At 56.5% G+C, this 56368-nt stretch carries 56 protein-coding genes (2 of these 56 only partly in view); 45 read left to right on the top strand and 11 right to left on the bottom strand.

What is annotated here, in order from left to right; all coding sequences use genetic code 11:
• The 16 genes from rplX to rplQ all read left to right on the top strand — a co-directional run.
• A protein-coding gene (gene rplX, locus FDP08_RS20030) for a 50S ribosomal protein L24 (RefSeq protein WP_135956417.1) crosses the window boundary here: on the top strand, window positions 1–39 show its end. It extends 282 nt beyond the left edge of the window; 39 of the gene's 321 nt are visible here — the last part of the coding sequence; its start codon lies off the left edge, out of view; its stop codon occupies window positions 37–39.
• Window positions 40–54: 15 nt separating this feature from the next.
• A complete protein-coding gene (rplE, locus tag FDP08_RS20025) occupies window positions 55–594 on the top strand; it encodes a 50S ribosomal protein L5 (protein WP_036203346.1) in 540 nt (179 codons plus the stop codon).
• A 12-nt stretch (window positions 595–606) separates the two neighbouring features.
• Window positions 607–912: a 30S ribosomal protein S14 gene (gene rpsN / locus FDP08_RS20020; protein WP_137438066.1), complete on the top strand. Its 306-nt coding sequence runs from the start codon at window positions 607–609 to the stop codon at window positions 910–912.
• 89 nt (window positions 913–1001) lie between these two features.
• Window positions 1002–1394 (top strand): 30S ribosomal protein S8, encoded by a 393-nt coding sequence (rpsH, locus tag FDP08_RS20015; protein WP_137438065.1) that lies wholly within the window; start codon window positions 1002–1004, stop codon window positions 1392–1394.
• 9 nt (window positions 1395–1403) lie between these two features.
• Window positions 1404–1937 carry a 50S ribosomal protein L6 gene (gene rplF, locus FDP08_RS20010; protein WP_137438064.1) on the top strand — a complete coding sequence of 178 codons (534 nt, stop codon included), beginning with the start codon at window positions 1404–1406 and terminating at the stop codon, window positions 1935–1937.
• Between the two features lie 9 nt (window positions 1938–1946).
• Entirely contained in the window at window positions 1947–2294 is a 348-nt protein-coding gene (rplR, locus tag FDP08_RS20005) for a 50S ribosomal protein L18 (protein ID WP_137438063.1), read from the top strand.
• 12 nt (window positions 2295–2306) lie between these two features.
• Window positions 2307–2807, top strand: a complete 501-nt coding sequence (rpsE, locus tag FDP08_RS20000; protein ID WP_007153998.1) for a 30S ribosomal protein S5 — start codon at window positions 2307–2309, stop codon at window positions 2805–2807.
• 4 nt (window positions 2808–2811) lie between these two features.
• Entirely contained in the window at window positions 2812–3000 is a 189-nt protein-coding gene (gene rpmD / locus FDP08_RS19995; protein WP_137438062.1) for a 50S ribosomal protein L30, read from the top strand.
• Window position 3001: 1 nt separating this feature from the next.
• Entirely contained in the window at window positions 3002–3436 is a 435-nt protein-coding gene (rplO, locus tag FDP08_RS19990) for a 50S ribosomal protein L15 (protein ID WP_137438061.1), read from the top strand.
• Between the two features lie 17 nt (window positions 3437–3453).
• On the top strand, window positions 3454–4776 hold the full coding sequence (gene secY, locus FDP08_RS19985; RefSeq protein WP_137438060.1) for a preprotein translocase subunit SecY: 1323 nt from the start codon (window positions 3454–3456) through the stop codon (window positions 4774–4776).
• 30 nt (window positions 4777–4806) lie between these two features.
• Window positions 4807–4920, top strand: a complete 114-nt coding sequence (rpmJ, locus tag FDP08_RS19980) for a 50S ribosomal protein L36 (RefSeq protein WP_008174902.1) — start codon at window positions 4807–4809, stop codon at window positions 4918–4920.
• Between the two features lie 141 nt (window positions 4921–5061).
• Entirely contained in the window at window positions 5062–5418 is a 357-nt protein-coding gene (gene rpsM / locus FDP08_RS19975) for a 30S ribosomal protein S13 (protein WP_027830890.1), read from the top strand.
• 13 nt (window positions 5419–5431) lie between these two features.
• On the top strand, window positions 5432–5821 hold the full coding sequence (gene rpsK, locus FDP08_RS19970; RefSeq protein ID WP_004580767.1) for a 30S ribosomal protein S11: 390 nt from the start codon (window positions 5432–5434) through the stop codon (window positions 5819–5821).
• 18 nt (window positions 5822–5839) lie between these two features.
• Window positions 5840–6460, top strand: coding sequence for a 30S ribosomal protein S4 (gene rpsD / locus FDP08_RS19965; RefSeq protein WP_137438059.1), 621 nt, complete (start codon window positions 5840–5842; stop codon window positions 6458–6460).
• A 35-nt stretch (window positions 6461–6495) separates the two neighbouring features.
• Window positions 6496–7500 (top strand): DNA-directed RNA polymerase subunit alpha, encoded by a 1005-nt coding sequence (locus FDP08_RS19960; RefSeq protein ID WP_137438058.1) that lies wholly within the window; start codon window positions 6496–6498, stop codon window positions 7498–7500.
• A 33-nt stretch (window positions 7501–7533) separates the two neighbouring features.
• A complete protein-coding gene (rplQ, locus tag FDP08_RS19955) occupies window positions 7534–7932 on the top strand; it encodes a 50S ribosomal protein L17 (RefSeq protein ID WP_137438057.1) in 399 nt (132 codons plus the stop codon).
• Window positions 7933–8067: 135 nt separating this feature from the next.
• On the opposite strand, the gene uvrA is transcribed toward rplQ, so the two are convergent.
• Window positions 8068–10899, bottom strand: a complete 2832-nt coding sequence (gene uvrA, locus FDP08_RS19950; RefSeq protein WP_137438056.1) for an excinuclease ABC subunit UvrA — start codon at window positions 10897–10899, stop codon at window positions 8068–8070.
• Between the two features lie 195 nt (window positions 10900–11094).
• Between uvrA and FDP08_RS19945 the strand changes: the two genes are divergently transcribed.
• The 18 genes from FDP08_RS19945 (at window position 11095) to FDP08_RS19855 (ending at window position 30006) form a co-directional block, all read left to right on the top strand.
• Window positions 11095–12465 (top strand): MFS transporter, encoded by a 1371-nt coding sequence (locus tag FDP08_RS19945; RefSeq protein WP_137438055.1) that lies wholly within the window; start codon window positions 11095–11097, stop codon window positions 12463–12465.
• Between the two features lie 59 nt (window positions 12466–12524).
• A complete protein-coding gene (ssb, locus tag FDP08_RS19940) occupies window positions 12525–13052 on the top strand; it encodes a single-stranded DNA-binding protein (protein WP_137438054.1) in 528 nt (175 codons plus the stop codon).
• 193 nt (window positions 13053–13245) lie between these two features.
• A complete protein-coding gene (locus FDP08_RS20565; protein ID WP_228263405.1) occupies window positions 13246–14760 on the top strand; it encodes a PilN domain-containing protein in 1515 nt (504 codons plus the stop codon).
• A complete protein-coding gene (locus FDP08_RS19925) occupies window positions 14757–15452 on the top strand; it encodes a type II secretion system protein M (RefSeq protein WP_137438053.1) in 696 nt (231 codons plus the stop codon). Before FDP08_RS20565 ends, FDP08_RS19925 begins: the two co-directional genes overlap by 4 nt.
• 1 nt (window position 15453) lies before the next feature.
• Window positions 15454–15768 carry a hypothetical protein gene (locus tag FDP08_RS19920; RefSeq protein ID WP_137438052.1) on the top strand — a complete coding sequence of 105 codons (315 nt, stop codon included), beginning with the start codon at window positions 15454–15456 and terminating at the stop codon, window positions 15766–15768.
• A complete protein-coding gene (gene mshL / locus FDP08_RS19915) occupies window positions 15765–17495 on the top strand; it encodes a pilus (MSHA type) biogenesis protein MshL (RefSeq protein ID WP_137438051.1) in 1731 nt (576 codons plus the stop codon). Before FDP08_RS19920 ends, mshL begins: the two co-directional genes overlap by 4 nt.
• Before the next feature lies 1 nt (window position 17496).
• On the top strand, window positions 17497–18336 hold the full coding sequence (locus FDP08_RS19910) for an ExeA family protein (RefSeq protein WP_137438050.1): 840 nt from the start codon (window positions 17497–17499) through the stop codon (window positions 18334–18336).
• Window positions 18333–19391 carry a tetratricopeptide repeat protein gene (locus FDP08_RS19905; RefSeq protein ID WP_137438049.1) on the top strand — a complete coding sequence of 353 codons (1059 nt, stop codon included), beginning with the start codon at window positions 18333–18335 and terminating at the stop codon, window positions 19389–19391. Before FDP08_RS19910 ends, FDP08_RS19905 begins: the two co-directional genes overlap by 4 nt.
• A 3-nt stretch (window positions 19392–19394) precedes the next feature.
• On the top strand, window positions 19395–21176 hold the full coding sequence (locus FDP08_RS19900) for a GspE/PulE family protein (RefSeq protein ID WP_137438048.1): 1782 nt from the start codon (window positions 19395–19397) through the stop codon (window positions 21174–21176).
• Window positions 21176–22405, top strand: coding sequence for a type II secretion system F family protein (locus tag FDP08_RS19895; RefSeq protein WP_137438047.1), 1230 nt, complete (start codon window positions 21176–21178; stop codon window positions 22403–22405). Before FDP08_RS19900 ends, FDP08_RS19895 begins: the two co-directional genes overlap by 1 nt.
• A 3-nt stretch (window positions 22406–22408) precedes the next feature.
• Window positions 22409–22990, top strand: coding sequence for a hypothetical protein (locus FDP08_RS19890; protein ID WP_228263404.1), 582 nt, complete (start codon window positions 22409–22411; stop codon window positions 22988–22990).
• 23 nt (window positions 22991–23013) lie between these two features.
• Complete coding sequence (locus tag FDP08_RS19885; protein WP_282556807.1) at window positions 23014–23538, top strand: prepilin-type N-terminal cleavage/methylation domain-containing protein; 525 nt, start codon at window positions 23014–23016, stop codon at window positions 23536–23538.
• A 42-nt stretch (window positions 23539–23580) separates the two neighbouring features.
• Entirely contained in the window at window positions 23581–24057 is a 477-nt protein-coding gene (locus FDP08_RS20615; protein ID WP_282556806.1) for a type II secretion system protein, read from the top strand.
• A 134-nt stretch (window positions 24058–24191) separates the two neighbouring features.
• Window positions 24192–24650, top strand: a complete 459-nt coding sequence (locus FDP08_RS19875) for a type II secretion system protein (RefSeq protein WP_137438046.1) — start codon at window positions 24192–24194, stop codon at window positions 24648–24650.
• The gene (locus tag FDP08_RS19870; protein ID WP_228263403.1) at window positions 24602–25141 is read left to right on the top strand and encodes a type II secretion system protein; all 540 of its coding nucleotides are present in this window, start codon (window positions 24602–24604) and stop codon (window positions 25139–25141) included. Before FDP08_RS19875 ends, FDP08_RS19870 begins: the two co-directional genes overlap by 49 nt.
• Window positions 25141–25920 (top strand): prepilin-type N-terminal cleavage/methylation domain-containing protein, encoded by a 780-nt coding sequence (locus tag FDP08_RS19865; protein WP_137438045.1) that lies wholly within the window; start codon window positions 25141–25143, stop codon window positions 25918–25920. The genes FDP08_RS19870 and FDP08_RS19865 overlap by 1 nt, the downstream gene beginning before the upstream one ends.
• Complete coding sequence (locus tag FDP08_RS19860; RefSeq protein ID WP_137438044.1) at window positions 25910–26341, top strand: pilus assembly PilX family protein; 432 nt, start codon at window positions 25910–25912, stop codon at window positions 26339–26341. Before FDP08_RS19865 ends, FDP08_RS19860 begins: the two co-directional genes overlap by 11 nt.
• Before the next feature lie 128 nt (window positions 26342–26469).
• Window positions 26470–30006: a LamG domain-containing protein gene (locus FDP08_RS19855; RefSeq protein ID WP_170979112.1), complete on the top strand. Its 3537-nt coding sequence runs from the start codon at window positions 26470–26472 to the stop codon at window positions 30004–30006.
• 13 nt (window positions 30007–30019) lie between these two features.
• Here FDP08_RS19855 and ntrC read toward each other — a convergent pair whose 3' ends face one another.
• From ntrC to glnA, 4 genes are all read right to left on the bottom strand, one after another.
• The gene (gene ntrC / locus FDP08_RS19850; protein WP_137438042.1) at window positions 30020–31447 is read right to left on the bottom strand and encodes a nitrogen regulation protein NR(I); all 1428 of its coding nucleotides are present in this window, start codon (window positions 31445–31447) and stop codon (window positions 30020–30022) included.
• Entirely contained in the window at window positions 31444–32526 is a 1083-nt protein-coding gene (gene glnL / locus FDP08_RS19845) for a nitrogen regulation protein NR(II) (RefSeq protein ID WP_137438041.1), read from the bottom strand. Before glnL ends, ntrC begins: the two co-directional genes overlap by 4 nt.
• A 326-nt stretch (window positions 32527–32852) precedes the next feature.
• Window positions 32853–33383, bottom strand: coding sequence for a DUF4124 domain-containing protein (locus FDP08_RS19840; protein ID WP_137438040.1), 531 nt, complete (start codon window positions 33381–33383; stop codon window positions 32853–32855).
• A 174-nt stretch (window positions 33384–33557) separates the two neighbouring features.
• Entirely contained in the window at window positions 33558–34961 is a 1404-nt protein-coding gene (gene glnA, locus FDP08_RS19835; RefSeq protein WP_137438039.1) for a glutamate--ammonia ligase, read from the bottom strand.
• A 558-nt stretch (window positions 34962–35519) separates the two neighbouring features.
• Between glnA and typA the strand changes: the two genes are divergently transcribed.
• The 5 genes from typA (at window position 35520) to FDP08_RS19810 (ending at window position 41460) form a co-directional block, all read left to right on the top strand.
• Window positions 35520–37331, top strand: a complete 1812-nt coding sequence (gene typA / locus FDP08_RS19830) for a translational GTPase TypA (protein WP_137438038.1) — start codon at window positions 35520–35522, stop codon at window positions 37329–37331.
• Between the two features lie 100 nt (window positions 37332–37431).
• Window positions 37432–38394, top strand: coding sequence for a prolyl aminopeptidase (gene pip / locus FDP08_RS19825; RefSeq protein ID WP_137438037.1), 963 nt, complete (start codon window positions 37432–37434; stop codon window positions 38392–38394).
• 105 nt (window positions 38395–38499) lie between these two features.
• Window positions 38500–38958, top strand: coding sequence for a D-aminoacyl-tRNA deacylase (gene dtd / locus FDP08_RS19820; RefSeq protein ID WP_137438036.1), 459 nt, complete (start codon window positions 38500–38502; stop codon window positions 38956–38958).
• Window positions 38959–39464: 506 nt separating this feature from the next.
• Complete coding sequence (locus FDP08_RS19815; protein WP_137438035.1) at window positions 39465–40499, top strand: porin; 1035 nt, start codon at window positions 39465–39467, stop codon at window positions 40497–40499.
• 103 nt (window positions 40500–40602) lie between these two features.
• Entirely contained in the window at window positions 40603–41460 is an 858-nt protein-coding gene (locus FDP08_RS19810) for a CYTH domain-containing protein (RefSeq protein ID WP_137438034.1), read from the top strand.
• A 16-nt stretch (window positions 41461–41476) separates the two neighbouring features.
• Here the strand turns inward: FDP08_RS19810 and FDP08_RS19805 are convergent, their stop codons facing one another.
• Entirely contained in the window at window positions 41477–42652 is a 1176-nt protein-coding gene (locus tag FDP08_RS19805) for an ion channel (RefSeq protein WP_137438033.1), read from the bottom strand.
• Between the two features lie 81 nt (window positions 42653–42733).
• Here FDP08_RS19805 and glnE point away from each other — a divergent pair, with 81 nt between their 5' ends.
• From glnE to FDP08_RS19790, 3 genes are all read left to right on the top strand, one after another.
• Window positions 42734–45640 (top strand): bifunctional [glutamate--ammonia ligase]-adenylyl-L-tyrosine phosphorylase/[glutamate--ammonia-ligase] adenylyltransferase, encoded by a 2907-nt coding sequence (glnE, locus tag FDP08_RS19800; protein ID WP_137438032.1) that lies wholly within the window; start codon window positions 42734–42736, stop codon window positions 45638–45640.
• An 88-nt stretch (window positions 45641–45728) separates the two neighbouring features.
• Entirely contained in the window at window positions 45729–46655 is a 927-nt protein-coding gene (locus FDP08_RS19795) for a branched-chain amino acid transaminase (RefSeq protein WP_137438031.1), read from the top strand.
• A gap of 36 nt (window positions 46656–46691) precedes the next feature.
• Window positions 46692–47096 carry a DUF6165 family protein gene (locus FDP08_RS19790; RefSeq protein WP_137438030.1) on the top strand — a complete coding sequence of 135 codons (405 nt, stop codon included), beginning with the start codon at window positions 46692–46694 and terminating at the stop codon, window positions 47094–47096.
• A gap of 63 nt (window positions 47097–47159) precedes the next feature.
• Here FDP08_RS19790 and FDP08_RS19785 read toward each other — a convergent pair whose 3' ends face one another.
• Window positions 47160–48224, bottom strand: a complete 1065-nt coding sequence (locus FDP08_RS19785) for a glycosyltransferase family 9 protein (RefSeq protein ID WP_137438091.1) — start codon at window positions 48222–48224, stop codon at window positions 47160–47162.
• Window positions 48225–48376: 152 nt separating this feature from the next.
• On the opposite strand from FDP08_RS19785, the gene FDP08_RS19780 reads away from it, so the two are divergent.
• The 3 genes from FDP08_RS19780 (at window position 48377) to FDP08_RS19770 (ending at window position 51740) form a co-directional block, all read left to right on the top strand.
• On the top strand, window positions 48377–49096 hold the full coding sequence (locus tag FDP08_RS19780) for a 3-deoxy-D-manno-octulosonic acid kinase (protein ID WP_228263408.1): 720 nt from the start codon (window positions 48377–48379) through the stop codon (window positions 49094–49096).
• Between the two features lie 34 nt (window positions 49097–49130).
• Complete coding sequence (locus tag FDP08_RS19775) at window positions 49131–49817, top strand: BUD32 family EKC/KEOPS complex subunit (RefSeq protein WP_137438028.1); 687 nt, start codon at window positions 49131–49133, stop codon at window positions 49815–49817.
• 453 nt (window positions 49818–50270) lie between these two features.
• Window positions 50271–51740, top strand: a complete 1470-nt coding sequence (locus FDP08_RS19770; RefSeq protein ID WP_137438027.1) for a capsular polysaccharide export protein, LipB/KpsS family — start codon at window positions 50271–50273, stop codon at window positions 51738–51740.
• A 67-nt stretch (window positions 51741–51807) separates the two neighbouring features.
• On the opposite strand, the gene FDP08_RS19765 is transcribed toward FDP08_RS19770, so the two are convergent.
• The 4 genes from FDP08_RS19765 to aepY form a co-directional block, all read right to left on the bottom strand.
• Window positions 51808–52782 carry a glycosyltransferase family 2 protein gene (locus tag FDP08_RS19765; RefSeq protein ID WP_137438026.1) on the bottom strand — a complete coding sequence of 325 codons (975 nt, stop codon included), beginning with the start codon at window positions 52780–52782 and terminating at the stop codon, window positions 51808–51810.
• Window positions 52783–52848: 66 nt separating this feature from the next.
• Window positions 52849–54147, bottom strand: coding sequence for an O-antigen ligase family protein (locus FDP08_RS19760; protein ID WP_137438025.1), 1299 nt, complete (start codon window positions 54145–54147; stop codon window positions 52849–52851).
• A gap of 167 nt (window positions 54148–54314) precedes the next feature.
• Window positions 54315–55406, bottom strand: coding sequence for a phosphonoacetaldehyde reductase (locus FDP08_RS19755; RefSeq protein ID WP_137438024.1), 1092 nt, complete (start codon window positions 55404–55406; stop codon window positions 54315–54317).
• Between the two features lie 12 nt (window positions 55407–55418).
• Window positions 55419–56368, bottom strand: the 3' portion of a protein-coding gene (aepY, locus tag FDP08_RS19750) for a phosphonopyruvate decarboxylase (RefSeq protein WP_137438023.1). The gene runs 169 nt beyond the window's last position; 950 of the gene's 1119 nt are visible here — the last part of the coding sequence; its start codon lies beyond the right edge, outside the window; it ends in the stop codon at window positions 55419–55421.

The following is a 56368-nucleotide window of genomic DNA, read 5'->3' as shown; positions in this document are numbered from 1 at the left end:
ATTTTTAAGTCCACGAAAGAAGTCGTCGATAACCAGTAAGCGGTGGTGGTTACGATGCTTAACATGAAAGAGCAGTACAGTAAGGAAGTGGTACCCGCCCTGCAGAAAGAGTTCAGCTACAAGAACATTATGCAGGTGCCGCGTATCGAAAAGATCACCCTGAACATGGGTGTCGGCGAAGCGGTCGGTGACAAGAAGCTTATTGAAAATGCCGTGGCGGATCTTGAGCGCCTGGCTGGTCAGAAAGCGGTTGTTACCTTGGCACGTAAATCCGTTGCGGGTTTTAAAATCCGTGAAGGTTGGCCGATCGGTTGTAAAGTTACCCTGCGCGGTGAGCGCATGTGGGACTTCTTTGATCGTCTGGTTCACATTGCGGTACCCCGCATTCGTGACTTCCGCGGTCTGAATCCCAAGTCCTTTGATGGACGTGGTAACTACAGCATGGGCGTGCGTGAGCAGATCATTTTCCCCGAGATCGAGTACGACAGAGTCGACAAGATCCGTGGTCTTGACATCACCATTACCACCACAGCCGGTACCGACGATGAAGGTCGCGAACTGCTGAAAGCCTTTGGCTTTCCGTTCAAGAAATAAGGAACGAGTGTAATGGCTAAGGTTTCCATGAAGAACCGTGAGTTCAAGCGGGAAGCAACCGTCGCGAAATACGCGGCCAAGCGCGCTGAACTCAAGGGAATTATCAAAAACCCGAATTCCAGCGACGACGACCGTTGGAACGCACAGATGAAGCTGCAACAGCTTCCTCGCGATGCGTCTCCCTCGCGTCTTCGTAATCGTTGCCAGATTACAGGTCGTCCCCACGGCGTCCTGCGCAAGTTCAAGCTGTCACGTATCAAGTTGCGTGAAGCTGGCATGCGCGGTGATGTTCCGGGTCTGACCAAAGCAAGCTGGTAAGGCAGGTACTCTGACCGCAGGTCAGGTGCCCGTTGGTAAGCGGTGCGGCGCGCCGCTGCACAACTAAAAAGATCAGGAGTCTCATACCAATGAGTATGCAAGATACGCTTGCGGATATGTTTACCCGTATCCGTAATGCACAGATGGCACAAAAGGTCGATGTGGCCATGCCGTCTTCAAAGATGAAGATCTCCGTAGCCCAGGTCCTCAAGGACGAAGGTTACGTAGCCGATTTTTCCGTCTCAGCTGACGCGAAGCCCGAGTTGACCATTAGCCTCAAGTACTTCGGCGGTAAGCCGGTTATTGAGGAAATCAAAAGGGTCAGCCGTCCGAGTCTGCGCCAGTACAAGGGCGCTGGGGAACTGCCGAAAGTATCCGGCGGTCTGGGAGTCGCGATTGTCTCTACGTCCAGGGGCGTAATGACAGACCGCGCTGCACGTGCTGCCGGCGTGGGTGGCGAAGTCATCTGCACCGTATTTTAGGAGATACACATGTCCAGGGTTGCCAATAATCCTGTCGTGCTGCCTTCCGGTGTTGAGGTTAAGCTGAACGGACAGGAAATTAATGTGAAGGGGTCCAAGGGATCGCTTCAATTCACCATCCATAACGTGGTTGACGTAACGCAGGAAGAAAATGTCCTTCGCTTCGCCGCCCGTGATGGAGCCAAACAGTCCCGCGCTCTTGCTGGTACTACCCGCGCACTGGTCAACAATATGGTGACCGGTGTGACGACAGGCTTCGAGCGCAAGCTCGCGCTGACGGGCGTAGGCTACCGTGCCCAGGCGCAAGGTAAGAAGCTCAATCTGACACTGGGGTTTTCACACCCGGTCGAGTATGAGCTGCCCGAGGGGATTACCGCTGAAACTCCGTCCAATACGGAAGTTGTGATTCGCGGAATCGACAAGCAACAGGTTGGCCAGGTCGCTGCTGAGATCCGTTCATTCCGTCCGCCAGAGCCTTATAAAGGCAAGGGTGTTCGTTATGCGGATGAGCAGGTCAGACGCAAAGAAGCCAAGAAGAAATAAGGCGGGACTATGAGCGCGAATAACGAAAGATTGCGTCGCGCACGCAAAGTGCGCATGAAGATCCGTAAGTTGGGTACCAACCGCCTGTGTGTACATCGTACACCGCGGCACATGTATGCCCAGGTTACGACTGCAGACGGCAGCAAGGTGCTGGCGACTGCCTCCACGTTGGATAAGGACCTGCGCCAGGGTGCAACCGGTAACGTGGACGCTGCCAAAAAGGTCGGTCAGCTGATTGCTGAGCGTGCCAAGGCAGCAGGTGTAGAGCAGGTCGCTTTTGACCGCTCCGGTTACCGTTATCATGGTCGCGTTCAGGCTCTGGCCGACGCAGCCCGTGAAGCTGGCTTGCAATTCTAAGAGGTGGAGAAGATGAGCGTTAACGAACAGAAGGCGCCTGAGCTCCAGGAGAAGCTGGTTCAGGTCAATCGCGTCGCCAAGGTTGTTAAAGGCGGTCGTATTTTTGCCTTCACTGCACTGACTGTAGTGGGTGATGGTAAAGGACGCGTTGGTTTCGGTCGTGGCAAGGCGCGTGAAGTGCCGGTTGCGATCCAGAAAGCGATGGAAGCTGCACGCAAGAACATGGTCGACATCCCGCTTGACGGAAACACCCTGCAGTACGCGGTTAAAGCGCAGCATGGTGGCTCCAAGGTCTACATGCAGCCGGCATCAGAAGGTACCGGTATCATCGCCGGTGGTGCGATGCGTGCGGTACTGGAAGTTGCGGGTGTGCAGAACGTACTGTCCAAGTGTTACGGGTCTACCAACCCGGTGAACGTGGTACGTTCCACCATCAAGGGTCTCCAGGCAACTCAAGCGCCTGAAGATATTGCAGCCAAGCGCGGTAAATCCGTGGAAGAGATTCTGGGTTGAAGTCATGGCGAACGCAAAAACGATCAAAGTAACACTGACCCGCAGCCCCATCGGCTGTCAGCCCAAGCACAAACTGTGTGTGAAGGGCCTGGGTCTCCGTAAAATCGGTCACACCGTGGAAGTGGAAGATACACCGTCCATCCGCGGCATGATCAACCGGGTTAACTACCTGGTGCAGGTAGAGGAGAGCTAAGATGCGTCTGAACGAACTTAGTCCAGAGCCTGGTTCACGTCCCGCCGCCAAGCGTGTGGGTCGCGGTATCGGCAGCGGCCTCGGCAAGACCGGCGGTCGTGGTCACAAGGGTCTTAAAGCCCGTTCCGGTGGCAGTGTAGCTCCCGGTTTCGAGGGTGGTCAGCAGCCGTTGGCCCGTCGTCTGCCGAAATTTGGTTTCACCTCGCGCCAGCAGCGCTATGTGGCCGAAATTCGTCTAAACGAACTGGCGAAAGTTGACGGCGATATTGCCGATCTCGAGGCTCTGAAGAAAGCTGACATCGTTCGCGAGGAAATTCGTGAGGCGAAGGTCATTCTGTCCGGCGAACTGAGCCGTGCGGTGACCGTCAAGGGTCTGAAAGTGACCAAAGGCGCACGCGAGGCGATCACCGCCGCGGGCGGTAAAGTCGAAGACTAAGGCGAGTCGAGGACTAAATGGCCAAGAACGCATCATTGCCTGCGGGCGCGGGTAAAGGACTGGCAGAGCTGCGATCGCGGCTCTGGTTTGTCTTCCTGGCATTGCTGGTGTACCGGATCGGTGCCCACATTCCGGTGCCGGGTATCAACCCCGATCGTCTGGCAGCATTGTTTGAGCAGAATCAGGGCACAATCCTGAGCATGTTCAACATGTTTTCCGGTGGTGCGCTTGAGCGGATGAGTATCTTCGCACTTGGTATCATGCCGTACATATCGGCCTCTATCATCATGCAGCTCATGACAGCGGTCAATCCGACACTGGAGCAGCTGAAGAAAGAGGGCGAGGCTGGTCGTCGCAAGATCAGTCAGTACACGCGGTATGGTACGGTTATCCTGGCCCTGGTTCAGGGCTTTGGTATTTCTGTCGGGCTGGCCTCTCAGGGTGTGACCTTTAACGACAGCTTCAGCTTCCACTTTGTGGCGGTGGTTTCATTCGTCAGTGGTGCCGTGTTCATGATGTGGCTGGGTGAGCAGATCACCGAGCGCGGCGTTGGCAACGGCATATCGTTGCTGATCTTTGCCGGCATCGTTGCGGGTCTGCCAGGGGCCATTGGTCAGACACTGGAGCAGGCACGTAATGGTGAGATGAGCCTGCTGGTGGTTCTGGGTATCGCTATCCTGGCCATTGCCGTGGTTGGCTTTGTGGTGTTCATGGAGCGCGGACAGCGTCGCCTGACCATCAACTATGCCAAGCGGCAGCAGGGTCGACGTGTGTTTGCCCAGCAATCCAGCCATCTGCCGTTGAAGGTGAATATGGCCGGCGTTATTCCGCCGATCTTTGCCTCCTCCATTCTGCTGTTCCCGGCGTCATTGGGGCAGTGGTTCGGCCAGGGCGAAGGTATGGAGTGGCTGAGTGATGTTTCCCAGGCACTGGCACCGAGTCAGCCCCTGTACATCATCCTGTTTGCGGCAGCAGTGGTATTCTTCTGCTTCTTCTATACAGCGTTGATGTACAACCCGAAAGAAGTTGCGGATAACCTCAAGCGCTCAGGCGCCTTTATTCCGGGCATCCGTCCGGGCGACCAGACCGCCAAGTATATTGATGGTGTGCTGACTCGTCTGACGCTGTTCGGTGCAATGTACATTGCAGCAGTTTCCCTGTTCCCTCAGTTCCTGATGGTGGCCGGGAATGTTCCGTTCTATCTGGGCGGCACGTCACTGCTGATTGTTGTAGTCGTGGTGATGGATTTCATGGCTCAGGTTCAGTCGCACCTGATGTCTCATCAATATGATTCGTTGATGAAGAAGTCCAATCTCAAGGGCTATGGTCGGAACGGTTAATCCCGTTCCCCTTGAAAACTGGAGTCGACAATGAAAGTACGCGCTTCGGTAAAGAAAATTTGCCGTAACTGCAAAGTAATTCGTCGCAATGGCTCGGTAAGAGTCATTTGCTCGGAGCCTCGTCACAAGCAGCGCCAGGGTTAATCCTTACGGATTCAGCACTGACATTGCAGAGGGTACGATTAATAGCGCTTGACCTCAGGTGGGGTCAGGCGCTATTATTTCGCGCCCTTTTATAGTGGCGGAAAATTCACACAGCAAAGCTTTGAACGCGGAGTAATTTGGATGGCACGTATAGCCGGTGTCAATATACCCGATCACAAACATGCTGTTATCTCGCTGACTTACATTTTTGGAGTCGGCCGGACAGCAGCCCAGAAGCTTTGCGATGCAACCGGTGTAAAGCCGGACGTCAAGGTCAAAGACCTGTCCGACGAGCAGCTTGAATCACTTCGTACCGAAGTAGGCAAGCTGGCCGTTGAAGGCGATCTGCGTCGTGAAGTTCAGATGAACATTAAGCGTTTGAAGGATCTCGGTTGCCACCGTGGTCTGCGTCATCGTCATGGCCTTCCGGTCCGTGGCCAGCGCACAAAGACCAACGCACGCACCCGTAAAGGTCCTCGCAAACCTATTCGTAAGTAACAGGTAGGCAAACATGGCAAAGCCAGGTACACGTACCCGTAAAAAGGTGAAAAAGACGGTTGTTGATGGCGTCGCGCACATTCACGCGTCCTTCAACAACACTATCGTGACCATTTCTGACCGTCAGGGCAACGTATTGTCCTGGGCCACCTCTGGTGGTTCCGGTTTCCGTGGGTCACGCAAGAGTACACCTTTTGCTGCGCAGGTAGCAGCTGAAAGAGCCGGTAATGCGGCTGCTGAATACGGCCTTAAAAACCTGGACGTAGAGGTTAAAGGTCCGGGGCCCGGACGTGAATCCGCTGTACGCGCGCTGAATGGCTGCGGGTACAAGATCACCAACATCACTGATGTGACGCCGATTCCCCATAACGGTTGTCGTCCGCCCAAAAAGCGCCGCGTCTAACACAGGAGACAGTGAATTATGGCTCGTTACATAGGCCCGAAGTGCAAGCTGTCTCGTCGTGAAGGGACAGATCTTTTTCTGAAGAGCGGTGTTCGCGCGCTTGATACAAAGTGCAACATCGAGACTCCGCCGGGTATGCACGGCGCGCGTCGCGGTCGTCTGTCCGAATATGGCGTACAGCTTCGTGAAAAGCAGAAGGTCCGTCGTATCTACGGCGTACTGGAAAAGCAATTCCGCAACTATTACAAAGAGGCCGCCCGCATCAAGGGTGCAACTGGTGAAAACCTGTTGCAACTGCTGGAAGGCCGTCTTGATAACGTTGTATATCGCATGGGTTTTGGTTCTACCCGTGCTGAGTCCCGTCAGCTCGTTTCTCACAAAGCGATCCTGGTCAACGATAAGCTGGTGAACATTCCGTCTTATCAGGTCAAGGCCGGTGATGTTGTGAGTGTGCGTGAGAAGGCAAAAAACCAGCTTCGCGTTAAAGGCGCACTGGATCTGTCTTCCAGCCGCGCACCGGTGAGCTGGGTAGAGGTCGACGCCAGCAAGATGTCCGGCGTTTACAGGTCAGTGCCTGAGCGCACTGAATTGCCGGCCGACATCAACGAGAACCTCATCGTCGAGCTTTACTCCAAGTAAAGCCCAGTTAGCAACGAGAGCAATTAGGGGCGTCTATGCAGCGTTCAGTACATGAGTTATTGACACCTCGTACCATTGACGTGAAAGAATCAAGCGCCATGCGCGCCAAGGTGACACTGGAGCCTCTGGAAAGAGGTTTCGGCCACACCCTGGGCAGTGCACTGCGTCGTATACTCTTGTCCTCAATGCCGGGCTGTGCCATTACCGAGGCACAGATCGACGGCGTTCTGCATGAGTACAGCGCGATCGAAGGTGTTCAGGAAGACGTCATTGAGATTCTGCTGAATCTCAAGGGTGTCGCCGTGAAAATGGGCACCCGGGACGAGGTTGAGGTAACACTCAGCAAGAAAGGCCCGGGTGTTGTCACTGCCGGTGATATCAAGCTGGATCACGATGTCGAGATCACCAACCCGGATCATGTGATCTGTCACCTGAGTGATAAAGGTGAAGTCAACATGCGCCTGAAGGTTGCCCGTGGTCGCGGCTATGAGCCGGCTGATCAGCGGGGTCTGGACGAGGACGAGACTCGCGCCATTGGACGTCTGCAACTGGACGCAACCTTCAGCCCGGTTCGTCGTGTTGCCTATGCCGTGGAAAGTGCACGGGTAGAGCAGCGCACTGACCTGGACAAGCTGGTTATTGATCTGGAAACCAATGGTACCATCGACCCGGAAGAAGCGATTCGCCGGGCGGCAACCATTCTCCAGCAGCAACTGGCTGTGTTTGTTGATTTCGATCACGAGAAAGAGCCCGAGCGTGTTGAGGAAGAGGAAGAAATCGATCCGATCCTGCTGCGTCCGGTAGATGATCTGGAATTGACAGTGCGTTCAGCTAACTGCTTGAAGGCTGAGAATATTTACTACATCGGCGATCTGATTCAGCGCACAGAAGTTGAGCTGCTGAAGACGCCTAACCTTGGTAAAAAGTCGCTTACTGAGATCAAGGACGTGCTCGCGTCCCGCGGTCTGTCACTGGGTATGCGTCTTGATAACTGGCCGCCGGCTAGCCTTCGTGGCGACGACCGGGTACTGGGCGGTTAATCGCCGATTAGTTTAAGGTAAGGAATCAGAGCAATGCGTCATCGTAAGAGTGGTCGTAAGTTCAGCAGGACCAGTGCGCATCGCAAGGCCATGTTTCGTAACATGACTGCGTCACTGGTTGATCACGAGCTGATCAAAACTACGCTCCCCAAGGCGAAAGAGCTTCGCCGGGTAGCTGAGCCTTTGATCACGCTCGCAAAAAATGATTCGGTTGCGAATCGTCGCCTGGCGTTCTCACGCCTGCGGGACGACGCAGCGGTTGCCAAGCTGTTCAATGAGCTTGGCCCCCGTTACAACGAGCGTCCGGGTGGTTACCTTCGTATCCTGAAGTGTGGCTTCCGTGCTGGCGACAATGCCCCGATGGCATTCGTAGAGCTGGTCGGCCGTCCGTTGGACATCGAAGCAGAAGAAGTGGACGAAAGCGAAGAGTAAGCTTTTCGCCAGGTCCAAAAAAACCGGAGGCTAATCCCTCCGGTTTTTTTATGCCTCGCCCTTGCACGCTACGCATGTGCACTATGTAGGTCGGTTTAGGCCCAACGGGCCGTAAACCGACACCCAGGCTACCCACTACTTCACATTGCGATCCAACACCCCCTTCAAATACCGCCCGGTATGCGACCCGGCAACCTCGGCCACTGTTTCAGGCGTGCCCTCCGCCACAATCTGGCCACCACCAGACCCACCTTCCGGCCCAAGATCAATAATCCAGTCCGCGGTCTTGATGACGTCCAGGTTGTGTTCGATCACCACGATGGTGTTGCCATGGTCCCGTAACCTCTGCAAAACCGTCAGTAGTTGCTGGATATCGTAGAAATGCAGGCCCGTTGTCGGCTCATCAAGAATATAAAGGGTTTTGCCGGTGTCCCGCTTGGACAATTCCTTGGCCAGCTTCACACGCTGGGCCTCGCCGCCGGAAAGGGTAACGGCACTCTGGCCCAGACGAATATAAGACAGCCCGACATCGATCAGGGTCTGTAGCTTGCGGGCAAGGAAGGGGACCGGGTCAAAAAACTCCCGCGCTTCCTCGACCGTCATCGCGAGCACCTCATGGATACTTTTGCCCTTGTAGCGGACTTCCAGGGTTTCCCGGTTGTAGCGCTTGCCTTTGCAGACATCACAAGGCACATAGACGTCCGGCAGGAAGTGCATCTCAACTTTGATGACCCCGTCGCCCTGGCACGCCTCGCAACGGCCACCCTTGACGTTAAAGCTGAAACGGCCAGGTTTGTAGCCGCGGGACCGGGCTTCCTGGGTGCCGGCGAAGAGCTCGCGGATCGGCGTGAACAGGCCGGTGTAGGTGGCGGGGTTCGAGCGCGGTGTGCGGCCAATGGGGCTCTGGTCAATGTCGATAACCTTGTCGAGCTGGTCCAGGCCTTTCAGGGAATCATAGGGCGCGTGGGTCAGGCTGGTGGCCTTATTGAGCTTTGCTGCGCAAACGGGATACAGGGTGCTGTTGATCAGTGTGGACTTGCCTGAGCCGGATACGCCGGTGACGCAGGTCATTACACCCAGGGGCAGTGTGAGCGTTACGTCACGGAGGTTATTCCCGGTGGCACCTTTGAGCACCAGGCTTTTGCCGTTATTGGTGTGGCGTTTCTCCGGGATGGCAATTTCTTTCTTGCCGCACAGGTATTGCCCGGTCAGCGAATCCTCGGCGGCGATAATGTCGGCCGGGGTGCCCTGGGCAATGATATGGCCGCCATGAACGCCGGCACCCGGCCCGATATCGATGACGTGATCGGCCGCACGGATGGCGTCCTCGTCGTGCTCCACAACGATCACGGTATTGCCCAGGTCCCGGAGGTGGAACAGGGTGGCCAGGAGGCGATCATTGTCCCGCTGGTGCAGGCCAATGGAAGGCTCGTCGAGAATATACATGACCCCCACAAGGCCGGCGCCAATCTGGCTGGCGAGCCGGATACGCTGGGCTTCGCCGCCGGAGAGGGTGTCGGCGCTACGCTCAAGAGTCAGGTATTCCAGTCCCACATTGACCAGAAACTGCAGCCGCTGGCGAACCTCCTTGAGGATTTTCTCGGCAATCTCGCCTTTGCGTCCGGGTAGGGCAAGCTTGCCGAAATAGTCATGGGCGTCACCGACCGGCATATGAGTGACATCAGAGATGTTGTTCTTCTCGATGAATACATGCCGTGCACTGCGTCTCAGCCGAGATCCGCCACATTCTTTGCAGGATTGGGTGCTGAGGTTGCGAGCCAGTTCTTCTCGCATGCTCTGTGATTCTGTTTCCCGGTAGCGGCGCTCCAGGTTGGGCAGAATGCCTTCGAACGGGTGGGCCTTTTCCATGATGTGGCCGCGGGAATTCACGTAGCGGAACGGAATGTCCTCGGAACCGGAACCGTAGAGTAATGCCTGACGGAAGTCGTCCGGAAGGTCTTCCCATGGAGTGTCCATATCGACATCGTAGTGCTCGGCCACGCTGGTCAGCATCTGGAAATAGTACACCGCCCGACGGTCCCAGCCCTTGATCGCGCCCTCGGCGAGGGTGGCTTCGGGATGCTGAACGATTTTCTCGGCATCAAAGAACTGCTTTACGCCCAGGCCATCACAGGTGGGGCAGGCGCCGGCGGGATTGTTGAAGGAGAACAGCCGCGGTTCCAGTTCGCTGATGGCGTAGCCGCACTGGTTACACGCATAACGGGCGGAAAAGGTGTGTTCCTCTCCCTCATTATCCATCGGAGCGACCAATGCGATGCCATCGGCCAGCCCCAGTGCGGTTTCAAAACTTTCCGCAAGCCGCTGTTCCAGGCCCGGCTTGACCTTGAAGCGGTCCACGACCACGTCAATCTGGTGTTTGCGTTTCTTGTCCAGCGATGGCAGGTCGTCGATATCGTAAACCCGGCCATCCACACGCAAGCGGATGAAGCCCTGGCTGCGCATGGTATCGAAGACATTCAGGTGCTCACCCTTTCGGTCCCGGATCACCGGGGCAAGGATCATCAGCTTGCTGTCCTCTGGCATGGCCAGCACCTGGTCTACCATCTGGCTGACGGTCTGGGCTTCCAGTGGCAGGTCGTGATCCGGGCAGCGCGGCTCACCAGCGCGGGCAAACAGCAGGCGCAGGTAATCGTAGATTTCGGTAATAGTGCCGACGGTAGAGCGAGGGTTGTGGGAGGTGCTTTTCTGTTCTATGGAAATAGCCGGTGACAGACCCTCAATGTGGTCCACGTCCGGCTTTTCCATCATCGACAGGAACTGGCGCGCATAGGTGGACAGGGATTCCACGTAGCGCCGCTGTCCTTCCGCGTAGAGTGTGTCGAACGCAAGGGACGACTTACCGGAGCCAGACAGGCCAGTGATTACGATCAGCTTGTCCCTCGGCATATCCAGGTCAATGTTCTTCAGATTGTGGGTACGCGCCCCTTTGATCTGGATATGGTCCATAACACCTCGCTGTCGGAAAAAACGAAAATTATACCGCGTTTGGCCCCCGGCCGGCCAAGGCCGCAGTGCTTTTAAGCCTATAAATCCAATATGCCTTGCCTGTGTGCCTTCTGTTACAATGCGCAGCGATTTTGCGAAGGGCAGGCTCCCCTTCTGAACCCAATTTTCCGGAACCCTTATCAGGTCAGGCACCGCATGAATTTACTGGAAAGACGCTCCGTCGCAGCACTGGCATCCGTGTATGCCATGAGGATGCTCGGGCTCTTCATGGTTATGCCGGTGTTTGTTCTTCTCGGTAGTGATTTAAAGGGGGCAACCCCCGCCCTGATAGGCCTGGCAATCGGCGCCTATGGCCTGAGCCAGGCGCTGCTGCAGATTCCGTTCGGCATGTTGTCGGACCGTGTTGGCCGCAAGCGGATGATCTATATTGGCCTGGTTCTGTTTGCCGCCGGAAGTTTGCTTGCGGCTTCCACAGACTCCATATACGTTGTGATTGCAGGGCGGATTCTTCAGGGCGCGGGCGCCATTGCCAGTGTCCTGATGGCGTTGCTCAGTGACCTGACCCGCGAGGAAGAGCGAACCAAGGCCATGGCCACCGTGGGTATCTCCATTGGGCTGTCTTTTTCCGTATCCCTGGTGCTGGGGCCATTGCTGGGCTCGGCCTTTGGCTTGTCCGGTATCTTTTACACCACGGCTGCTCTGGCGGTGGTGGCAATGGTGATTGTCAGTCGCCTGGTGCCGACACCCCATGAGCACAAGTCCAGTGCCGATACCCATCCGGCCCGGGCGATGCTGGGCAAGGTGCTTGCGGATGGCCGGCTGGTGCGGCTCGATTTCGGAATTTTTGCCCTGCATCTGGTGCTGACCGCTATCTTCCTGGTATTCCCGACCTTGCTTCAGGATGAACTGGGCCTGCCGTCGTCCTCCCACTGGTGGTTCTATCTGACCGTCATGGTGACGTCTTTCTTTGCCATGGTTCCGTTTATCATCATTGGTGAGAAAAAACGCAGCATGAAACCGGTTTTGTGTGGTGCAATTGCATTGCTGGCGATTGCAACGGCGTCCATCGGCGGAATTTCAGGCAGTCTGACGACTGCCTGGGCGGTGCTGTTCTTTTTCTTTATGGCGTTTAACCTGCTGGAAGCCAGTCTGCCATCACTGGTGAGCAAAGAGTCACCGGCAGCGGCGAAAGGCACGGCCATGGGTGTTTATTCCACATCCCAGTTCTTCGGTGCGTTTTTGGGTGGCGCCCTGGGTGGAGTGCTTCTTGAACAGCTGGGGCTGCAGGGGGTTCTGTGGCTCATGGTGGTCGTGTTGCTGCTCTGGCTGGTAGTGGCATTGACGATGCCGAGCCCGGGTTACACCGCCAGTTTCGTGGTACAGTTACAACACGTGGCGCACAGCCAGTTTGATGATATTGACGATGCATTGAGAGGGCTTCCGGGGGTGCAGGACGTGGTCATCCTGGAAGAGGCGGAAACGGCTTACCTGAAGGTGGATCGTCGGCAATTTGATGAACTCTCGCTTGCGGACTTTACATTTGTCCGGCAGGGTAGCAGTTCTTGAAAAACCGGAGGCCTGCAGGGAAAGCAGGCTATCCCTGAAAACAGAGTCAGGAGCAGATCATGGCACGAGGCGTAAACAAGGTTATTCTGATCGGGAACCTGGGGCAGGATCCGGACACCCGCTATACACCGAACGGCAACGCGGTGGTGAACTTGAACCTTGCAACAGACGAAAGCTACAAGGACAGGCAGACAGGCCAGCTGGTGCCGAAAACCGAATGGCACCGGATCGTGATGTTCGGCAAGATTGCCGAGGTTGCGGGTCAGTACCTGCGCAAGGGCTCAAAGGTCTACATTGAGGGCAAGCTGCAGACCCGCAAATGGCAGAACAAGGAAGGCCAGGACGTTTACACCACCGAGGTGGTGGTGGATATCAACGGCCAGATGCAGATGCTGGACAGCCGCGGTGGTGAAGGCGGTGGCGCAAGCCAGGGTGCGCCTGCAGGCCGCCCACAACAGGCGGGCAATGCTGCGCCTGCTGCCGCAAGTCAGTCGGGACAGCAGTCTGGTGGCGGTGGATACAGCCAGCCTTCCCAGGGCAGCATGCCTGAGCCGGTCGATGATTTTGATGACGATATACCCTTCTAGCTTACATTCGAGCCGGTTTGTAACGTTTTAGTAGATATCTGATTCCAAGCCCCCGCCGAGCGGGGGCTTTCGTGTTAAAGAGTTGCAAAAAGAGGTCAAATTTAACAAGAAAACATGGAATTACGTTCACTTTCTCAACTATCATGCAGGCCAATGTAGAATCCGTGCACTTTTTAAGCACTGAGGCTGGCGAGTGGCCCGACGTTTTATAACAAGAGTTCTGCGACGTTCTGGTAAGCGGCAACGCGTCTACCTGGAAGTTCGCCCTGACGGCATTGCCTGGGCGGAGTCTGAAGGTTCGGCCGGTTTTTCGGATTGCTCCCCGGCAAAGCGGGAGGATGTTCTCGGCGCCCTATCGGGTGAGCGCAATTGGGCTGGCGCAGACACCACACTCATTCTGCCGCTTGATCAGTATCAGGTATTCCAGCTGGAGCGCCCGGAAGGTATTGATGAGTCCGAGCTTGGCGATGCCCTGAAGTGGAAGCTCAAGGATTTTCTCGATTTTAACCCCTCAAATGCCGTCTCCGACGTGTTTCATTTCCCGGAGGACGCCTCCCGTGGGCGAGGCAGCCTGGTTAACGTGGTTGCCGCACGAAAGTCCCTGGTCAGCGAATTGGTGGCTCTGGTAGAGAGGTGCGGCCTGGCACTGGTGTCCATTGATATTGCCGAGTTGGCCCTGCGTAATCTGGTTCCCCGCATTGATCCTGAGCGGCGCGGTGCGGCCCTGGTCCACATGCGCGAGCGCTTTGGACAGATGATTGTCTGCAAGGGGGAAACGCTTTACCTGTCCCGTCGGCTGGATGTCACCTCTGATGACCTGCGGGATGCAGCAAGCCAGGAGAATGCGGTGCAGTCGCTGGCGCTGGAGATGCAGCGCTCCCTGGATTACTACGAAAGCCAGTTAGGGCAGGTGCCCCCCGGTGTTATCAGATTGGTAGCCCGCGACAACGTCCTGCCATTGTCATCCATGCTGGCCTCCTACGTGGCTGCCAGTGTTGAAACCCTGGACTGGGCGCCTTTTGGTCTTGATGAGCCCCTTGATAGCCGCTGTCTGGTTGCCTGGAGCGCCAGCCTGGCATTGGCCGGGGGAAGCGATGGGCTGGTCCAGCAGGTTAATCTTTATACCGATGAATTGCGGCCCCATAGGGAAAAGTTGCAGGCCGGGATGGCAGCGTCCCTACTCGTGCTCGCGCTGGCTGTGATTGTTGTGGCTGCCGGTGTCGCTCGTTATCAGGAGTCCCGGCTGCAGGCGGAGACCAGGGGCCTGCAGTATCAGAATGAGCGGCTCCAGCGCTCCGTGGAGCAACTGACGAAAGAGGTGGAAGCCAGACAGCCAGACCCCGACGTAGAGGCTGCTCTGGAGCGTGTGACGGCAACCCTGGCACGCCGACAGCGATTGCTGGACCGGGTGGAAAACCTGATTGCTGCCGAGACGACGGGCTTTTCGTCGCCTCTTTCTGCTCTCGCACGTCAGGTGCCGCAGGGGCTGTGGCTGACGAATATCCGGCTTGACGCCAGCAATGGTGCCGTTGGTCTGGCTGGCAAGGCGCAGTCAGGCCGGCTTGTGCCGGTGTACCTTGAAAAACTGGGTGATGAGTCCGCCTTTGCTGGCAAGACCTTCGGCAGCTTCCGGCTGGACCGGGAGGAAGACGGGCGCTGGATTGAGTTCCGCGTGGCGACCGATGCCGATGGGGAGGCCGCGAAATGACGTCTGCACTCCGTCAGCAGTTTGATCAGGGCGCAGCCTGGTTCAACGAACGGCCCATTCGCGAACGGGCGTTGCTCACCATCACCGCTCTTGTGGTGGTCCTGTTTGCGGGTTGGGAGCTTGCGGCTGCTCCGGTGGTAGCGAGCAATGAACAGCTTCGGTCCCGCCTGGTGTCCCTGTCTGATACCCGGGCCTCATTGATGGAGCAGCAGGGCCTGCTGACAGAACAGTTGGCGTCCGACCCGTCACAGGTGTTGAGAAACCAGCTCGCGGCCCGACAGCAGCGGCTGGAAAGATTGAACAATGAACTTGCTGAAACCACGGGGCGGTTGATTGCGCCCCGGGCCATGGTCCTTCTGTTACGGGATATGCTCGCTGCCCAGGATAAGCTTGAGCTTCTCGGGGTAGACCTCCTGGCTCCGGTACCGGTATTTGACAGGCAATCCGGTAGTACCCTGGAAAATGCCAGCGGCAACGACGAGTCCGCGGAGCCGCTGCTGTTCGCCCATGACGCGGAAATAGTCCTGCGTGGGGGCTACATGGATGTACTGGCCTATCTGGAAACGCTCGAAGCCATGGACGCGCGCCTGGGGTGGGTGCTGCTGGAGTATGATTCCAGCGATTACCCTGACAATGAAGTCCGCATCAGGGTTCGCACCCTGAGCCTGGATCGCGCATGGCTGGGAGTGTGATATGAGGCTGTTGTTGCTCACAGTGCTGGCACTGGCATTTTCAAATGCCCTCGCTTTACAGGACCCGACCCGCCCGGACGGTTTTGGTGCTTCGCCGCGGGCCCAGGTGCCGCAAAAAGAGTTTACGCTGGCGTCGGTATTTATAGGCAATGATCGCCGGGTGGCGGTTATTGATGGCGTGGCCCGCAGGGAGGGGCAGACATTCGAGGGTGTTCGTGTCAGGCGAATCCACCTGGACCGGGTAGAGCTGGTTGATCAGGGACGAGTGCGCGTTTTACGCCTTGAACCCCTTCCGCAAGTGCGGAGTTCGCAATGACAGAGAAACGAGCTGATATGACACTGAACCGAACGTTTCTGATCCTGTTGCTGGCCCTGTTTATGACGGCCTGCAGCAATAATCCGTTGATGCGCACCAGCCAGGCCACCTCGACTGACGCCGCGACTGCAATTGATGATGCGATGGCGGAGGCTGAAGCGGAACAGCGGCGAAACGCGCGAGCGGACGCAATGTCCGGCGGCGTGCCCGAGGACGTCAGTGCTGCACTGATGCCTTCGCTGTCCTCCCCGGCTGATGACGAAGACCGCTTCGATGTGAATGCGAGGGGCTTGGCTGCCGGTCCTTTCTTTGAGGCACTGGTGGAGGGAAGCCGTTACAACGTGGTGGTTCATCCTGATGTCGGGGCCATCATCGACCTGCGCCTGGGAGACGTCACGGTGCCAGAGGTCATGGATATAGCCGGCGATCTTTATGGTCTGGATATCCAGCGCAGTGGGCGCCTGTTCCAGGTGAGGGCCGACAGTGTCCAGACACGGCTTTTCCCGATTGACTACCTGCACTTCAAGCGCAGCGGCGGCTCGGAAACCCGGGTCAGTTCAGGGCAGGTCAGCAGCGCGCGGGATAATTCAACCGGCGCCGGTTCAAACCGCGGCAGCTCGAACGACGGTGGCACCGCCAACCTGATAGGTACGCGGATTTCCACCGAAACCGAATCGGACTTCTGGCTCGACATCGAGCGTGCCCTGAAGATGATCATCGGAACTGCCAATGGCAGCCAGGTCATCGTCAACGCCGGGGCGGGCCTGGTGATGGTCCGTTCTGACGGTGAGTCTCTCAGGCAGGTCGACGAGTACCTGCGCCGCACCCAGCTGATTATGCAGCGGCAGGTGGTACTGGAAGCTAAGATCCTGGAGATTGGCCTGAACGAGGGTTACCAGCAGGGTATTAACTGGGCAGACATTCAGAGTGCCTCCAGTATTACCGCATCGGATGGGCTGCCGGAAGATTTTACCGCGCAGGCCCTGGCCGGGCAGGCGATCAGCACTTCGGACATCGGCGGGCTGTTTTCGGCGAGTGTCCGGGCTGGTGATTTTAGCGGGCTGATCGAATTGCTGGGGGAACAGGGCAATGTGCAGATACTGTCGAGCCCGCGAATCTCTACAGTGAACAACCAGAAGGCCGTGATCAAGGTGGGTACGGATGAGTTCTTTGTCACCGACATCGACTTTGATGACAACAACTCGGCGGTTACCGCCACCGATCGGACCTCCACGTCGGTTGAACTGACGCCGTTTTTCTCCGGTATTTCCCTGGACGTAACGCCCCAGATTGCCGAAGACGGTGCCATCACCCTGCACGTTCACCCCTCTGTCAGCGAAGTGAATGATCAGGAGAAGGTGATTACCGTGGGAGACCGGGACGTGGTCCTGCCCCTGGCGCGCAGTACTGTCCGCGAGACGGACAGCGTGATCCGTGCCGAAAGCGGCCAGATTGTGGTGATCGGCGGGTTGATCCAGAACACCAGTGAAGACAACAATTCTGCGGTGCCTTTCTTCAGTGAAATTCCATTGCTGGGGGAGCTGTTCAAGCAACGTCGCTTCCAGTCCCGCAAGAGTGAGTTGGTTATCCTGTTGCGCCCGGTCGTTGCCGGTAGCGAGCAGATGAGTGCTGATGTATCGTCCAGCCGCGAGCGCATGCAGGTTCTGCGGGAACTGCTGGAGTCGTCCGAGTCCGTAAAGCCCCAACCGGAGAAAGCCAGCCGCTAGCATGTACGAATCCCATTTCGGACTGCAGGAAGCACCGTTTGCATTGACGCCCAACACCCGATATTTTCTTCGGGCCCGTAGCCATAGCGATGCGCTGGAGTTGCTGCTGGTGGCGTTGCGTGAACGGGAAGGCTTTATAAAGATTACCGGGGAGGTGGGCACTGGCAAGACGCTGTTATGCCGTCTGCTGCTCAACGAGCTGGAACAGGATGCCCATACCGCCTATATCCCCAACCCGCATCTGACTCCGGATACCCTTTACGAAGCGGTGGCCGAGGAGCTGGGTGTGGACGTGGCACGTTGTGCCAACACTCACCAGATACTCAAAGCGCTGAACGAACGCCTGATAGCCCTGGCTATGGAGCAGCGCCCGGTGGTGTTGGTGATCGACGAAGCCCAGGCCATGCCCGAAGAGACCATCGAGGCCCTGCGGCTGCTGACCAACCTGGAAACCGAAAGTATCCGCCTGCTGCAGGTGGTGCTGTTTGGCCAGCCGGAACTGGATGAGATTCTGAAGCGGGACAGCATGCGCCAACTGCGCCAGCGCATCACTTTCCAGTACCGCCTGGCACCCCTGGACAAGGTGTCGGTGTCACAGTACCTGCGGCACCGCCTGGCCCAGGCCGGTTACAACGGTGGCGAGCTGTTCGCGCCTGCCGCCCTGCGGCTGATCTCCCGTTCCTCCGGAGGTATTCCGCGGCTGGTCAATATCATTGCCCATAAGGCGCTTTTGTCTGCCTGGGGCCATGGTGACCGGCAGGTGGGGCGATCCCATGTCATGCAGGCCATTCGCGATACCGACAGTGCCCGTTTACCCAACCTGCTGGTGAGGTGGCTATGAGCTTGCTCAATGACGCCCTGAGAGCGGCGGAGCAGCGCCAGGACCGGCCAGCGGCACCGGGCGCCTACGCGGGTGGACAGCACCAGCCTCGTAACCGCCGGCCCTTACTCCTGATGGTGCTTGTGGTTTTGGTGCTGCTCATCGCCGTTATGGGGGGCTACTGGGTATTTGCCAACAGTTTCTCGCCAGAGCCAATGGTGAAGGAGAGCCAGCCGTCGCCGGATCAGGCCGTTCAGAGGGATGTTTCCGTGGCAGCTCTGCCGCCCGCTCCGCAGCCTGAGGTGGCCCGGACTGAACCCCTGCCCAAGCAGGCGCCGACACCCGAGCCGGAAGTGGCTCAGCCTGAGGTAAGCAAGCCCGAGCCGGCGGTTGCGTCCTCGTCCCCGGTGGAAGAGGCCCCGGTCGAGCAGGAAGCAAAGTCCGCTGAAACGGAAGAGGCACAACCGGGAAAAATCTCCACTGCAGGCGTCAAGCAGGTTCCGGAGACTCCGGCCGCAAAGGACCGAAGCACTGCAAGGCAGCTTGAAAGACTGGTGGCCAAGGGCAATATCACCGATGCAGAGCGGGGCCTTGCAGCCCTGACGCAGGAGCAAACCGCGCCCCGTAGCCGCTACGTGGTGGCCAGGGCGCTTCTGGTGGACGGCAAACAGGATCAGGCCCTTGGCTGGCTGCCCGAGGGCATTGCGGCTGATCATCCGGGGTTGCGGCTATTGCGGGCCAGGGCTCAGCACGCCAACAGCGACCTGGCAGCGGCTGTCGATACGCTCAGTGCAAACGTGCCACCAGTGCAAGACCACGCGGAATACCGGGTTACCCTGGCGACCCTGTTGCAGCAGCAGGGTAAAAATGGGGAGGCCGCCCGCCACTGGGCCGAATTGATCGCCTGGGATGACAGCCAGGGCCCCTGGTGGGTAGGGCTGGCGATTTCGCTGGAAGCCCAGGGGGAGCAGGCCGGAGCGGCCAGGGCGTACCGACAGGCAGCCGAACTGCCAGGTCTGCCCCGGTCACTGGCGGACTACGTGCAGCGAAGGCTGCAGGCATTGCGAGCAGGATGATTCATGGCTGAAGCAAAGAAGAAAATCCGTATAGGTGACCTGCTGGTCCAGAACGATGTCATCACTGAGCAACAGCTGATGACCGCTCTGCGTGAGCAGAAGAACACCGGGCGGAAGCTGGGCCGCACCCTGATCGACCTGGGCTATGTGGAAGAGGACAACCTCCTTAATATCCTTTCGCGTCAGCTGGAGGTGCCCTTCGTACAACTTCGTCATTTCCAGTTCAATAACGAACTGGTCAAGAAGCTGCCGGAAGCCATGGCCCGCCGTTTCCGCAGTATCGTGCTGGCGGAGCAAAGTGGCGAACTGCTGGTAGGCATGGCCGACCCGCTGGATATCTTTGCGTACGACGAACTGGTACGGGTGCTCAAGCAGCCGATCAAGCAGGCCGTGGTGCGGGAAAGCGAATTGCTGAATACCCTCGACCTGGTTTACCGCCGCACTGACGAAATTGCCTCACTGGCGGAAGAGCTGGAAGACGAACTCGGCGACGATGCCTTCGACCTGGCCGATCTCAGCGCCGAATCCGAAAGTGCAGAAGCCCCGGTGGTCAAGCTGCTGCAGACCCTGTTCGAGGACGCGGTGCAGGCGCGCAGTTCCGACATCCATATCGAGCCGGACGAGACGGTCGTGCGGATTCGCCAGCGTGTGGACGGCGTGTTGCAGGAACAGGTGATGAAGGAGAAGCGGGTGAACTCCGCCCTGGTGCTCCGCCTCAAGCTGATGGCCGGCCTCAACATCTCCGAAAAACGCATTCCCCAGGACGGCCGTTTCAACGTTCGGGTCAAAGGCCGCAGTATCGACGTGCGTGTATCCACCATGCCGGTGCAGTATGGCGAGTCGGTGGTCATGCGCTTGCTGGACCAGAGCCAGGGCATACTCAACCTGGACGTTACCGGCATGCCCCCGGTGCTGCTGGAAAACTTCCGCCGCATGATCAGGAAACCCCACGGCATGATTCTGGTTACCGGCCCCACCGGTAGTGGTAAAACCACCACTCTGTATGGGGCTCTGACAGAACTGAATCGCCCGGAAGTGAAGATCATTACCGCGGAAGATCCGGTGGAATACCGTCTGCCGCGCATAACCCAGGTACAGGTAAACCCGAAAATCGGTCTTGAGTTCGCCAGCGTGCTGCGATCCGCCCTGCGCCAGGACCCGGATATCATCCTGGTGGGTGAGATGCGTGACCATGAAACCGCCGAAATTGGTTTGCGGGCAGCCATGACCGGCCACCTGGTGCTTTCGACGCTGCACACCAACGACTCCATCAGCAGTGCCATGCGGCTGATTGATATGGGCGTGGAGCCCTTCCTGGTGGCCAGTTCGCTGCTTGGTGTTGTGGCCCAGCGTCTGGTTCGAAAGGTGTGTGACAACTGCCGCGAAGGCTATGAGCCCACCAGCCAGGAGAAAGTCTGGCTGGACCAGTTTGATCTTGATCCGTTGGATCTCGAAGCCGGCTTTGTTCATGGCCGGGGTTGCTATCAGTGTGGTAACAGCGGTTACCGTGGCCGGCTGGGCGTCTATGAAATGCTGGAATTGAACGAAGGCATGCTGGACGCCCTGCGCCGTAAGGACCTTTCGGGGTTTACCCGCGAAGCCCGCAAGAGTCATCTTTACCGCCCGCTTGGCATGTGCGCCATGGATTTTGCCCTGCAAGGGATTACCACGCTGGAAGAGGTCGCCCGGGTGGCCGCCACCTCGGAAGGTGACATTTCCCTGGAAGAGGTGCCCGTGCTGTCTCAGGCTGCGCGGCCTCATGCGCAGAGTGAGGGCGGCGCCTGATGCAGTTCAGTTATCGGGGTAAGGACATCAGGGGAGCCGTGCAACAGGGTGCGCTGGCCGCGCCGAGCCCGGAAGCAGCGGCGTCCGAGCTCATGCGGCGGGGTATTACGCCACTGTCCATTCGCGAGCAGGATCAGAGCGAATCCCTGGGCGAGCGGCTGAACAAGATGCCGATTTTCCGCAAGAAAATCAGCCTGGATGAACTGATTGTTTTCTGCCGCCAGATGTACGCACTGACCAAGGCGGGCATCCCGTTGATCCGGACCATGCGTGGACTGGCGGACACCACCCGGTCACAGGTGCTCAGCGAAGTGCTGGACGACGTGACTGACCGCCTGGAAGGTGGCTCTACCATGGCCACAGCCATGCAGGCCCATCCGAAGGTATTTTCGGAACTGTTTATCGCCATGATCCACGTGGGCGAGAATACCGGGCAGCTGGACGACGCCTTCAAGCGCCTGTCTGACATTCTGGAACTGGAGCGGGATACCAAGCGCCGCCTCAAGCAGGCCATGCGTTATCCCATGTTTGTGGTGATTGCCCTCTTTGCTGCCCTGATGGTGGTGAACTTCCTGGTGATCCCGAAGTTTGCTGCGGTCTTCAACAAACTGGGTGCCGACCTGCCGTTCCTGACCCAGGTACTGGTGGGCACGTCCAACTTCCTGCTGGGGTACTGGTACATCGTTCTGTTTGGCGTTGCCGCGACCATGCTGCTGGTGCGCCAGTGGAAGCAGACCGAGCAGGGGCGTCTGACCTGGGATCGCTACAAGCTGAAAATGCCTATCATCGGCCCGCTGCTGGAGCTCATTACCCTTAGCCGGTTTGCCCGCAATTTCGCCAGTATGCTGTCAGCGGGCATGCCCGTGACCCACGCGCTCACCGTGGTTTCAGACGCTACCGACAACGCCTGGATATCCAAACACATCAAGGATATGCGGGCAGGAATTGAGCGTGGCGAAAGCCTGTTGCGTACAGCGCGGCAGAGCGATATGTTCACGCCCCTCATTTTGCAGATGATTGCTGTGGGCGAAGAAACCGGCTCCGTGGACGACATGCTGATCAATGTGGCCGATTTCTACGATGAAGATGTCGACTACGGTCTGAAGCGGCTCGCGGAGTCCATCGAGCCGATACTGATTGTCGCCATGGGCATACTGGTCCTGATATTGGCACTGGGCGTGTTTCTGCCCATATGGGACCTGGGGGCTGCTGCCATGGGGCGGGGATAAGGCATGGCGCGGCAGCCACTATCGGACTCCGCCAGCATAAAGAATTCCCGCTGGCTCCGGAACCTGGTAGCACTGGCCATACTGTTTTTCCTCTGGTGGTTTCTGTTAGGCGTGCTTGAGCGAGAAGTCCAACGAGCCGAGGAACAGGCCGCCAACATGGTGATCGGCCAGTTGCGATCCGCGCTGGTGATCAAGGGTGCTGAAGTCATGCTTGACTGGCATGACAGCCTGGAAGAACACGAAGGCATTAACCCCTTTGAGCTGATTGATCATCAATGGGGAAGCTACGCCGGTCAGTGTGCGGAAGACCTTCCTGAGGCAGGGAACTGGTGCTTCAGAGAGAGGACGCGACAAGAAACAGTAGAACAGGGTAGAGGGTGGCTAATTTATAATCCGCGGCAGCCGATAACCATACAGGACCGGCAAGCAAACGCCGGTGAGCCCCTGGCCTGGAGAGTTACAACAGAGTTTGCAGACCGCAACGGAAACGGACAGCGGGAGCAAGACGAACGATCAACTGGCCTCAGACTGATGCCAGTGTCGTTAACAGAAGACTCAGTCGATATGCAAAACGCAGCTCGCTGAAGAAACGAATCCAGAAACCGGGTATGGGGCTGATGATGAAACAGATCGATAGAAAACAGGAACAACGGGGCTTTACGCTGATTGAGCTGGTGGTGGTTATTGCCATCCTGGCGATTCTGGCGGCCTTTGCGCTGCCAAGGTTTGCGCAGCTCTCGGAGCAGGCACATCAGTCGACCATCAGGGCCACTGCTGGCGCGTTGGCGGCCGGTGTCGCTCTGGCAAAAACGCAGTGGGTATCCAACGGGTTTACCACCGCTCAAACAGATGTGGTGGGATTCGGGAACGACAATGTTGATGTTAACGGAGAGGGCTGGCCTACCTCCGTTGCTTCAAATGACACTAGCAACACCATGGACGCAACCAAATGTGAAGAGGTCTGGCTCGGAGTATTGCAGTCAAACGCGCCGACGGTGAGCGGGACCAACCCGGAGTACGTCATTTCCATAAATGCCGCCGGTGACTGCGTGTTTACCTATCAACCAGATGGTGAGGGCAGCACCATCGCTTACGACCCAGACACTGGTGAGATTAACACTACTATTAACTGATCAACCTGAAAGCCATCTGGCGACCAAAAACGGAGTACGTTTATGAAAGCGATGACAGTCATTGCAGCAAGAAAAGAAAAAGGTTTCACCCTGATCGAACTGGTTATGGTGATTGTGATTTTGGGTATTTTGGCGGCGTTTGCATTGCCTAGGTTTGCGGATTTTGGTGGAGATGCACGTTCAGCATCGCGAGAAGGAATTTCCGGATCAATTCGGTCGGCGAGTGCGATTGCCCATGCAAAGTGCCTAGCCTCTGACTCGTGCTCAAATACAGATGCAACTGCAACTATCACTTTGGAAGGTGTCACCGTTGATATGGTACACGGCTATCCAGCTTCTGTTCCGGTCTCGTCGCCAGGGGTTGGTATCGGTGGTGCCGCTCAAGTCGACGGAGTAGATTTTGATGAAACATCAGACCCGTTCACGGTAACAATTGCTAGTGATTGTACTGTGACATACACGCAGGCAACTTCAGCGACTGTTCCGCCAGTTATTGGTGGTGACGAAACTTGTAGTTAACAATCTTCGTACGTCGGATTAGCGGAGCGCGATCCAAGAAAGCTGATCACTCATGGCACCCAATGTCGGATTACGCTCACGCTAATCCGACCTACGTTTTGCGTGTGGGGTGGCCGGGAATCCGGGGGAGGGGCATGACAATAAAGAACGCCCCGAGGTCATCGGGGTTCACCCTTGTTGAGCTGGTTATGGTCATCATCCTGATCGGAGTGCTCTCCGCTCTGGGTGTTGGCCTGTTTGCCGGTCGTTCGGCCTTTTCTCCCTTGCTGGCAACCCAGCAACTTGCCTCCGCCTCACTGCTTGCACAACAGGCAGCGCTGGCGGGCAATGAGGCAAGTGGTTTTACGGTGACACAGGGCCCCGATGATTTTGTCTTCACGGTTGGCCCTGGCACTTCTTCCGAACGGCAGTTCCGTATCGGGCGAAACGGAACCAGCTTTTCCGTTGCAGGTGCAACCCTTCCCATCAGCTTCGATGATCTGGGCCGTCCTGATACTGCCGGGAATGTCTTGTTTACGTTTTCGGGCGAGAGCACCTACCAGACATGCCTGAGTTCCCTGGGCGCGGTCTATGCCGGGAGTTGCCAGCCGTGATCATGATGCAGCGCGGCACCACCCTGGTGGAGTTGATCATCACCATTGTCATCATTGGTGTGGCGATTGCGGGCGTGGTAGGGGCCTTTTCGCTCATCGTTGGCCGCAGTGCAGATCCTCTGAACCAGACCCGGGCGGTCTCCCTGGCCCAGATTTATATGGATGAGATTCTGTCGAGAAGATATTCAGAAAACACGCCGCAGGGCGGTGTGCCCAGATCGAGCGGCTGCTCCATCAACACGGAAGAGTCAGATCGGGCCGCCTACGACGATGCTGACGACTATAACGCCATCAATAATGAGAGCCCCAGAAACGCGGAAGGCGACCTGCTTGATCCAACCGCCTATTCCGGGTTCACGGTATCGGTGAGCGTGGTCTGTGCTGGCGGAGAAATCGGTCTTCCCGGTGACGACGCCAAGCGCATAGATGTCACGATTCTGGATCCTTTGGATCAGAATTATCAATTTACCGTCTATCGGACCAACTTCTGATGCGCCGGCATGCAGGTTTTACGCTGGTGGAACTGATCATCGTGATCATCCTGCTGGGTATAGTCGCCACAATTTCCGTACAGTTTGTGGCTCTTTCGACCAGCGGTGCCATCGACGTGGGGGCCCGTCAGCAAAGAGCACTGCAGGGTGTTGTGATCAGCGAGCAGATCACCAGGGAGCTGCGTGGTGCCTTTCCGCTGTCCGTGCGTACCTCCGGCAGCTGTATTGAATGGATTCCCATCGCAGCAGGGACAAGTTATACGGAGCTGACCAAAGGGCCGGACTTTGACCGCATTTCTGTCGCCCCGTTAAGCAATGTTCCCGCAATAGGAGGCATTCGGGCCGTGGTCTATGGTTACGGAACACCGGTCTCCTCACTCTACGGCGACTCCGATCCGGGGCCGGTGTCATCGGAAATCAGCGCAATGGACAATGGTTCATCGCCTGCAGTGATAACCCTGAGTGAGAGCCACCGGTTCAGCCGCCAGTCGCCAGAGAAGCGTCTTTTCATCGTCAGTGAGCCGGTTAGTCTCTGCCAGAGTGGCCGCTTCCTGTACCGTTACAGTGGTTATGCCAGAGACCCAAGCCAGCCGGCACCACCTATCGATGGCATTTCTGAGGTGATGGCGGCCAACCTTCAGGGCAATGTGGATTTCCAGTTTACGCCGGCGACCTTCCGCAGGGCCGCGGTAGTGCAGTTTACCTTTACCCTGGAAGATCGACAGGGCGATGAGACCACGACGGTCAGCCAGGAGGTGCAAATCCGTAATGTACCGTGATCCCGGCTTTAACAGACAGAATGGCGCCGGCCTTCCTGTTGCACTGTTTATCATCACGGTGCTTGCTTTGCTGGTATTGGGCATGGCGCAGCTCCAGGAGAGCAGCAGCGAGTCTGTCAGCTTGCAGATTCAGTCCCAGAGGGCATTTTTCGCTGCGGAGAGTGGTGCCCAGGCGGGGGTGGCCAGTGTCCTGAATGACGCGGACCCACCCAGTGTGTGCCCTGCCTTGGGAAGCAGTTGGTCGGTTAATTTTCCCAGCGCTGCCCTGGCCGGATGCGAGGCTGCCATTTTCTGCTCGTCTGCGGACACACCTGGAATCGGCGGCTCCGGCGGCAACAGGATCTATTCGCTGGCCAGCACAGGCCAGTGCGGCTCCGGCCCTGACCGGGCCGAACGTTCTGTGGAGGTTCGATTCCGATGACAAGATGGTGGACTGCCTCTCGAAACTCTGTGCTTTCCCGTCTATGCCTGCGAGGTCTGGTCGCTCTGGGCGCTGTGTTTTACAGCGGCGCTGTCTGGGCTGCCTGCTCGGCGGATTTTCACGGGTTGGTGACAATCAATGAAGTTCATCAGCTCTCGCAAGGTAGTAACAACGACCGGTTTATCGAAATCAAAGTCCTGTCCGCAGGTATCACCGCTGCGGACTATGACGGCTGGACACTGAGCGCCTGTACCGACGTCGACTGCACTGGCGATCTGTCTGTGGCCGGTATGGACGATTCTACCTATCCTTGGATAAGCGCAGGTAATTCCATCATCACCAGTGAAGACTTTATCGATCTGTCGGATGGTATGGATGTCATCCTGAAAGATAGCAGTGGAGACACCATTGACTATCTGTCAGTGGGTGAGTTCTATAACCAGCGTGACGAAGAATGCGAACCGGCATACGACTGGGAAGCAGAGGGGTCCAATACCAAAACCCTTAACCGGCAGCCAGATGGCGCGGGAAGCTGGGGCGGTGATTCCGGGGCGTCGGGAGAGACCACTGAAGGTAACACCAATGATGGGGATGTCGGCGGTCCCGGCATTGATCTCTCAGGCGCCACGGTATTTCAGGGTGAAGATGCGATCTTCACGGTGACTCTGAGCGAGTCCGCTTCAGAAGACCTGAGGGTGGATTACCAGACCAGGGACGATACTGCGGTTGCTGGCATTGACTACACAGCAACCACCGGCACCATCACCATTGCCTCGGGCGACCTCACCGCTCAAGTGACAGTACCAACCCGGGTTTCGGGCAGTACCGAATTGAGACGTTTCTATCTGTCCCTCAGTAACGCCCGGAACGAAGCGGGTGAGCCCTTTGGCGTACTCGAAAGCCAGTTAGGTGTAGGTCTTATTTTGCCCGAGCCCCTGGTGACCTACCGGATGGAGCAGTTGGACTGGTCTGGCAATCCGGGCGAGGTCCTCGATGCCAGCGGCAATGGCCGGAATGCCACAGCACTCAATGGGGCGACCACAGGCCAGGCCGGGTCGGCCATCCCGGGGAATCCGGGTACCTGTCGCTACGGTGACTTCGATGGCGCAAACGACCAGCTAAGGGACACGGATGCAGGTGACTACCTCAATGGTCTTGGTGCCGTTACCGTCATGGCCTGGGTCTACAACGGCGCTCAGCTGGCCGGCAACGACCGCGGGATTTTCTTCACGGATGACCCCGCTTCGGGCCGGGACAACCGCTTTGGCCTGCGTTATGACACAGCCGGCTTTTTTGGAAATCAACAGAATGTGATCAAGGCAAGCATTTCATCGGACGACTGTAATGCCAGCGAAGAGTGTCTGCAGGTGGAAACCGTGGGAAATGTCATGGTCCGGGATGAGTGGCAACACCTGGCCATGACCTGGGAGCGCGGCAGAGGCATCAAAGTCTTCGTTGATGGAGTCGAGGTTGGGGTCTCGGCGAGTGAAGGAACTGGCGGTGACGGCCTGCTGGCTCGGGTTGGACGCCTTGACATCGGGCAGGGCGCCAAGAACCAGCGCTGGCTGGGGCGAATTGATGAATTCCGCATATTCGGAGCGGCGCTGAGCGCTGAAAAAATCGACCAGAAAAGACGGCTGACTTTTCCCTGCAACATCGGCCCGGATCATATCCGCCTGACACACCCCGGTAGCGGCCTGACCTGCTCGCCAGCCGATATTACTGTTACTGCCTGTGCTGATGAAGATTGCAGCACGCTATTCAGTGACCCTGTGACCGTGGATTTCTCATCACCCACGGAAAACTGGTCGCCAGACCCGATCACCTTTACCGAAACCACCAATGTTTTGCTGCAATACACGACAGCTGAAACCGTGACCCTCAATGCCCAGGCCAGCAGCCCTCTGGCAACCAACCCGCCCCGTTGCTTCAGCGGGGGACTGGAAACCTGTGAAATGACCTTCCTTGATGCCGGTTTCATCATCGACGTGCCCGCTCATACCTCTGCGGTGGCAGCGGGCGGTACAATCGCTGCAGTCCGAAAGGAGGATACCAGCCAGCGCTGCGTGCCCGGTTTTTCAGACGTTACCCGGGATGTCGCCCTCTGGTCGACCTACAGCGACCCAAGTTCGGGAACCGAAGCCGTCGTGATAGGCGCGCAGCCGGTTGCCAAGGCCTCACCGGGCACGGTGAATACCTTTGACTTCAACGCTAATGGCATCGCGGCTTTTGATCTGACCTACCCGGATGTTGGTCGTGTGGGGTTGAACGCCCGATATGACGGCAGCGAAGCGAACGGCGATGCCGGCCTTGTGCTCATCGGACAGGCCGATTTTATTGCCAGGCCGGACCGCTTCAGGTTGGATGTTCCCGGCAATCCTCAGGCCACGGATGCCAGCGGTAGTATTTTCAGGACTGCGGGTGAATCGTTTGAAATTACAGTGTCAGCGCTCAATGCCAACGGTGATCTGACTCCCAACTTCGGGCAGGAAAGCTCCCCCGAATCGGTGGGTCTTGAGTCTCTTCTGATAGCACCGTCCGGTGGTGAGGACCCGCCCATTGGCGGGGGCTTTGGTGCCTTCGGTCAGGCCTGTGACGGAACCAGTGCTGCTAATGGTAGCGCCTGTGGTGAGTTTAATTGGCCCGAGGTGGGCATTATCGCACTGACACCGCGGCTGGCAGGGGGCTCCGGCTATCTGGGGTTCGAGGACGTGGTAGGAACCCGGCTGGACAACGTGGGCCGATTCATTCCGGCACGCTTCGAGCTGACGGTCGCCGAGGCGGGTATTGTTGATCCTTTCTGCACGGCCAGTACTACTGATTTTGCTTATATGGGGCAGAGCCTGAACTGGCAGAATGGTTTTGAGCCTATCATTACGGTCGACGCGCTGAATGCCGCCGGCACCGTGACTCAGAATTATACGTCTGGCGATTTTCTGAAGCTTGATGCACTGGACCTCGCCAGGGTGGCAGGTAGCAATGATAATACTGCCGTCGATGGGCCGGGAAACCCTTTCCCGGTTACGGCAACGCTTGCGGGAATGACTCTGTCGAACCTTGGTGCCGGGCAAGTGCAGTATATCTTTTCTGCTGCAGACACTTTGGTTTTCGACAAAACCACTGATTCGCGAGTGGCACCATTTACGCCGGATTATTCCATTGAGTTGAGTGGATTGGAGGATTCGGACGGCGTAACCGCTTCGCCCCAGACACCCATGGAATTGAGCCCCTCATTCGGCTTCCAGATACGATATGGGCGATTGAACATAGACAATGCCTACGGTCCTGAAACAGCCGACCTGACCGTGCCTTTCCGGGCCGATTATTACACGGGCTCGGAATTTGTCCTCAATGAGGCGGACAGTTGTTGGGTTTATGATTCGGGTACGATGGTGTCGCTGGATGAGTCCGGTCTGTCCGGGGGCAGCACATCGGTTATCGCCGCATCCGATACGCTGCTCGTCGGAGAACCTCCTGCAGGCAGTGAACTGATTCTGTCAGCTCCGGGTGAGGGCAACACGGGCGATGTGGGAGTGACCTTTTCGGTCCCCGACTGGCTCCAGGGCGACTACAATGATGACGGAGCCTTGGAAAACCCCTCTGCCCTCGCCACTTTCGGTGTTTACCGGGGCCATGACCGGGTTATCTACTGGCGAGAAAGGTAGCGGGAAAGAGGGTTCAGTCCTCTTCCCCCTCCGGGTGATCCATCCCCAGCTCGTTAATCTTCCGCGTCAACGTATTCCGACCCCAGCCCAGCAGGATGGAAGCATCCCGACGACGACCGCCGGTATGTTTCAGCGCTGTTTCGATCATGATGCGCTCAAACTCCGGTACAGCCGTATCGAGAATCGCTTTTCGTCCGCGCTTTAATTCCTGCTCGGCCCAGTTTCGCAAACCTTCCTGCCAGGTCTGGCCCGTCGCCGGAGCTTCTGCCTGCTGCATCAGCTCCGGTGGAAGATCATCTATGTGAACCTCGCGGCCACTGGCCATCACGGTCAGCCAGCGGCAGGTGTTTTCCAGCTGGCGGACATTGCCGGGCCAGGGCAGGGTGGTCAGGTATTCTTCCGCTTCCGGGCGTAGCAGTTTGGTTTCCACCGCCAGTTCCTTGGCTGCGCGTTTGAGGAAGTGCTCCATCAGTCGGGGGATGTCTTCCCGGCGTTCCGCCAGTTTGGGCAGGTGTACCCGGATCACGTTCAGGCGATGGAACAGGTCTTCCCGGAAGGTGCCGGCCTGGACCAGTTTTTCCAGGTCCTGGTGTGTGGCGGCGATGATGCGTACGTCCACCTTGATGGGTGTGGTACCGCCCACCCGGTAGAATTCGCCGTCGGCCAGTACCCGTAACAGCCGAGTTTGGGTGTCGGCAGGCATATCGCCGATTTCATCCAGAAACAGGGTGCCGCCGTTGGCTTGCTCGAAACGCCCCTGTCTGGCGGCAGCGGCGCCGGTGAAAGCGCCTTTCTCATGGCCGAACAGCTCGGACTCGATCAGGTCCTTGGGGATGGCTGCCATGTTCAGCGCGATAAACGGGCGGCTGGCCCGGGGGCTGTGGTTGTGCAGGGCCTGAGCCACCAGTTCTTTACCGGTGCCACTTTCGCCGTTGATCAGTACGGTGATGTTGGAGTGCGACAGGCGCCCAATGGCCCTGAAGACTTCCTGCATGGCGGGCGCTTCACCAATGATCTCGGTATTGCGTTGGGTGCTCTCGGCCTGGGGCTCTGAGGTGGCCCTGCGCTCATGGCTATGAGCTACTGCCCGCTTCACAAGGGCGACAGCGTCATCCACATCAAAGGGCTTGGGCAGGTATTCGAAGGCGCCGGTCTGGTAGCTGGTTACCGCGCTTTCCAGGTCGGAGTGGGCGGTCATGATGATCACCGGCAGGTCCGGGTGCACCTCAACAATCTGGGACAGCAGGGTGATGCCGTCCACGCCGGGCATGCGGATATCGCTGATGATGGCGTCCGGCTGTTCGTGCTCCAGCCGCATCATGATGCTTTCACCGCTTTCAAACACCCGGGGCTGCATACCGGCCTGGTTCAGGGCGCGCTCCAGCACCCAGCGTATACTGCGGTCGTCGTCAATGATCCAGACGTTTGCCGGTTGGCTCATAGGTTGTCCTCCAGGGGCAGGAAGATGATGAAGTCGGTTTCGCCGGGCTGGCTCTCACATTCAACCAGCCCGTGATGTTGCCCGATGATGCTCTGGGTGATGGACAAGCCAAGGCCGGTCCCACTCGCCCGTCCACTGATCATCGGGTAGAAAACGTTCTGCAACAGGTCTGGTGGTATGCCGGGCCCGTTATCGATCACATCCACGCGGCAAACCAGACGATGGCGTTTGTGGCCGATGGTGAACTGTCGTAGCGCGCGGGTGCGGAAGGTGATGGTTGGCTGCTCATTGCCAGACCTCTCTGCCTGGTTTTCGAAGGCGGCTTCCATGGCGTTACGGGCGATGTTGAGAAAGGCCTGGATCAGCTGCTCCTTGTCGCCCTGGAATTCCGGAAGGCTGGGGTCGTAATCACGGCGGAAGGTCAGCCGGCCGCGGCTTTCCGCCTCCAGCAAGGTTTTCACCCGTTCGAGCACTTCATGAATGTTGGTGGGGGCAAGTTTCGGCGCTTTGTTGGGGCCCAGCATTCTGTCCACCAGGGATCTGAGGCGATCGGCTTCTGCAATAATGACCTGGGTGTATTCCTTCTGGCCTTCATCATTCAGTTCCCGGTCCAGAAGCTGCGCAGCTCCCCGAATGCCACCCAGCGGGTTCTTGATCTCGTGGGCCATACCCCGCACCAGAATCCGGGTGGTTTCCTGCTGGGATATGATGTCCTCTTCCCGGCTGATGCGCAGTAGCCGATCCCGTGGCTGTATTTCGATCAGCAACTCGGCAGGGTCCAGACTGATGGGCGATACCGAGTAGTCAACAGTTAGTCGCAGACCGCTGGTGAGCACGAATTCTGCTTCACGGCGGGTGTAGGACTGACCGTTCTCCGCGGCGGCGTACAGGGTTTTCAGGGCGTCTTTAGAGTCGATCAGAATGTCGTTGATCGGGGCGCCCTGGCTTCGGGTAATGCTGGTTTCAAACAGACTCTCGGCGGCAGGATTCAGGTACTGGATCTGCAAGCCTTCCCTCAGCACAATCACCGCGGTGGTAAGGCTGTCCAGTATGCTTTTGTATCCGGCCGGTATTGCCATGCTTCCATCCCTTTTGGTGGGCAATGCTGAGTACTCACGCAGTTTTGCAAAAAGCGAACCACATTGGAGGATTGCAGCGTTGAAAATGCGCATTTTGCGGGCATTGCGGTTTGACGGCCCGTAAACGCGCCGTTGTGTAGTGCATAAGTCTTATTGTGCCGGTCAGAATGCCGGCCGGGCGCCCTGTGAATGGTCAGAGTATGGCTGCTTTGTGGTGCGAGCGCACTAAAATAGTGCGTTGTGTGGGGTGGAATGGCCGCATCGGCCCGACAGGGTATGATATCCATGTGCCCTCTCCAGGGAGGAGAGGGCTCCGGAAAGGTGCGTCAGTTGTTAACGCTGGGCCGGTGAATGGTGAAAGTAATGGTTTCGCCGCTTTTGATGGTGACACCGTCGCTGTCAACGATGTTGACGCCGGCGTCGTGGGTGCCCCGGTAGACGTTGCGCACCATAACGGTTCCGGATTGACTCTGGCCGACAGGCTGGCCATCCAGGGTGACTTCGTACTTGTGATTGTTCCGCAGTGAGGGGGAACTGGTAACCTGGAATTCCACGTTGCCACTGCCGCTGTGGAAGGCCTCATCATCGCCAGGGGCGACGAATGTCACGCTGTCGTACGCCGCGCCTTCCTGTTCCACCTTTTGCCTGAGCCTTTCGGGTTCCCGGACCGCCTCGGGTTTGGGCAGGGTGACGGTGGTTACCGGCTTGACCTTGATCTCTTCAGCTTCGGTACCTTCTACAGGTTCGTCGGTATAGGTGACGTTGCCCTGAGCATCAACCTGACGATACACCTCTGCAGAAAGGGGGAAGGCGACGAAAGCGATAATGCCTGCGACATATGCGAGCCGTGGTTTCATAGATACAACCTGTCTGTTGTTTTATCCGATTATCTGCGCCAGGCCCATGTATTTCAACGCCATTCCTGCCGTGCTTGGTTACATTACGTTAAGGGGGGCGGGCTGTTGTGATTGCGGGCACAAAAAAGCCCCGCGCGGGGCGGGGCTTCTCTGACTGCTGGCGCCTGTGGCGTCTTAGCAGGAGTAGTACAGCTCAAACTCGACCGGGTGTGTGGTCATGTTGAGCTTTTCAACTTCGCCACGCTTCAGGTCAATGTAGCCACCGATCATGTCTTCGGTGAACACGCCGCCACGGGTCAGGAACTCGTGGTCCGCTTCGAGGCAGTCCAGGGCTTCCTGGAACGTCTCGGCAACGGTGGGGATGTTCAGGGCTTCTTCCTTCGGCAGATCGTACAGATCCTTGTCCATGGCATCGCCAGGGTGGATCTTGTTCTGGATGCCGTCGAGGCCAGCCATCATCAGCGCTGCAAAGGCCAGGTACGGGTTGGCAGAAGCATCCGGGAAGCGAACCTCGATTCGACGGCCCTTCGGGCTGTTGACGTACGGGATACGGATAGAGGCGGAACGGTTGCGGGCGGAGTAGGCCAGCATTACCGGTGCTTCAAAGCCCGGAACCAGACGCTTGTAGCTGTTGGTAGAAGCGTTGGTGAAGGCGTTGATGGACTTGGAGTGCTTGATAATGCCGCCAATGTAGTAAATGGCCATCTCGCTCAGACCGGCATAGCCGTCGCCTGCGAACAGGTTCTTGCCATCCTTGTTCAGGGACATGTGTACGTGCATACCGGAACCGTTGTCACCGACAACCGGCTTGGGCATAAAGGTAGCTGTTTTGCCGTAGGCATGGGCTACGTTGTGCACGCAGTACTTCAGGATCTGAACTTCGTCAGCTTTCTTGGTCAGGGTGTTGGCGCCAACACCGATTTCACACTGGCCAGCGGTGCCGACTTCGTGGTGGTGCACTTCAATGACCAGGCCCATGGACTCCATGGCCGCACACATAGCGCCACGCAGGTCGTGCAGGCTGTCTACCGGTGGTACCGGGAAGTAGCCGCCTTTGACGCCCGGACGGTGGCCAATGTTATTGCGATCGAATTCTTCGCCGGATACCCAGGCCGCTTCTTCAGAATGCAGTTCGTACATGGCACCCTGCATATCGACTTTCCAGCGGGCGGAGTCGAAAACGAAGAATTCGGGCTCCGGACCGAACAGTGCGCCGTCAGCGATGCCGGTGGACTTCAGGTATTCTTCGGCGCGCTTGGCAACCGAGCGCGGGTCCCGCTCATAGCCCTGCATGGTGGAGGGCTCGACGATGTCGCAGGTGATGTTAATGGTGGTTTCTTCAGTGAACGGATCCAGCACAGAGGTTTCGTCAACCGGCATCAGGATCATGTCGGATTCGTTAATGCCCTTCCAGCCAGAGATGGAGGAGCCATCGAACATCTTGCCGTCGGCGAAGAAATCCTCATCAACCTCGGTTGCGGGCAGGGTTACGTGCTGCTCTTTACCGCGGCTGTCAGTGAATCGCATGTCGACCCATTTGACTTCGTGTTCTTTGATCAGATCAATCGTCTTGGACATTGTGCAAGCTCCGTCAGTTATCCCGCAGGGCGGGCGATTTCTGTGTACGTTGTTGCCGGATCGTTCAGCGGTGCTGACTCCCGATCTTTCTTTCAGGTTGGGCAGCTTATCAAAAGCTGTTCCTTCTTACCTGCAAATTCGGCTGCCTGAAGTGAAGCAATAGGCTTGCCAGTTTTTAAGGCATGCTCCACAAGGGCGCAGTTACAGGGTTTTCGGGCTGTTTTGGAGCGATCGTCATGACGGCATTGGCTGGCTCGCCCTTTTGTGGTGCATTAAAAGAGTGCGCGCACTGAAAAAATGCACCATACCTGTGCGCGAGGCCTGCCAGCCCCATAGGCGTTTTTCTTCATATAAACGCAATGAAGTTTGCTATATACTGCGCGCCACTTCATTTTAGACCCGGAAATTCAGCGCAACCGCTGAGTCTCGTCAGGGTGCACCCGGGCTGCCCGGCCTGGCAAATGAAATTCATTTTACGGATTTGAGACGGCATGTAAGGGGCATAGCGCCTGCTGAAGACCGCTCAGGTCATTCAGTGCATGCTGCAGGAATATTGTTGTGATAGATAAACTTCGTAATATCGCCATTATCGCCCACGTCGATCATGGCAAAACCACGCTGGTGGACCAGTTGTTGCGCCAATCCGGTACGCTGGACCGCAAAGAGCTCGAAAGTGAGCGCGTGATGGATTCCAACGACCAGGAAAAGGAACGCGGCATTACCATCCTGGCCAAGAACACCGCGCTGAAATGGCACGACTACGACATCAACATCGTCGACACCCCGGGCCACGCCGACTTCGGTGGTGAAGTAGAGCGTGTGATGAGCATGGTGGATTGCGTGCTGCTGGTGGTTGATTCCATTGACGGGCCGATGCCACAGACCCGTTTTGTCACCCAGAAAGCCTTTGATGCCGGCCTGCATCCGATTGTGGTCGTGAACAAGATTGACCGTCCGGGTGCCCGCCCGGACTGGGTGGTGGATCAGGTGTTTGATCTGTTCGACAACCTGGGTGCCAGTGACGAGCAACTGGATTTTCCGATTGTCTTTGCCAGTGCCCTGAACGGCATCGCCGGGATGGATCATGAAAAGCTGGACGACAACATGGATGCGGTTTTCCAGGCCATTGTCGACCACGTACCCGCGCCACAAGTCGATCGCGATGGTCCATTCCAGATGCAGATTTCCCAGCTCGACTACAACAGCTTCCTGGGTGTTATCGGGATTGGCCGCATCAGGCGTGGCAAGGTCAAAACCAACTCCCCGGTGACGGCTATCGGTGCCGATGGCAAGAAGCGTCAGGGCCGAATCCTCAAGATCATGGGCCACTCCGGTCTGCAGCGTGTCGAAGTCGACGAGGCGCAGGCAGGTGATATTATCTGCGTCAGCGGCATGGATGAGCTGTATATCTCCGACACGCTGTGCGACCAGGCTGCCGTCGAAGCCCTGCCGCCGCTGACGGTGGACGAGCCAACGGTTTCCATGACCTTCCAGGTCAACGATTCGCCGTTCTGTGGCAGGGAAGGCAAGTTCGTCACCAGCCGCAACATCAAGGAGCGCCTGGAGAAGGAGCTGCTTCACAACGTCGCTTTGCGCGTTGAAGAGGGCGAGTCCGCAGACAAGTTCAAGGTATCCGGTCGTGGCGAACTGCACCTGTCGGTGTTGATCGAGAACATGCGCCGGGAAAACTTCGAGCTCGCCGTGGGTCGTCCGGAAGTGGTTATCCGTGAGATTGACGGGGTAAAGCAAGAGCCCTATGAGAACGTGATCATCGACATTGAAGAGCAGCACCAGGGTGCTCTCATGGACCAGATGGGTTTCCGCAAGGGTGACCTGACCAATATGGTTCCGGACGGCAAGGGGCGTATGCGCCTTGAATATACGATTCCGGCGCGTGGTCTCATCGGCTTCCGTAACTCTTTCCTGACCATGACATCCGGCTCGGGCATTCTGACGTCGACCTTCAGCCATTACGGTCCGATCAAGAGCGGTGATATGACCAGCCGCCAGAACGGTGTGCTCGTCTCGATGGCAACCGGTGCGGCGCTGACCTATTCGCTGGAAACGCTGCAGAGCCGTGGCAAGCTGTTCCTGGATCCGGGGCAGGAAGTTTATGAAGGCCAGTTATGCGGCATTCACAGCCGTGATAATGACCTGGTGGTCAACCCCACCAAGGGCAAGAAGCTGGACAACATGCGTGCCTCCGGCAAGGACGAAGTTATCGCCCTGGTGCCGCCCATCAAGTTTACCCTTGAGCAGGCACTGGAGTTTATTGATGAAGACGAATTGGTGGAGGTAACTCCCAAATCGATTCGTCTGCGCAAGAAGCTCCTTACTGAAAACGAGCGCAAGCGCGCCCACAAGAAGTAATTTCAGTGCGGTAACAACAAGAGAAAGGGGCAGATGACATCTGCCCCTTTTTCGTTCACTTCAGCTAAACTCCGGTTACATCCTTTTTCCGGAGCGTTTTATGCTCACCCTGTTTCCCGACATCAAGCCCAATGCCCGGCATCGTCTTGCGGTGGACCCTCCCCACGAACTCTATGTGGAAGAAAGTGGTAACCCGGATGGCATTCCGGTGCTCGTTGTTCACGGCGGCCCGGGAGGCGGTTGCGAGGATTATTACCGTCGGTTTTTTGATGCTGAACGGTATCGGATCATCCTGATGGACCAGCGTGGCGCAGGGCGCTCCAGTCCGCTGGCGGCATTCGATGGTAACACCACGCAAAAACTGGTGGAGGACATGGAAACGGTCCGTTCGTTTCTTGGTATTACCCAGTGGATTCTGTTCGGAGGCAGTTGGGGTTCCACTTTGAGCCTGGTTTACGCGCAGTCCCACCCGGACAGAGTGCTCGGCCTGGTGCTGAGGGGCATCTTTCTGTGCCGCCCCAAGGATATACACTGGTTTTACCAGGAGGGTGCCAGCCGTGTATTTCCCGACTACTGGCAGGATTTCCTGGCGCCCATTCCCGAGAATGAGCGGGATGATCTGGTATCCGCCTATTATCGGCGCCTCACCAGCACTAACGAGCTTGAGCAGATTCAGGCTGCAAAGGCCTGGTCCATCTGGGAGGGGCGGTGTGCGACCCTGCATCCGAATCCCAGGGTGGTGGAGCATTTCGGTCACCCCCACGTGGCGATCGCACTGGCCCGGATTGAATGCCACTATTTTATGAACAGCGCCTTTCTGGAGGACAATCAGATCATCCGTGATGCCGGCGCCCTGAAAGACATCCCCGGCATCATCATTCACGGCCGTTACGACATGGTTTGCCCCCTGGATAATGCCCTTGCCCTGAGTGAGGCGTGGCCAGAAGCGGACCTGAGAATCATTCGGGATGCCGGCCATTCTGCCTCTGAGCCGGCGATTGTCGATGCGTTGATGCGAGGCGTAGATGAGGTGGCTGCAAGGCTTGATGGCAGCGCCGAATAGGCACCGCTTCGCACAACCAACAAATACCCCTTAAGAGGGGTTGCGGCGAGCCTGTGGCGTGGATAAACTCCCGCAGAACTTTTAAGTCCTTCCGCAGGGAGTTCAATGAAAGGACTGATACAGCGAGTTACTCACGCCAGCGTTACCGTTGATAAACAGACTGTCTCCGCCATAAAAGCAGGCCTTTTGCTGTTGCTCGGGGTTGAGAAGTCGGATAGTCCGGAAACCGCAGAAAAACTCTGCCGCAAAGTGGTCAATTACCGGGTATTTCCCGATGACCAGGGACGGATGAATCGCAGCCTGCTTGATACAGGTGGCTCCCTCCTCGTTGTACCCCAGTTTACCCTTGCTGCTGATACCCAATCGGGCACTCGCCCCGGATTTTCCGTTGCTGCCTCTCCAGATCACGCCGAAGCTATGTTTCAGGCGTTCCTGGCGGTGTCAGAACAGCATCTGGGAAGTGCTGCTGTTGGTCGTGGGCAGTTTGGTGCCGATATGAAAGTGGCTCTGGAGAATGACGGGCCTGTCACTTTTCTGCTTGAGGTAGGGGGTGAGCCGGGGTGAGGGTAGGTACATGCACTGAGTTGGCGCAAGTGGCTGGTTGCTGTCCTTTTCTGGTGCGGCGTGATTCCGATGTAATGACGCTTTTTGTTTCTCCGGCCCACTTTTTTTGGTTAACTTATTGAAAATAAAAGGGCGGCTTTATAGTGGCACCGGATTTGAACAGTAGCTGGCCAGGGGGCGACCGTGTTTGTGAGCATACATATGTCCCCTGATAAACCCGGTAGAGCTAAAAGGCGCCAATGAAAAAGATTTGCAAAAAAGAGTTGGTTGTATTAAAACTGCTTCATCACTCAAAGCTTTAAGAAAAAGCTGTAAGTGATTGACGTGAAAAGGCCCAGCTTGGTCTTTACAAAAAAACAAAGAAAAAGAATTATTATTGCTTTGTCATAAAAATGACATGGTAAATACACAGAATAGGGCCAAACCAGCCCGACTGGTGAAGTCTGAAGAGCGGGAATTGAACCCGACGCTAAAACCTGAGTTAACTCAATAAAGGAAGACGCAACATGAAAAAAACGCTCATCGCATCTGCTATTGCAGCCGCAACTTTCTCCGGCAGCGCGCTGGCACAGACTACTGCTTCAGCTTCCGAGCTGGCAGCTCGCATGGACTCCATGCCGACCGTTTACGGTAATATTCAGTATGTTCTCTATAACGACAACTTTGATGGCGGCCCCTCAAGCTTAGAGCACGCTGATAACGGTTCAACTCTGGGTGTGAAGCACGAGCACGAAATTGCTCCGGGCATCACTGGTTTCTTCAAGCTTGAGCTCGAAGGTATCAACGCCGATGACAAAGACGCGGAAAATGACAATGCGGGTCTGAACGAGCTGGACGAAGCCTACATTGGTGTTAAGGGCGATTCTTTCGGCCAGGTATGGGTTGGTTCTGACGACTCAACCTATGAGCGAGCTGTTACGGAAATTTCCGAGTTCTACGAAGTGGCTCTGCTGAACCAGGGCGTTGACTATACCACTGGCGAAGGCGACCTGATCCAGTACATGTCACCGTCTTTCGGCGGGCTGAGCCTGTGGGCGGCCGTGCAAGTTAATGGTGACAATGACACCAAGGCTGGAAGCGACAAATCCTTCCCGTACCAGTTGGCTGCTGTTTACGAGATGGACGCTCTGGAACTGGCTGCGGCCGTTGACTCTAACGACACCAGCGATGGTAACAACGAAAACACATATGGTCTGCGTGCAAGTTTCGACGCGGACGCTCTTCGTGTGACTGGTGAATTCCACACTCGTAAAGATGCTTCCGACACCTTCGGTGTGATCGGTTACTACACCATTGGTGCTAATCAGTTTGCCCTGTCATACGAGCTGACGCAGTATGACGATGAGTCCAGCTTTGGTGATGTCGATTCCGACACCATCACTCTTCAGGCTTTGCACAACATCTCCGACCACATGTACGTCTACTTCGAAGGCTACCTGGGTGGCGGTGACGACGTGTATGAGTACGAAGATGAACTGGGTAATACTGCCTTTACCGACGAGCGCTCCATCGCCTCTGTCGGTGCTGTTTACTACTTCTGATCAGCTAACCAGCTAGTCACCAAGTAGTCGAAAAACCGGCAGCCTTCGGGCTGCCGGTTTTTTTATGTATGCTGATATCACATTCCTCATGTCAGGAGGGGCGATGGCCCAGGAACTGGAAATCAAACTCAGCGTGGCGCAGTCCGATCTCGACCGGGCGGTGGCTTGGCTGTTGAGCCAGCCAAATACCAATCCATCAGACACCTTGCGGTTGGGCAACACCTATTACGACACGCCCAACGGTGATCTCAACCGGCAGAAAATCGCCCTGCGGATCCGCAAAATGGGCGACAAAACCATCCAGACTCTGAAAACCCGAGGCGAATTCGTGGATGGTGCCCACCGTCGGCAGGAGTGGGAGTGGCCATTGATAGGTACCAGGCTCAAAATGGGGTTGATTGCCGATACGCCCGTGGGGCAAAGCGTGAACCTTGCTGAGTTGCAACCCGTGTTTGAAACCAACTTCGAGCGCCGGGTGGTTATGATTGAGCAGGGGGAAAGCCTGATTGAGGTTGCCATTGATTCCGGGGAAATTGTGGCTGGCGGCCAGTCACGCCCGCTGAACGAAATTGAATTCGAGCTCAAGGCAGGGGATGCATCTGCCTTGCTTACCTGGGCACGTAGGCTGGCAGACGAAGTGCCGGTATTCCTGAACCTCGTCAGCAAAGCAGAGCAGGGGTATTACCTGGCGGGGCTCTATCAACCAACTCAAGAGGCGGGTGCGGGTTCAGAACTGGCAGTGAGCGATTTTCTGTTTCTTCTAAGTGTTTCATGGCTGACCGGCCAGCCGTTTCCTGTCGAAGAAGATGAACTTGGCGCGATAAGCGGCCTGGCGACAGAGCGCGGCGTAGAAAGGCTGTATCAGCAAGTAATGCGTGCCCTGGCCGATGGTGTACCTGTCAGCGATCTGGTCTCTGGCAAGGAACTCGGTCAGCTGCAACTGGCCATTGCTGCAGGCTAGCAACCTTGCGGGCTGGTTATTGGTCGGTTGCCTTTGCTGCAATGGCTTCCTCCTCTGCCGCCTGATCCTGCAGGTCGTGCCATTTCTTGATAAATTCTCGATAGCGGTCCAGGGCTTCCTCCACCACACTTACGTCAGGTGTTTCACTGGATTTCACGAGCACGATCAGTCCCTTGCCTTCGACTTCCTGGTCCGTCGGCGGGTGGCAGACCACCTCGTTATTTTCATCAATGAATGCCAATGCCGTGCCGATGCCGTGGCGGATAAGCGCACTGACGATGTCTGCCCAGGTGAGGTCGTCCAGATCGATCTCGTAACGATGGGGGTGATCGTTCTGATAGTTGAACAGATCCTCCAGGACTTTTTCCGACCCCGGTGCCACTACCGATCGCACCATGATTTCGGGATAGGTCCGGACCGGTCTGATAACGGTGCGAACGCCCATCGCTGTGAAGCGGTCACGGTTTTCATCACGAACGCATTCTGCCGTGATCTTCTGCCCCAGGTTGGACTCACTCAATCGGTGGGCAATATCAAAGGTCAGGCTGTCTGAAGTAGGGTCGGCCTCGTCGGAAGCCAATATAATAATGTGGCGAGCACTTCCGGCATGGACTGCCTTAAGCGCCGCTGGGTCACTGCCGGTACCGTGGAAGTGAACCAGGCCGTTGTCTGCCAATTCCGGGGGGAGTCCCTCGGGAAAGTGCTGCGTCAGTATCATGATGGGAACAGTTTCATAGCCTGGTACGGCGCGCATCTGGGAGGCAAAGCGTGAAAAGTACTGCTCGCCGCCAGTCTGTGGTGTGTTGATGATAACAATGTGATCTTTCATGGCGTATACCCAGCGTCCGGTTAAGATGCGTTCCCGGCGGTAGAACCGGTATTCAATATAGTCACTGACAATTAGCGTTAACAGGGTGATGGCCCCTACGAACATCATGAGGATAGTGCTGATTCTGCCTACGTAGGTTTTCGGGGCAAAGTCGCCATAACCTACGGTCACCAGCGTGGTCATGGTCATCCACGTGGATTCAAACAGGTTGAGATCCTCAGCCGCCCAGATAATCAGTACCTGGGCAATCAGCAGTCCTGCAAGAATAATGAAAAGCCGCTTGATGCGTGACTGGATAAGCCCGGACATGGGCAGGTGGGACAGCTGGTGTTCCGGGTTCAGCGGCCGGCGATTCCTCTGCATCGGTGTCCTTACAACGGTTCAGTCGGGGGAGAGTTCGTTATACAGTACGGGAAATATAACAGACACACAGGGGTTTGCATTATGTCTGAGCCTTGGCGCTCACTACCGACGGTGTTGGCGGATGATGTGGCCGGCACCTGGCACTCGGTGTTTCCGGAAGGCGTGCCGGAGTTCCTGCGTACCTCCGGTGGCGTTTCCGATGAAGATGTGGCCCAGGCCCTGGCCCGCAGCCTGTTCTTGAAGCAAACCCTGGAACGTCATTCGGACCAGGTTGAATCTCTGTGCCGCTCACGGCCGCTGAGAGAGCCCACCACCAAGGATTACCTGAGCGAGCGCTGGCAGGAGTTCCTGGCGGAAGTGACGGATGAGACCAGCCTCCATGTTGCACTGAGACGCTTCCGGATGGAGACCCAGTTCCGGATTATCTGGCGGGACCTGATGCGCTGGGCAGATATGGCCGAAACCATCGCCGCCACCAGCGACTTTGCCGACATCAGCATCCAGGCCGCCCTGGACTGGCTGTATGACGACACTTGCGAGCAGTCAGGAACCCCCTGGGGCATGAACCCTGCCACTGGCGAGGAGGGTCCGCAGCCTTTGATCGTCCTGGGGATGGGCAAACTGGGCGGACATGAGCTCAATGTGTCCTCTGATATTGATCTTATCTTTGCGTTCCCGGGTAAAGGTGAGACCCGTGGTGGGCGCCGATCCATCGATAATCAGCAGTTCTTTATCCGCCTGGGGCAGCGGCTGATCCAGGCGCTGGACCAGATTACCGCTGACGGCTTTGTGTTTCGCGTGGACATGCGCCTGCGGCCCTATGGGCAGAGTGGAGCACTGGCCCTGAGCTTTGCCGCCCTGGAAACCTATTACCAGGATCAGGGTCGGGACTGGGAGCGCTATGCCATGGTCAAGGCCCGGGTAGTGGCCGGTGATCAGGAAGTCGGCCAGGTGTTGATGGACAGCCTGAAGCCCTTTGTTTACCGCAAGTATATTGATTTCAGCGCGTTTGAGTCCCTGCGCAGCATGAAGTCCATGATCAGCCGGGAAGTCCGGCGCAAAGGCCTGGAAAACAATATCAAGCTCGGCAATGGTGGAATCCGCGAGATTGAGTTCGTGGTTCAGGCCTTCCAGCTTATAAGAGGCGGCCGCGACCGGGAGCTGCAGCAGCGTGAACTGCTGGTGATCCTCAAAGAGCTGGAAGAGCTGGAACTGTTGCCGTCGCAGGTGGTGAAAGAGCTGAGGGCTGCTTACATTTTCCTTCGCAATCTGGAACACGCCCTCCAGGGAATGGAAGACAAGCAGACCCAACTGCTGCCGGATAATGACCTGGCCCGTGCTCGTGTCGCTCTGATCATGGGATTTGACGATTGGGCATCCTGCACTGAGGCGTTGGAAAAACATCGCGAAAGGGTGGCGACGCACTTCGCGGACATCATTGCCATTGAGGACGAGGAACACGAAACCGCTGCACTTGATGAAGGCTGGCAGGAACTCTGGCTGGGCGAAATGGATGAAGAGGCCGCGACTGCCTGGCTCCGCGAGCACGATTTCGAGGATCCGGAAGGCAGCTATTCCGCCCTGAGTGACCTGCGTGGAACCCGCACTCTGCAAACGTTGCAGACCCAGGGGCGGCAGAGGCTCAACAAGTTCATGCCGGTGTTGCTGGAAGCGCTCACTCACGTGGAAGGCCCGTCCCAGACCCTGTCCCGCGTTCTGCAACTGGTGGAAGCCATCCTGCGCAGGACAGCCTACATGGTGCTGCTGATGGAGAACCCGGGTGCGCGAACACAACTGGTGCGCTTGTGCAGTGAGAGCCCCTGGATTGCCAGCCAGCTGGCGGAAACGCCCCTGCTGCTGGATGAACTGTTGAATGCGGAGAGCCTGTACAGTCCGCCCGCGAAAACCGAACTCCAGGACGACCTGCGCCAGCAAATGCTGCGGATTCCCTTCGAGGATCTCGAAGAGCAGATGGAAACCCTGCGGCACTTCAAGAAGGCTCACATCCTGCGAGTGGCCGCCTCAGAGATCCGGGAAACCCTGCCGCTGATGAAAGTCAGCGATTATCTGACCTGGATTGCCGAAGTGGTGCTGGACCATGTGGTGGACGTTGCCTTTGCCAACCTGGTCAGCCGCCATGGTTATCCACGGCGCAAGGATGGCTCTGTCTGTGATACCGATTTCGCCATCATTGGTTATGGCAAGCTGGGGGGTATCGAGCTGGGTTACACCTCCGACCTGGACCTGGTATTTATTCATGACGCTGATCCCGAGCAATCGACAAACGGCGAAAAGCCCATCGACAACGCGGTGTTCTACACCCGGCTGGGGCAGCGCATTGTGCACATCCTTAATACCCAGACTCCTTCGGGTCAGCTCTACGAAGTGGACATGCGCCTGCGTCCCTCTGGCAATTCCGGGCTGTTGGTCAGCACTTTGACGGCTTTCGAGAAATACCAGCGCAACGATGCCTGGACCTGGGAGCATCAGGCCCTGGCCCGTGCTCGCGGGGTGGCCGGCTGCAAGGAGACTCTGGACGCTTTTGAAAAGCTGCGCAGCGACATACTGTGCCAGCAACGAGACCGGGACAAGCTGCGGGAAGAGGTGGTCAATATGCGCGAAAAGATGCGCACAACGCTTGGCACACCGCAGGTCGAGGGCAAGAAACCGGAGGTTTTTCACACCAAGCACGATTTCGGCGGCATTATCGATATCGAGTTCATGGTGCAGTACCTGATGCTGGCCTGGTGTTCCGAGCATCCGGAGCTGACCCAGTGGTCCGATAATATTCGCCAGATGGAGGAATTGGGCCGGGCAGGGGTATTACCGGTTGAGGACACGGAAAAGCTGCGAGAGGCCTATATTACCCTGCGCTCCACCATTCACCGCCGGGCGTTGCAGAACCTGAACAGCCAGGTGTCAGGGGATGCGTTTCCCGAGGAGCGTGCCTACATCCAGAGTATGTGGAATCGAGTGATGTTGGGGTGATATTAGAGTGATTGCGCCTCTTCGTAAGCCCGGGATTTCCTGCTAGAATGCCGGCATCCCGAAAAAGAGCGCTTTAGGAGCAGAAACAATGTCGATGGCTGATCGTGATGGCTTCATCTGGATGGATGGTGAAATGGTTCCCTGGCGGGAAGCCAAAACGCACGTGCTGACTCATACTCTGCACTACGGCCTGGGCTGTTTCGAGGGTGTGCGCGCCTACAGCACCGACAAAGGCGCCGCAATTTTCCGCCTGAAAGAACACACCGACCGCCTGTTCCGCTCCGCCCACATCCTGAACATGAAAATGCCGTTCAGCAAGGACGAGCTGAATGCCGCCCAGTGCGCAGCGGTAAGGGACAATAATCTGGATGAAGCCTACCTGCGCCCAATGGCGTTCCTGGGCTCCGAGGGTATGGGCCTGCGTGCAGACAATCTGAAGGTGCACGTAATGGTAGCCGCCTGGAGCTGGCCGTCGTACATGTCACCGGAGGCGAAGGAACTGGGCATCAAGGTTCGCACCTCGTCCTACACTCGTCACCACGTCAACATCACCATGTGTAAGGCGAAGGCCAACGGCAACTATATCAACTCCATGCTGGCCCTGAACGAGGCTATTTCCGGTGGTGCGGAAGAAGCCCTGTTGCTGGATAACGAAGGCTATGTTGCCGAGGGTTCCGGCGAGAACATCTTCATCCTGCGCGATGGCGTTCTCCACACTCCGGAGCTGACCTCCTGTCTGGAAGGCATTACCCGGGCCACTATCCTTGAATTCGCCAAGGAGCTGAACATCCCGGTGAAAGAACGCCGTATCACCCGTGATGAAGTCTACATCGCGGACGAAGCCTTCTTTACCGGTACCGCCGCCGAAGTATTGCCCATCCGTGAACTGGACGGCCGCGTGATCGGTGCTGGCAAACGTGGCCCGATGACGGAGAAGCTGCAGGGTATGTATTTCGATGCCGTGAAGGGCAAGAGTGCAGCCCATTCACAGTGGCTGACATCGGTTAACGGCTAACTACGTACCCATTAACAACACCTGCAGGAAGAGCAAATGGCAGACGTTATCAAAGTGCCGGTCTCCTTCGGCGAAGTGCTGGACAAGATCACCATTCTGGAAATCAAATCCGAACGGATTGCTGACCCGGAGAAAGTCAAAAACGTTCGTCTGGAACTTGATGAACTAAGTGGTACCTGGAACGAGGCCGTGCAGGACCAGGCCGCAATCGCGGATCTGCGGAAGCAGTTGAAGGCCGTCAACGAGGAGCTCTGGGAAATCGAAGACGACATTCGTGACCAGGAAGCCGCTCAGGACTTCGGGCCGAAGTTCATCGAACTGGCCCGCGCCGTTTACGTTACCAACGACAAACGCGCCGCCATCAAAAAAGAAGTTAACGTGGCCCTGGGCTCCCGCTTTGTCGAAGAAAAGTCCTACCAGGACTACACCGCCCGCAAATAACGGTCTCTCTACCGTAGGTCGGATTAGCTCAGCGTAATCCGACAAATCAGAAGCGGCGCCAAGTCACCCCGAATCCGGCGCCGCTTTAATTTCCGCTCCCTGTTTTTCTTCAATCCACCGATCCAGCATCCCGGTAACATCCTCCACTGTCACCATCTCCATCGCCCCCTCAAACTCCGCCTTGGCCCCCCAGCGCGCCTCATTAACCGTTTTCCCCGTAAACCGCTCCAACGCCTCCGGATAACGATTCACACACCAATCAAGCGAATTGTAAGGCCCGGAACGATAAGGGTTACTGGCTGCGTAAATACCAAGCACGTCAGTACCCATGGCACTGGCGATATGCGCCGGCCCGGTATCCGGCGCCACCGCAAGATCAGCATGGCTCAGCAGAGCAGTCAGTTGCTTCAGCGTATCCTTGCCACAAATGTTGTGTGCCTGCTCTTCCATCGCATTTTCAATGGAATCGCAAAATTGGGCCTCAAAAGGCGCCGGGCTCCCCACCAGAATGACCTTCATACCATGAACACGAACAGCATGATCTGCCAATCGGGCATACCGCTCCGCTGGCCAGTTGCGCAGTATGTGGCTGGCACAGGGGCTGATCACAAGGTTCTTGCGGTCGTTTGCCAGTTGCTGGCGTGCAAAGGCATGATCTTCCGGACTCAGAGGGATGACCCATTTTGGTGCGGCCGGTTTCAGCCCCAGCGGCTCCAGAAAACTTGCCAGGCAATCCCGCACATGCTGTTGGGGTGCCGGGGCGATCCGACGGTTAATGAAGAGACTGTGCAGGTCCTTGCTGCGGGCCTTGTCGTAACCAACCTTCACTTTGGCAGGGATCATCGCCGCTGCCAGGTTGGCGCGGAATGCCACCTGCATGTGGAGGAGTGCATCGAATTTTTGGGCTTTCAAAGTGTTGCGTAAGTCCGCGTAGCCCTTGCGGCCGGCCTTCTTGTCAAAAACGACAAACTCGACACCCGGGAGGTCCCCAATCAATTTGGCTTCAATCTTGCCTATGACCCAGGTGATTTTGACGCCAGGTAACTGCTCCTGAAGACTCAGGACCACAGGGATGACATGAGTGACGTCGCCAATGGCGGAGAGGCGTAATATGCAGATGGAGTTGATCAAGTTACGGTCCGTTTCCAATCTTTAACTGCTGGATGTGGAGCCGGGCGGGGCTCGTTGGTAAACTGTGCGCCATTCTAGCCTACTGGGCTTTTAACGTCTTTACCCGGCCATCCATGGGTTGCCGGTCCGAGGGTTCCGATCTTTTGACAGTGACAGCGGGCAATACAGATTCCGGAAAGTCAGTACTGCTGGTATCGCCGGAGTATGAGGGTGTTACTGCGCCCTGGTTTTCTCCCGACTTCTGGCAAGACCGGGCAAAGCCGGTTACCTCAGGAGGGCGCGGCGGAGCCTGGTTTATCGACGCGGAAGCTTCCGGCCTGGTGCTTCGTCACTACAAGCGAGGCGGTTTAATGGCGCGGCTGGCGGAAAAGACGTACCTGTTTACCGGTTTTGACCAGGCCAGATCGCTTGCAGAGTTCCGCCTGTTGGGCCGGCTCCGGGCCTTGGGTCTGCCGGTGCCTGAAGCCGTCGCCGCCATCGCCTGGAAGTACCGGTTGTTCTGGTACCGGGCCGCCATATTGGTAAAGCGTATTCCGGGCGCCGTTACGTTTTCAGACAGCGACAGGCTGAGCGATGAATCACTGTGGGCGCTGTTGGGGCAGGTTATTCGCCGTTTTCACGACAGCGGGCTGGATCATGTTGACCTGAACTGTGACAACATACTCGTAGCGGAAGATCAGATCTACCTGATCGACTTTGACCGTTGCCAGCTAGTTTCTGAGAGTGACAATGACGCAGATGCCACATGGAAGCAGCGTAACCTGGAGCGCCTTCACCGGTCTGTCAGGAAGCGGTGCCCCTCCTTGTCCTCATCCCAGCGGGAGAGTCTTTGGCAACACTTGCTGCAGGCCTACCATCGCAAGCCATAACGTCCACACTTCCAAATAGGCTTGATGCATTTTAATGACTACCGTTGAACTCCAGGAAGAGCTCCATGCCAACACCCGCAGAACCCGGATTACTTACCGGGGTCTGGTGAATGGGCAGCAGGCTGCGATTAAGTGTTACCGCAAGCCGATTTTCGGGCTCATTCACTGGATACGGGCGCTGCGCCGTGGCAAGAAAATCCGGCGGGCAGGCGGGCCGGTGCCGCCTATTGTGTTTGCGGGTTGGGTAGCGTCTGAAAAGTGTTTTGGCTACGGGACGGCATTTCTGGAGGGCTATAGACCCCTCCGGACTGTCCTTGGTAATGAAACATCCCGCGCCAGGCAGATTGGTATTATTCGTCTGTTGGGGCAGACCATGGGGGATGCTCATAAGCGGGGTATCGAACAGCTAGACGGGAACCTGACCAATTTCCTCATGGGGACGGAAGACAGGCTCTCCATGGTTGATGAGGACGACATTCGCGTTCATCCGGGCATGCTTCCGTTAAAGGTTGCCATTTCCAATCTCGCCAACGTTGCGGCCCGATTGCCGGACGAAGAAATGGTTGAAGTACTGTTAACTGCCTACCTGGAAGTTGCCTTCGTGGAAAAGGGCTCGGAGTGGGACAGTCGCGCATTCTGGGTCAGTGTTAAGGGCTGGAAGCAGATGCTTGAGTCAAAGCGAGCCAGCCGCAATATTGCCCCAGAAAGAAAGTTTGATTGACTGGCCTGTAAACATCAGAAGGCCGGGCTGTTGCTGGACTTTGTCTATAGGCTGAACCGGAGCATCGCGAAAGATCTCGAAAATATACTTCTCTGAAAAGGCCTAGTACGCTATTTTTACTCGTGCCAAGGAACGAGGCGTGATAAATAAAAATCATCTTCCCGTGAACTGAGATATAACAGCGGTAGATTGCGAAGGTGGCACACGGATGATAGCTTTTTTCTGGAGCCACAGGGTCTCGCAGAAATATTCAGAGATGCGCGTGCCGTTTGGTACTGCCTCGCTACAGAAGTCTGTCATCATTTCTGAAACAGGGAATTGGCCGATAGCCGCTGTAGATATAGAGAAAAATACACCAGTTGCGTTCGAAAAGCTCACTGACTGAATCGGCATCTCTCTGGTGATTTTCAGCTCGCCATCCTGTGCTCCCCAGTTCGAAAGTTAGGAACCATTATGTCGAACCGAGGTTTATTCTTCGTAACGAATCATGAAAATGCGCCGCTGATCTCCAAGAGACTTGTTGAGAGCTATCCCGTAATTATCTCCCGGGAGGAGTCTGATCTCAGTTTTTCAGCGGGTGTTTCCTGTGAGTTCTATTCGACGGAGTACATCAAGTCCCCTTTTTCTGAGCGAGTTGGAGATTCCGACTACAAAGATATTGAGGCCTCTCTCGATCTGGCGCTTGGCAATGCCCACACGTTTTTTATTCTGGAACGACTGCGCTATTTCAACGGCACTGCAAAAATCGACCCCTTTCGCAGTTGCTTTAACTATTTGCCTTATTTGCAGGATAGTTTGTTGCGCGCGGCAGATGTGCTGTGTGCTGCAAAGCCGGACTATATAGTCTTTAGTTCTACCCCCCACGATCTGGAAGCGTGGCTGACGTTTCTACACGCAAGTTCACTGGGAGTGCCCGTTTATGTGGTCTGTCAGACTGAACTGCCGTGGCGCGTGTTCCTGAAACAAATTGGTGCTGAGCCGGGTCTTGGCTACCGCATACTGAGTTACTATCCCGAGCGCAATCTCCCTCACCAGAAACAGGCGGTGATTCAGGGGAGGGATTTGTCATCGGCTGGCCATGACTACATTTTGGCCAAGCGAAACAATTACTCGCTGGCCGAGCCCCTGTATATGAAGCAGCAGAAAAACGGAGGGGAGAAAGATCTGGCTTCTCGTGCGCAGAAGTTGAAAGCCCGGCTGGTGGCCCGGGGTATGCCCAAAAACCGAACGTCCGCCTCAAATTTTGATCGCGAACTGAGCAAAATGTTGGACCGCTATCGAGCTTCGAAACTACGGCGCGCCCTGAGAAAATACTCCATCGACACCATACCGGATGGCAAATTCGTCTGCCTGTTCCTTCATTTCCAGCCAGAGCGAACGTCCATTCCTGAAGGCGGCCGGTATGCATCGCAAATCAACGCGATCTCCGCGCTCAGGAGCCAGCTACCGGATGACTGGGCACTTCTGGTCAAAGAACATCCATCGATGTTTTTGCTAAAAAGTAAACGTCCTTTTCGTCACCCGGATTTTTATACCTTGGTCGCCAGTATGCCGAAGACCTACATGCTGGATGAGTCCCACTCGTCTTTTGATCTGATCGACCAAGCGCAAGCAGTGGCTACTCTTACAGGCACGGTTGGTTTTGAGGCGTTGTGCCGTGGGTGCGTCGCTATTGTTCTGGGAGATGCGGCCTACCGGGGTTATCCAGGAGTTGTTGACATCTACGATATTCAATCCAGGGATATCACGCTGGAAGAGAGAATTGGTTCAGCCTCAGTCGAGCTGAAAGACTCATCTGCGATCGAGGCTTGTGCGGTGGTAACCGAGCAGGCATCGTATTCCGATGGGATCAGGTCTGAGTTAGTGACTCCGGAAACAATGGACATTGCGTTGATGGCGCTGGCAGAGGAACTGAGTCCCTAGAACACTATCTGTTCCGAGGCCTGCGCTCAAAACTTCACGGGCTGTAAGTAGGCCGTTCGCAGTCGTATCAGGAACCAAGGCTTTTACCGAGCCTGAAGAAAGCCAATAAGTGCCATCCTATCTGGCGCTTTCTGGCCCGAAGCGAGAAGGGAGAAATGTGGCACTGAAGGTTAGTAACAGCTATAGCCTCTTTGTAGAATCTGTTTTCCCACAGGCGCTTCGCGACACGCCCCATAAATCTGTCAGCCAGTATGGGGTGACCGCCGAGGAACTGTTTGTGTCTGGAAAGGACAGTCAGATCCGCTTCTGCCTGACGCTCTCTTTTTTCGTCCCGGCTGAGTCTCGGTCCTCCGTGGATTCGAAAAAACAGCACGGCAGCCTCCTCCGGTTTGGCGCAATAGTCCTTTGCCAGTAGCTTGAAGATCAGATCCCTGTCCTCTGACACGGTAAGGCCTTCATCAAATCCTCCTACCTGAAGAAGGCATGAACGCTTGAAGGCCATGCCGGATGACGTTGCGTCAAAAAGTCCGGCTAGAACCTCATCGGGACTTTTCGTTGTCGGGACGAAGGGAACGGATGCTCGCTTGGGTACTTGCACCCCCTGGTCTTCATAAACCATGGTTCTGGAGGGCCAAATAAAGTCAGGTGGTGGAATGGCTTCTGTTGCATCGGCCATTTTTACGAGAAAGTCTTCCGCCAACCAATCATCATCATCGAGAAAAATAAGCCAATCTGTCTCTGTCGCCTGGATACCTTGGTTACGAGCGGCTGACACACCAACACTTTCGTCATTCCGCAGAATCTTACGGCAATCTTGATAGTAGTCTTCAACCTGCTGTCTAACTGGTACGTCACTACCATCATCAACAATGACTATTTTCGCCTGGTGAGAGCTCTTTTGTTGAAGGACCGAATCGATAGCTTCTCTTAAATACCCTGGTCGGTTCTTGGTGGTGATTATGACGGTGAATTGGGTTGGCATAGGGATTGCGCTCAATCCTTTGATGGTAGATTCAAACCTGCGGCGGATAGAGTCTACCATTTATTCGGCGTGTCAGCAGTCGTGAGGAGGCTGCGAACATTTTAATGTTGGGGAGATTAGGCGATCCTAACTGCGTTCCGTTTTTTCTTCCGATGCGACACTGCTCAGCAACAGAACCGTCGGAAACCAAAAACAGAACCATTCGTAATCAAATGCCGCAAAAGCATAGCCGCCATCAAAAACCAATGCCACCTGCCCAGTTATGAGTGGCAATGTCATCCAGAACGTGCGAGGCCGATCCTTAGCAGCCAATCGCAGACCCAGAACAGGGGCCCATAGCAGCACCCATAGTATTAGCCCAATGGCTCCTAAATAATGGAACACTGATAACGCCATATTATGCGGATGCACAAAACTGACAAAACCGTCACCATCAGGATCGGGGACCATCACGGGTGACATGGTGTATGAAAGCCCATGGCCAAGCCAGGGAGCCGTTTCCAGTGTTCGGTGCAGCGATGACCACCAGATTTCTGGCCGCCAGGAGAGGCCACGGCTGGTATAGATCTCAGGAGCCAGAAGCAATATAGCGATACCGCCGGTAAGCAGTAACCCCGCCAAAATCATCCATAAACGGCCGCCTACCAGGATAACAGACGCGATCACCATAACAGCCAGAGCAACCAGGCCGGTCCGCTGTTCCAGAACAATCAGGTACGCCAGAAAAACTATCATAATGGCCGCACCCAGTATTCGCCATCCGGCTGTAGGTACTTTATGCATCAGGGCACCGGTCATAGCTAGCTGCGGTGCTACAACCAGTGTCGCATGAAGAGTATTCATTGGCTTAATGCCCATTGCCAACAAAGCCTCGTTGCTCCCGGAGTACATCCTCTGCCCAAGGGAAGCGCCGGAAAAGCCATAAAATCCGGCCAAATGCCAGAGGCAAACCAATGCGGTGACCGATACTCCCACCCAGATCAAGGACTCAACCAATCGGTGTTGTTCTGATTGCCACAAATAGGCGAAAAACAGAAAAAGTGCGAGCAGTTGTGCTGCCATTCTCACGGCCCGGGAAGCATTTGGTGTTTCTGACCAGGTAATAGATATCAATGCATAAGCCACATACAGAAGTAGAGGCAGGGCGGGCCAGAGAATTGGCTTCAATTGATGTCCGTTTCGGAATATCCAGATTGGGGAAAGCAGCAGTGCGGGCAGAAAAAATACTGCGTCCATGATATTCATGGCTGCAGAACGGGAGGGGTGCCACAGGAGAATAGAAAACATCAAAGCGAAAGAGAGAAACGCCCAGCTTCGGAAAAGCGTTAGTGGTAAAAAGGCGCTGCCTGGATCATCAATGCTGGAAAGCTGCTTGGTTGGCTTACTGGTCAAAACTGGTACCTTTGTTACATCAATTCTGCTCATCCGGAGATTCCGAAACGGTTCCGAAACGCGTTCGAGATAGTAATTACCGGAGCAGGGGAGGTTGCCCTCCAGGCACTGCAGGCGTTTCGTGCAGTGGCTCTGGCCAACAGACCTTCCGGGCGAAAATACTCGGTAACTAGCGCTGATAGTATTTCCTGAAGTGCTAGCTAGTATGGCGTATTACTCAACAAGTCCCGAAGAATATCCTGATCAATGGGTCTGCTGAAATTTCCCGCCCTGTCCGGCTGGAACATTTCGCCGAGGTATTGGGAGGGGTCATCTCCACCGAGATACTTTGAGACCCTCTGCATGAGATCGGCCGACTCCAGTGTCCTCAGCGTCATCTCCATTGCCTGCCGCTCTGGCCCCTCTTGAAGTGTCGGGATATAGCGTTGCAGTATTCCGGGCAAAGTGAAACTGCATGCGAGCCCATGAGGTATCCCATAATGCAACGTCATGGGGTACGAAATAGCATGGGCGATAGCTGTTCGTGTGGTGCAGATGGCTAGCCCTGCCAGCATGCTGGCCTGCTGCATCCGTTCGCGCTGGTCAAGGTTGTCCGGGGTAGCGAGAAGAGCGGGAAGGGCGTCGTTTGCCAGCGCCAGAGCTCGCAAGGCATAGGTTTCGCTGATCACTGTCCTGTTTTTGTTCCACAGGGATTCCAGAGCATGCGATATGGTATCCAGCGCTGTGTAAAGCGTTTCATCTTCCGGCAGCGAGAGCGTTAGCTGTGGATCCAGGATGGCGTAATCGGGAAAAGTCCGGTCGCCAGTAACTGAGTACTTTTTATTAGCCGTATGGTCCCAGACGGTGGCAAAAGGGGTCACTTCTGCGCCAGTGCCAGCGGTTGTGGGAACTGCGATCAGAGGCAGCTTGTCTGTCCATGCCTGGGCCTTGTTTCCGCGCAGGATATGGTCGAGCGGTGCATCGATGTCGCTTTTCAGTATAACGGCGAGTACTTTGGCTGCATCGATTGCGCTGCCACCCCCAAGGGCGATGATCCCGTCGAGTGGCGTTGCTTTGAGCGAAGCCGCCACTGAATCGAGGTGATCCAGGTCCGGATTGGGAGTGACTTCATCGAATACACTGAGCCGGTCGGTACCCACCAGGGCCCGGACCCGATCAGTAACCCCGCGGCGGGTAAAGCCCGCCGTGGTCACCAGTAACCATTGTCCCGCACTGGCCAGATCTCCGAGTTTGTCGAAGGCTCCGGGACCGGCATGAATAGTCACCGGGTTGTAATGGCTCCAATGGGTCATGGTGGCGTTTCCTCAGTCTCTGGCAGCCTGCATGAAGGCTTCCTTGTTCTGCACCGGAGTGCTGGTTGGCCGTCCGAGATCGTCTCTTGAGCCGGTCGTGATGCGAATTTCCAGCATAACGGGGCCGACCACATTCCGTATACCGTCCCACTCGGCACGGATCGCTTCGAGGCTATCCGCCACCCGGTAGTCCCGGTACCCGCTGGCCCGGGCAATGGCACCAAAATCCGTTGAGTCACCTACGGTGGGTTGCCCGCCGACGGATTCATGGGCGGCATTGTTCAGCAATACGTGAACGAGGTTGGCGGGTGCAACATCTCCAATAATCGGCAGGGCGCCCATGTGCATGAGTACGGATCCGTCCCCGTCTATGCAAACCACCTGGCGCTCCGGGTTGCCCAGGGCTGCGCCGAGAGCAATGGATGCGGTGTGACCCATGCCGCCAACGGTCAGAAAATCCCGTTGTGGCTGACTCGTTTCTACCCGCAGCTCGAAAACCTCCCGGGAGGTTTTTCCGGTTGTCGAAACAACCAGGCTGTCACCGGCCAGCGCGAGCAGTTCCCTGAGAGCATCCTCTCTCTTGAGCGTTGAGGGCATGACGGGCTGGCGACGGGTTTTGTAGCTTGAAAAGGTGTTTTTCCTGACCAGCAGGGCAACCGGCGCGTTTGTGCTGCGCATGGTGTCCAGGGCGTCTTTGAGCAGGGCGTCCTGATCCGAGTCGGCATCAACAATCCAGTAGGGGATTTCAAGCAACTCCAGCTGCGCAGGGGTGATCCTTCCCTGTTTTATATGCTGGGGCTCATCTTTCACACCCGGCTCACCACGCCACCCAACGATCATGAGCATGGGGATCCGGTATACCTCGGGATCTGCAATCGACGTTAACGGGTTAATGGTATTACCCAATCCGGAGTTCTGCAGGTAGACACAGCCATACCCGCCGGTTGTCAGGTGATAGCCGG

It is taken from the genome of Marinobacter panjinensis, assembly GCF_005298175.1.
In the GTDB taxonomy this organism is placed as follows: domain Bacteria; phylum Pseudomonadota; class Gammaproteobacteria; order Pseudomonadales; family Oleiphilaceae; genus Marinobacter; species Marinobacter panjinensis.
The sequence above is the reverse complement of the archived record's forward strand: the minus strand, read 5'-3'. Positions and strand labels throughout refer to the sequence as shown.

Excerpts from the sequence above, each read along its gene's own strand:
- rplE (WP_036203346.1), top strand. The coding sequence starts at position 55 with ATGCTTAACATGAAAGAGCAGTACAGTAAGGAAGTGGTACCCGCCCTG.
- rpsN (WP_137438066.1), top strand. The coding sequence starts at position 607 with ATGGCTAAGGTTTCCATGAAGAACCGTGAGTTCAAGCGGGAAGCAACC.
- rpsH (WP_137438065.1), top strand. The coding sequence starts at position 1,002 with ATGAGTATGCAAGATACGCTTGCGGATATGTTTACCCGTATCCGTAAT.
- rplF (WP_137438064.1), top strand. The coding sequence starts at position 1,404 with ATGTCCAGGGTTGCCAATAATCCTGTCGTGCTGCCTTCCGGTGTTGAG.
- rplR (WP_137438063.1), top strand. The coding sequence starts at position 1,947 with ATGAGCGCGAATAACGAAAGATTGCGTCGCGCACGCAAAGTGCGCATG.
- rpsE (WP_007153998.1), top strand. The coding sequence starts at position 2,307 with ATGAGCGTTAACGAACAGAAGGCGCCTGAGCTCCAGGAGAAGCTGGTT.
- rpmD (WP_137438062.1), top strand. The coding sequence starts at position 2,812 with ATGGCGAACGCAAAAACGATCAAAGTAACACTGACCCGCAGCCCCATC.
- rplO (WP_137438061.1), top strand. The coding sequence starts at position 3,002 with ATGCGTCTGAACGAACTTAGTCCAGAGCCTGGTTCACGTCCCGCCGCC.
- secY (WP_137438060.1), top strand. The coding sequence starts at position 3,454 with ATGGCCAAGAACGCATCATTGCCTGCGGGCGCGGGTAAAGGACTGGCA.
- rpmJ (WP_008174902.1), top strand. The coding sequence starts at position 4,807 with ATGAAAGTACGCGCTTCGGTAAAGAAAATTTGCCGTAACTGCAAAGTA.
- rpsM (WP_027830890.1), top strand. The coding sequence starts at position 5,062 with ATGGCACGTATAGCCGGTGTCAATATACCCGATCACAAACATGCTGTT.
- rpsK (WP_004580767.1), top strand. The coding sequence starts at position 5,432 with ATGGCAAAGCCAGGTACACGTACCCGTAAAAAGGTGAAAAAGACGGTT.
- rpsD (WP_137438059.1), top strand. The coding sequence starts at position 5,840 with ATGGCTCGTTACATAGGCCCGAAGTGCAAGCTGTCTCGTCGTGAAGGG.
- FDP08_RS19960 (WP_137438058.1), top strand. The coding sequence starts at position 6,496 with ATGCAGCGTTCAGTACATGAGTTATTGACACCTCGTACCATTGACGTG.
- rplQ (WP_137438057.1), top strand. The coding sequence starts at position 7,534 with ATGCGTCATCGTAAGAGTGGTCGTAAGTTCAGCAGGACCAGTGCGCAT.
- uvrA (WP_137438056.1), bottom strand. The coding sequence starts at position 10,899 with ATGGACCATATCCAGATCAAAGGGGCGCGTACCCACAATCTGAAGAAC.
- FDP08_RS19945 (WP_137438055.1), top strand. The coding sequence starts at position 11,095 with ATGAATTTACTGGAAAGACGCTCCGTCGCAGCACTGGCATCCGTGTAT.
- ssb (WP_137438054.1), top strand. The coding sequence starts at position 12,525 with ATGGCACGAGGCGTAAACAAGGTTATTCTGATCGGGAACCTGGGGCAG.
- FDP08_RS19925 (WP_137438053.1), top strand. The coding sequence starts at position 14,757 with ATGACGTCTGCACTCCGTCAGCAGTTTGATCAGGGCGCAGCCTGGTTC.
- FDP08_RS19920 (WP_137438052.1), top strand. The coding sequence starts at position 15,454 with ATGAGGCTGTTGTTGCTCACAGTGCTGGCACTGGCATTTTCAAATGCC.
- mshL (WP_137438051.1), top strand. The coding sequence starts at position 15,765 with ATGACAGAGAAACGAGCTGATATGACACTGAACCGAACGTTTCTGATC.
- FDP08_RS19910 (WP_137438050.1), top strand. The coding sequence starts at position 17,497 with ATGTACGAATCCCATTTCGGACTGCAGGAAGCACCGTTTGCATTGACG.
- FDP08_RS19905 (WP_137438049.1), top strand. The coding sequence starts at position 18,333 with ATGAGCTTGCTCAATGACGCCCTGAGAGCGGCGGAGCAGCGCCAGGAC.
- FDP08_RS19900 (WP_137438048.1), top strand. The coding sequence starts at position 19,395 with ATGGCTGAAGCAAAGAAGAAAATCCGTATAGGTGACCTGCTGGTCCAG.
- FDP08_RS19895 (WP_137438047.1), top strand. The coding sequence starts at position 21,176 with ATGCAGTTCAGTTATCGGGGTAAGGACATCAGGGGAGCCGTGCAACAG.
- FDP08_RS19890 (WP_228263404.1), top strand. The coding sequence starts at position 22,409 with ATGGCGCGGCAGCCACTATCGGACTCCGCCAGCATAAAGAATTCCCGC.
- FDP08_RS19885 (WP_282556807.1), top strand. The coding sequence starts at position 23,014 with ATGGGGCTGATGATGAAACAGATCGATAGAAAACAGGAACAACGGGGC.
- FDP08_RS20615 (WP_282556806.1), top strand. The coding sequence starts at position 23,581 with ATGAAAGCGATGACAGTCATTGCAGCAAGAAAAGAAAAAGGTTTCACC.
- FDP08_RS19875 (WP_137438046.1), top strand. The coding sequence starts at position 24,192 with ATGACAATAAAGAACGCCCCGAGGTCATCGGGGTTCACCCTTGTTGAG.
- FDP08_RS19870 (WP_228263403.1), top strand. The coding sequence starts at position 24,602 with ATGCCTGAGTTCCCTGGGCGCGGTCTATGCCGGGAGTTGCCAGCCGTG.
- FDP08_RS19865 (WP_137438045.1), top strand. The coding sequence starts at position 25,141 with ATGCGCCGGCATGCAGGTTTTACGCTGGTGGAACTGATCATCGTGATC.
- FDP08_RS19860 (WP_137438044.1), top strand. The coding sequence starts at position 25,910 with ATGTACCGTGATCCCGGCTTTAACAGACAGAATGGCGCCGGCCTTCCT.
- ntrC (WP_137438042.1), bottom strand. The coding sequence starts at position 31,447 with ATGAGCCAACCGGCAAACGTCTGGATCATTGACGACGACCGCAGTATA.
- glnL (WP_137438041.1), bottom strand. The coding sequence starts at position 32,526 with ATGGCAATACCGGCCGGATACAAAAGCATACTGGACAGCCTTACCACC.
- FDP08_RS19840 (WP_137438040.1), bottom strand. The coding sequence starts at position 33,383 with ATGAAACCACGGCTCGCATATGTCGCAGGCATTATCGCTTTCGTCGCC.
- glnA (WP_137438039.1), bottom strand. The coding sequence starts at position 34,961 with ATGTCCAAGACGATTGATCTGATCAAAGAACACGAAGTCAAATGGGTC.
- pip (WP_137438037.1), top strand. The coding sequence starts at position 37,432 with ATGCTCACCCTGTTTCCCGACATCAAGCCCAATGCCCGGCATCGTCTT.
- dtd (WP_137438036.1), top strand. The coding sequence starts at position 38,500 with ATGAAAGGACTGATACAGCGAGTTACTCACGCCAGCGTTACCGTTGAT.
- FDP08_RS19815 (WP_137438035.1), top strand. The coding sequence starts at position 39,465 with ATGAAAAAAACGCTCATCGCATCTGCTATTGCAGCCGCAACTTTCTCC.
- FDP08_RS19810 (WP_137438034.1), top strand. The coding sequence starts at position 40,603 with ATGGCCCAGGAACTGGAAATCAAACTCAGCGTGGCGCAGTCCGATCTC.
- FDP08_RS19805 (WP_137438033.1), bottom strand. The coding sequence starts at position 42,652 with ATGCAGAGGAATCGCCGGCCGCTGAACCCGGAACACCAGCTGTCCCAC.
- glnE (WP_137438032.1), top strand. The coding sequence starts at position 42,734 with ATGTCTGAGCCTTGGCGCTCACTACCGACGGTGTTGGCGGATGATGTG.
- FDP08_RS19795 (WP_137438031.1), top strand. The coding sequence starts at position 45,729 with ATGTCGATGGCTGATCGTGATGGCTTCATCTGGATGGATGGTGAAATG.
- FDP08_RS19790 (WP_137438030.1), top strand. The coding sequence starts at position 46,692 with ATGGCAGACGTTATCAAAGTGCCGGTCTCCTTCGGCGAAGTGCTGGAC.
- FDP08_RS19775 (WP_137438028.1), top strand. The coding sequence starts at position 49,131 with ATGACTACCGTTGAACTCCAGGAAGAGCTCCATGCCAACACCCGCAGA.
- FDP08_RS19770 (WP_137438027.1), top strand. The coding sequence starts at position 50,271 with ATGTCGAACCGAGGTTTATTCTTCGTAACGAATCATGAAAATGCGCCG.
- FDP08_RS19765 (WP_137438026.1), bottom strand. The coding sequence starts at position 52,782 with ATGGTAGACTCTATCCGCCGCAGGTTTGAATCTACCATCAAAGGATTG.
- FDP08_RS19760 (WP_137438025.1), bottom strand. The coding sequence starts at position 54,147 with ATGAGCAGAATTGATGTAACAAAGGTACCAGTTTTGACCAGTAAGCCA.
- FDP08_RS19755 (WP_137438024.1), bottom strand. The coding sequence starts at position 55,406 with ATGACCCATTGGAGCCATTACAACCCGGTGACTATTCATGCCGGTCCC.